This window comes from Oscillatoria salina IIICB1 (genome assembly GCF_020144665.1).
GTDB lineage: Bacteria > Cyanobacteriota > Cyanobacteriia > Cyanobacteriales > SIO1D9 > IIICB1.
Map to the genome: position 1 here is coordinate 1 of NZ_JAAHBQ010000031.1, position 57,671 is coordinate 57,671.

General features: G+C 40.1%; 48 protein-coding genes (1 of these 48 running past the window's edge). 20 read left to right on the top strand and 28 right to left on the bottom strand.

Annotated elements, in window-relative coordinates; genetic code table 11:
* Window positions 1-484: 484 nt before the first annotated feature.
* Window positions 485-622 carry a hypothetical protein gene (locus G3T18_RS10935; RefSeq protein WP_224410589.1) on the bottom strand — a complete coding sequence of 46 codons (138 nt, stop codon included), beginning with the start codon at window positions 620-622 and terminating at the stop codon, window positions 485-487.
* Window positions 623-742: 120 nt separating this feature from the next.
* Between G3T18_RS10935 and G3T18_RS10940 the strand changes: the two genes are divergently transcribed.
* From G3T18_RS10940 to G3T18_RS10950, 3 genes are read left to right on the top strand one after another with little or no spacing between them, the layout of a single operon-like run.
* The gene (locus G3T18_RS10940; protein ID WP_224410590.1) at window positions 743-976 is read left to right on the top strand and encodes a heavy-metal-associated domain-containing protein; all 234 of its coding nucleotides are present in this window, start codon (window positions 743-745) and stop codon (window positions 974-976) included.
* Window positions 977-1,031: 55 nt separating this feature from the next.
* On the top strand, window positions 1,032-3,302 hold the full coding sequence (locus tag G3T18_RS10945) for a heavy metal translocating P-type ATPase (protein ID WP_224410591.1): 2,271 nt from the start codon (window positions 1,032-1,034) through the stop codon (window positions 3,300-3,302).
* 33 nt (window positions 3,303-3,335) lie between these two features.
* Complete coding sequence (locus tag G3T18_RS10950) at window positions 3,336-3,893, top strand: cupredoxin domain-containing protein (RefSeq protein WP_318013955.1); 558 nt, start codon at window positions 3,336-3,338, stop codon at window positions 3,891-3,893.
* Window positions 3,894-3,930: 37 nt separating this feature from the next.
* Here the strand turns inward: G3T18_RS10950 and G3T18_RS10955 are convergent, their stop codons facing one another.
* The 12 genes from G3T18_RS10955 to G3T18_RS11010 form a co-directional block, all read right to left on the bottom strand.
* Window positions 3,931-5,613, bottom strand: a complete 1,683-nt coding sequence (locus tag G3T18_RS10955; protein WP_224410592.1) for a hypothetical protein — start codon at window positions 5,611-5,613, stop codon at window positions 3,931-3,933.
* Between the two features lie 55 nt (window positions 5,614-5,668).
* A complete protein-coding gene (locus tag G3T18_RS10960; protein WP_224410593.1) occupies window positions 5,669-6,601 on the bottom strand; it encodes a glycosyltransferase in 933 nt (310 codons plus the stop codon).
* A 71-nt stretch (window positions 6,602-6,672) separates the two neighbouring features.
* Complete coding sequence (locus G3T18_RS10965; protein WP_224410594.1) at window positions 6,673-8,133, bottom strand: lipopolysaccharide biosynthesis protein; 1,461 nt, start codon at window positions 8,131-8,133, stop codon at window positions 6,673-6,675.
* Window positions 8,134-8,260: 127 nt separating this feature from the next.
* Entirely contained in the window at window positions 8,261-9,031 is a 771-nt protein-coding gene (locus G3T18_RS10970; RefSeq protein ID WP_224410595.1) for a sulfotransferase family 2 domain-containing protein, read from the bottom strand.
* Between the two features lie 108 nt (window positions 9,032-9,139).
* Entirely contained in the window at window positions 9,140-10,021 is an 882-nt protein-coding gene (locus G3T18_RS10975) for a sulfotransferase family protein (protein WP_224410596.1), read from the bottom strand.
* Between the two features lie 202 nt (window positions 10,022-10,223).
* Complete coding sequence (locus tag G3T18_RS10980) at window positions 10,224-11,795, bottom strand: GMC oxidoreductase (protein WP_224410597.1); 1,572 nt, start codon at window positions 11,793-11,795, stop codon at window positions 10,224-10,226.
* Between the two features lie 27 nt (window positions 11,796-11,822).
* On the bottom strand, window positions 11,823-12,734 hold the full coding sequence (locus tag G3T18_RS10985; RefSeq protein ID WP_224410598.1) for a glycosyltransferase family 2 protein: 912 nt from the start codon (window positions 12,732-12,734) through the stop codon (window positions 11,823-11,825).
* A 27-nt stretch (window positions 12,735-12,761) separates the two neighbouring features.
* The gene (locus tag G3T18_RS10990) at window positions 12,762-13,799 is read right to left on the bottom strand and encodes a glycosyltransferase family 2 protein (RefSeq protein WP_224410599.1); all 1,038 of its coding nucleotides are present in this window, start codon (window positions 13,797-13,799) and stop codon (window positions 12,762-12,764) included.
* 13 nt (window positions 13,800-13,812) lie between these two features.
* A complete protein-coding gene (locus G3T18_RS10995; RefSeq protein WP_224410600.1) occupies window positions 13,813-15,090 on the bottom strand; it encodes a glycosyltransferase in 1,278 nt (425 codons plus the stop codon).
* Between the two features lie 18 nt (window positions 15,091-15,108).
* Window positions 15,109-16,029 carry a glycosyltransferase gene (locus G3T18_RS11000; protein ID WP_224410601.1) on the bottom strand — a complete coding sequence of 307 codons (921 nt, stop codon included), beginning with the start codon at window positions 16,027-16,029 and terminating at the stop codon, window positions 15,109-15,111.
* 99 nt (window positions 16,030-16,128) lie between these two features.
* Entirely contained in the window at window positions 16,129-17,580 is a 1,452-nt protein-coding gene (locus G3T18_RS11005) for an NAD(P)/FAD-dependent oxidoreductase (RefSeq protein ID WP_224410602.1), read from the bottom strand.
* 56 nt (window positions 17,581-17,636) lie between these two features.
* Window positions 17,637-18,692, bottom strand: coding sequence for a glycosyltransferase family 2 protein (locus tag G3T18_RS11010; protein ID WP_224410603.1), 1,056 nt, complete (start codon window positions 18,690-18,692; stop codon window positions 17,637-17,639).
* Window positions 18,693-19,125: 433 nt separating this feature from the next.
* Here G3T18_RS11010 and G3T18_RS11015 point away from each other — a divergent pair, with 433 nt between their 5' ends.
* The 6 genes from G3T18_RS11015 to G3T18_RS11040 all read left to right on the top strand — a co-directional run bounded on the left by G3T18_RS11015 (window position 19,126) and on the right by G3T18_RS11040 (window position 27,464).
* A complete protein-coding gene (locus G3T18_RS11015; RefSeq protein ID WP_224410604.1) occupies window positions 19,126-20,361 on the top strand; it encodes a response regulator in 1,236 nt (411 codons plus the stop codon).
* Between the two features lie 197 nt (window positions 20,362-20,558).
* Window positions 20,559-22,457, top strand: a complete 1,899-nt coding sequence (locus tag G3T18_RS11020; protein ID WP_224410605.1) for a response regulator — start codon at window positions 20,559-20,561, stop codon at window positions 22,455-22,457.
* Window positions 22,458-22,533: 76 nt separating this feature from the next.
* On the top strand, window positions 22,534-25,845 hold the full coding sequence (locus G3T18_RS11025; protein ID WP_224410606.1) for a PAS domain S-box protein: 3,312 nt from the start codon (window positions 22,534-22,536) through the stop codon (window positions 25,843-25,845).
* Window positions 25,832-26,209, top strand: a complete 378-nt coding sequence (locus tag G3T18_RS11030; protein ID WP_224410607.1) for a response regulator — start codon at window positions 25,832-25,834, stop codon at window positions 26,207-26,209. The genes G3T18_RS11025 and G3T18_RS11030 overlap by 14 nt, the downstream gene beginning before the upstream one ends.
* A gap of 257 nt (window positions 26,210-26,466) precedes the next feature.
* Entirely contained in the window at window positions 26,467-27,036 is a 570-nt protein-coding gene (locus G3T18_RS11035) for a hypothetical protein (protein WP_224410608.1), read from the top strand.
* Between the two features lie 17 nt (window positions 27,037-27,053).
* On the top strand, window positions 27,054-27,464 hold the full coding sequence (locus G3T18_RS11040) for a response regulator (protein WP_224410609.1): 411 nt from the start codon (window positions 27,054-27,056) through the stop codon (window positions 27,462-27,464).
* Window positions 27,465-27,569: 105 nt separating this feature from the next.
* Here the strand turns inward: G3T18_RS11040 and argZ are convergent, their stop codons facing one another.
* Window positions 27,570-29,687: a bifunctional arginine dihydrolase/ornithine cyclodeaminase gene (gene argZ, locus G3T18_RS11045; RefSeq protein WP_224410610.1), complete on the bottom strand. Its 2,118-nt coding sequence runs from the start codon at window positions 29,685-29,687 to the stop codon at window positions 27,570-27,572.
* Between the two features lie 220 nt (window positions 29,688-29,907).
* Entirely contained in the window at window positions 29,908-30,549 is a 642-nt protein-coding gene (locus G3T18_RS11050) for an ABC transporter permease (RefSeq protein ID WP_224410611.1), read from the bottom strand.
* A 395-nt stretch (window positions 30,550-30,944) separates the two neighbouring features.
* Here G3T18_RS11050 and G3T18_RS11055 point away from each other — a divergent pair, with 395 nt between their 5' ends.
* Window positions 30,945-32,153 (top strand): serine hydrolase, encoded by a 1,209-nt coding sequence (locus G3T18_RS11055; protein WP_224410612.1) that lies wholly within the window; start codon window positions 30,945-30,947, stop codon window positions 32,151-32,153.
* 92 nt (window positions 32,154-32,245) lie between these two features.
* Here G3T18_RS11055 and G3T18_RS11060 read toward each other — a convergent pair whose 3' ends face one another.
* From G3T18_RS11060 to G3T18_RS11070, 3 genes are all read right to left on the bottom strand, one after another.
* On the bottom strand, window positions 32,246-33,631 hold the full coding sequence (locus G3T18_RS11060; RefSeq protein WP_224410613.1) for an aldehyde dehydrogenase: 1,386 nt from the start codon (window positions 33,629-33,631) through the stop codon (window positions 32,246-32,248).
* 179 nt (window positions 33,632-33,810) lie between these two features.
* On the bottom strand, window positions 33,811-34,926 hold the full coding sequence (locus tag G3T18_RS11065) for a hybrid sensor histidine kinase/response regulator (RefSeq protein WP_224410614.1): 1,116 nt from the start codon (window positions 34,924-34,926) through the stop codon (window positions 33,811-33,813).
* Between the two features lie 229 nt (window positions 34,927-35,155).
* Window positions 35,156-36,292, bottom strand: coding sequence for a geranylgeranyl reductase family protein (locus G3T18_RS11070; RefSeq protein WP_224410615.1), 1,137 nt, complete (start codon window positions 36,290-36,292; stop codon window positions 35,156-35,158).
* A 334-nt stretch (window positions 36,293-36,626) separates the two neighbouring features.
* Between G3T18_RS11070 and G3T18_RS11075 the strand changes: the two genes are divergently transcribed.
* Complete coding sequence (locus G3T18_RS11075) at window positions 36,627-36,803, top strand: family 2 glycosyl transferase (RefSeq protein WP_224410616.1); 177 nt, start codon at window positions 36,627-36,629, stop codon at window positions 36,801-36,803.
* A 44-nt stretch (window positions 36,804-36,847) separates the two neighbouring features.
* On the opposite strand, the gene frr is transcribed toward G3T18_RS11075, so the two are convergent.
* The 4 genes from frr to speB all read right to left on the bottom strand — a co-directional run bounded on the left by frr (window position 36,848) and on the right by speB (window position 39,843).
* Window positions 36,848-37,396 (bottom strand): ribosome recycling factor, encoded by a 549-nt coding sequence (frr, locus tag G3T18_RS11080; RefSeq protein WP_224410617.1) that lies wholly within the window; start codon window positions 37,394-37,396, stop codon window positions 36,848-36,850.
* On the bottom strand, window positions 37,383-38,105 hold the full coding sequence (gene pyrH, locus G3T18_RS11085) for a UMP kinase (RefSeq protein WP_224410618.1): 723 nt from the start codon (window positions 38,103-38,105) through the stop codon (window positions 37,383-37,385). Before pyrH ends, frr begins: the two co-directional genes overlap by 14 nt.
* Before the next feature lie 174 nt (window positions 38,106-38,279).
* Window positions 38,280-38,843 carry a thioredoxin family protein gene (locus G3T18_RS11090; RefSeq protein WP_224410619.1) on the bottom strand — a complete coding sequence of 188 codons (564 nt, stop codon included), beginning with the start codon at window positions 38,841-38,843 and terminating at the stop codon, window positions 38,280-38,282.
* A 91-nt stretch (window positions 38,844-38,934) separates the two neighbouring features.
* Window positions 38,935-39,843: an agmatinase gene (gene speB, locus G3T18_RS11095; protein ID WP_224410620.1), complete on the bottom strand. Its 909-nt coding sequence runs from the start codon at window positions 39,841-39,843 to the stop codon at window positions 38,935-38,937.
* A gap of 184 nt (window positions 39,844-40,027) precedes the next feature.
* Here speB and G3T18_RS11100 point away from each other — a divergent pair, with 184 nt between their 5' ends.
* Window positions 40,028-40,411: a transposase gene (locus tag G3T18_RS11100; RefSeq protein ID WP_318013956.1), complete on the top strand. Its 384-nt coding sequence runs from the start codon at window positions 40,028-40,030 to the stop codon at window positions 40,409-40,411.
* 85 nt (window positions 40,412-40,496) lie between these two features.
* Window positions 40,497-41,402, top strand: a complete 906-nt coding sequence (locus tag G3T18_RS11105) for an alpha/beta fold hydrolase (protein WP_224410621.1) — start codon at window positions 40,497-40,499, stop codon at window positions 41,400-41,402.
* Between the two features lies 1 nt (window position 41,403).
* On the opposite strand, the gene G3T18_RS11110 is transcribed toward G3T18_RS11105, so the two are convergent.
* Window positions 41,404-42,834, bottom strand: a complete 1,431-nt coding sequence (locus G3T18_RS11110) for an LCP family protein (protein WP_397333937.1) — start codon at window positions 42,832-42,834, stop codon at window positions 41,404-41,406.
* Window positions 42,835-43,128: 294 nt separating this feature from the next.
* Window positions 43,129-43,509, bottom strand: coding sequence for a hypothetical protein (locus G3T18_RS11115; protein WP_224410622.1), 381 nt, complete (start codon window positions 43,507-43,509; stop codon window positions 43,129-43,131).
* 135 nt (window positions 43,510-43,644) lie between these two features.
* Between G3T18_RS11115 and G3T18_RS11120 the strand changes: the two genes are divergently transcribed.
* The 4 genes from G3T18_RS11120 (at window position 43,645) to glmU (ending at window position 48,100) form a co-directional block, all read left to right on the top strand.
* A complete protein-coding gene (locus tag G3T18_RS11120; protein WP_224410623.1) occupies window positions 43,645-44,256 on the top strand; it encodes a molybdenum cofactor guanylyltransferase in 612 nt (203 codons plus the stop codon).
* Window positions 44,257-44,268: 12 nt separating this feature from the next.
* Window positions 44,269-45,144, top strand: a complete 876-nt coding sequence (locus tag G3T18_RS11125) for a tRNA (5-methylaminomethyl-2-thiouridine)(34)-methyltransferase MnmD (RefSeq protein ID WP_224410624.1) — start codon at window positions 44,269-44,271, stop codon at window positions 45,142-45,144.
* Window positions 45,145-45,407: 263 nt separating this feature from the next.
* Window positions 45,408-46,544, top strand: a complete 1,137-nt coding sequence (locus G3T18_RS11130; protein ID WP_224410625.1) for a response regulator — start codon at window positions 45,408-45,410, stop codon at window positions 46,542-46,544.
* A gap of 203 nt (window positions 46,545-46,747) precedes the next feature.
* Window positions 46,748-48,100, top strand: coding sequence for a bifunctional UDP-N-acetylglucosamine diphosphorylase/glucosamine-1-phosphate N-acetyltransferase GlmU (glmU, locus tag G3T18_RS11135; RefSeq protein WP_224410626.1), 1,353 nt, complete (start codon window positions 46,748-46,750; stop codon window positions 48,098-48,100).
* Window positions 48,101-48,241: 141 nt separating this feature from the next.
* Here the strand turns inward: glmU and G3T18_RS11140 are convergent, their stop codons facing one another.
* The 3 genes from G3T18_RS11140 to G3T18_RS11150 form a co-directional block, all read right to left on the bottom strand.
* Complete coding sequence (locus tag G3T18_RS11140) at window positions 48,242-48,490, bottom strand: hypothetical protein (protein WP_224410627.1); 249 nt, start codon at window positions 48,488-48,490, stop codon at window positions 48,242-48,244.
* Window positions 48,491-48,557: 67 nt separating this feature from the next.
* Window positions 48,558-49,487: an alpha/beta fold hydrolase gene (locus G3T18_RS11145; protein ID WP_224410628.1), complete on the bottom strand. Its 930-nt coding sequence runs from the start codon at window positions 49,485-49,487 to the stop codon at window positions 48,558-48,560.
* Between the two features lie 137 nt (window positions 49,488-49,624).
* Window positions 49,625-50,500, bottom strand: a complete 876-nt coding sequence (locus tag G3T18_RS11150) for a heme-dependent oxidative N-demethylase family protein (RefSeq protein ID WP_224410629.1) — start codon at window positions 50,498-50,500, stop codon at window positions 49,625-49,627.
* 227 nt (window positions 50,501-50,727) lie between these two features.
* On the opposite strand from G3T18_RS11150, the gene G3T18_RS11155 reads away from it, so the two are divergent.
* The gene (locus tag G3T18_RS11155) at window positions 50,728-52,209 is read left to right on the top strand and encodes a CIA30 family protein (RefSeq protein WP_224410630.1); all 1,482 of its coding nucleotides are present in this window, start codon (window positions 50,728-50,730) and stop codon (window positions 52,207-52,209) included.
* 109 nt (window positions 52,210-52,318) lie between these two features.
* Here G3T18_RS11155 and G3T18_RS11160 read toward each other — a convergent pair whose 3' ends face one another.
* A complete protein-coding gene (locus tag G3T18_RS11160; RefSeq protein ID WP_224410631.1) occupies window positions 52,319-52,951 on the bottom strand; it encodes a hypothetical protein in 633 nt (210 codons plus the stop codon).
* A 1,994-nt stretch (window positions 52,952-54,945) separates the two neighbouring features.
* On the opposite strand from G3T18_RS11160, the gene G3T18_RS11165 reads away from it, so the two are divergent.
* On the top strand, window positions 54,946-56,889 hold the full coding sequence (locus tag G3T18_RS11165) for a tetratricopeptide repeat protein (protein ID WP_224410632.1): 1,944 nt from the start codon (window positions 54,946-54,948) through the stop codon (window positions 56,887-56,889).
* Between the two features lie 685 nt (window positions 56,890-57,574).
* Window positions 57,575-57,671, top strand: the 5' end (the start) of a protein-coding gene (locus G3T18_RS11170) for a hypothetical protein (protein WP_224410633.1). It continues 266 nt past the right edge of the window; the window shows 97 of its 363 coding nt (coding positions 1-97); the start codon lies at window positions 57,575-57,577; its stop codon lies off the right edge, out of view.

Consider the following 57,671-nt stretch of genomic DNA (forward strand, 5'->3'; position numbering starts at 1 on the left):
ACTTTCTCGTTACCAACATCTAGGAGCGGCAGGGACTCAAGCTCACGTCGATGGGGTCCTAATGGTACTCAGGAGAGTTCAAATTGATGAACTTCAAAAAAACATTGATGCCCTTCGAGATAGTTGGTCTGATTTGTATAATGATTCCTCTCCAAATAACGATTCAGACTGAGAGTTCCTGATGAGAATTAAAGCCTAATGGAGTTAGAAATATTCTCCCTGTGTTCGCGTTCGCAAAGTCGCGAACGAACTCCCCTTTTTGTCCCGCCTTAAGTTGGTTGCCGAAAAATCTTATCTTTATATCGAGCTAATTTTTCAGGTTACTTTTTCAGCAAACCCTAATTAGGGTTTGCTGAAGAAGTGTCAAACACTGATACCAAAAGAATTAGAAGCAAAGCCAATCCCCAAAAAAAAAGAAGAAGAGGAAGTCATTGAAACGAAAAACCTCGGATATATACAACCGGTATCTCCCACATCGGGAAATCTATAAATCCCGTTTTCCTTTGAGGGTATCTCGGTTGGGAATCGTTAAAATCTCTCGGTAGACCTCTTTTGATATACCTGTCGTATCCCGGTAACGCACCACCTTATCACCTTTGATTCCCGCTATCGTTGCTATCATAGGCTCCGATAGTTGTTTACTGTTCGCTGCTATATTTCTCTCCCCCCTCTTGACTTTCTAGTTTACTGGAGACTTTAAAATACAAGTAGTGACTTGAAGTAAAGTTAAAAGTTAATCCCAATGAAACTAGAATTCAAAATACCTAAAATGACTTGTGATGGCTGTGTAAAGACGATCGCCAAAGCAGTTACCGATGTTGATGCTAAAGCTAAAGTTAGCGCCGATCTCAAAACTAAACTCGTTAGCGTGGAAACAGAAGCTTCTCCAACAACAATTAAAGAAGCTACGATCGCTGTTGGTTATCCTCCTGTAGAAAGTGGCTTTAAGGAAAAATTAATGTTTTGGCAAAAGTAGCGACTGCCCCTCAATCTAATACCGCTCTTAGTAACATAGTAATCATGAACTTAAGATGGATACTTTAACGCTAAAATTACGAGGCATGAGTTGTGCTTCTTGTGCTAACAGTATTGAATCAGCAATTAGCACCGTGCCAGGAGTTAAAGAGTGTAATGTAAATTTTGGTGCCGAGCAAGCCACAGTTAGTTATGACCCAGAAAAAACGAGTATAAAAGCTATTCAAAAAGCAGTTGATGAGGCAGGATATTCAGCTTTTCCTTTGCAAGAACAAGAAATGATTACGGGGGAAGATGATGCCGAAAAATCTGCCCGGAAAGCCGAATCTCGTTCGTTGTTACGGAAAATTGTTGTCGGGGGAATTATTAGTATTATTTTAATTATTGGTTCTCTACCAATGATGACAGGAATTGAGATGGCTGGATTTCCTGCTTGGTTACATAATCCTTGGTTGCAGTTAGCCTTAACTTTACCAGTGCAATTTTGGTGCGGTTATAGTTTTTATGTAAATAGTTGGAAAGCTTTTAAACATCATGCAGCGACGATGGATACGCTAATTGCTTTGGGAACAAGTGCAGCGTTTTTCTACTCATTATTTGTGACAATTTTCCCCGAATTTTTGCTGAATCAAGGATTACTGCCAGAGGTGTATTATGAAACGGCGGCAGTGATAATAACTTTGATTTTATTAGGGAAATTGTTGGAAAATCGGGCGAAGGGACAAACTTCAGAAGCAATTCGCAAATTAATCGGTTTACAAGCTAGAGATGCGCGAGTAATTCGGGATGGACAAGAAATAGATCTACCAATTGCAGAAGTACAAATTAATGATGTCATTTTAGTACGTCCCGGAGAAAAAATCCCTGTGGATGGAGAAATAATTGAGGGGACTTCGACGATTGACGAAGCAATGGTGACAGGGGAAAGTTTGCCCGTAGAAAAGAAACCTGGAGATGAAGTAATTGGGGCGACAATTAATAAAACAGGTAGCTTTAAATTTCGCGCAACCAGAGTAGGAAAAGATACAGTATTAGCTCAAATTGTCAAACTAGTGCAAGAGGCTCAAGGTTCTAAAGCACCTATTCAAAGAATAGCCGATCGCGTAACAGGTTGGTTCGTTCCGGCGGTAATTGCGATCGCGATCGCCACTTTTGTAATCTGGTTTGATGTGATGGGTAATCTGACTTTAGCTTTGATTACCACTGTGGGTGTGTTAATTATCGCTTGTCCTTGCGCTTTGGGACTAGCTACTCCAACCTCAGTAATGGTGGGAACCGGGAAAGGTGCGGAAAATGGTATTTTGATTAAAGATGCGGAAAGTTTAGAATTGGCACATAAAATTAAGAGCGTTGTCCTTGATAAAACTGGTACAGTGACTCAAGGTAAGCCGACAGTGACAGATTATGTGACTGTTTTGGGAACTGCCCACGCAAATGAGTTAAAATTGCTGCGTTTGGCAGCATCAGTCGAACGTAACTCCGAGCATCCCTTAGCCGAAGCTGTGGTCAGATACGCTCAAAGTCAACAAGTAGAATTCAGTGAAGTAAAAGAATTTGAAGCGATCGCCGGTAGTGGAGTACAAGCTATTGTCTCCGAACGTTTGGTACAAATTGGTACTTCTCGCTGGATGGAAGAGTTAGGTATTGACACGAAAGCCTTAGCCCAGCAGAAAGCCGCCTGGGAAGCGTCAGGAAAAACTGCCATCTGGCTCGCAGTGGATGGACGAATCGAAGCTTTAATGGGGATAGCAGACGCAGTTAAGCCCACATCTAGTGCGGCGGTGCAAGCTATGCGAAAATTAGGTTTAGAAGTGGTGATGCTGACAGGAGATAACCAGAAAACTGCCGAAGCGATCGCTAAAGAAGTTGGTATTCCTCGCATTTTCGCCGAAGTACGTCCCGAGCAAAAAGCCGCTAAAGTGAGGCAATTGCAACAAGAAGGGAAAATAGTCGCCATGGTGGGAGATGGAATTAACGATGCGCCAGCCTTAGCCCAAGCCGACGTAGGCATTGCGATCGGGACTGGGACTGATGTGGCGATCGCTGCTTCCGATATTACTTTAATCTCCGGCGATCTGCAAGCGATCGTTACCGCTATTCAACTTAGCAAAGCCACAATGAGAAATATTCAGGAAAACTTGTTTTTTGCTTTTATTTACAACGTTGCAGGTATTCCCATTGCAGCAGGGATTTTATTCCCCATTTTTGGTTGGTTATTCAGTCCCATTATTGCTGGTGGTGCAATGGCGTTTAGTTCAGTTTCTGTCGTCACAAATGCTTTACGTTTGCGGAATTTTCAACCCAAAAATCTGGCAAGTAAATTTTAATTAGCTCCTCTTCAAAATGTTATGAAAATGAAAATGACACAAAAAATATTTAATAGTTTCGCAATTTTGAGCTTTTTCCTAGCACTTAATTCTGGCATGGTTTCCCTAGCTCAAAATTCTTTAAATCATCAGGTAGAAGAGCTGGCTCAGATGGACATGGAAATTCCAGCTTCCGAAACCAAAGTAAGCGAACAATTTCGTCCCATCGAACAACCTTTAGAGTTAAAAATTGCGGTAACTTTAGGCGGTATCGGTTTAATTGGGCTAGAATTATGGTGGTTTTTGTTTGGGAAAACGAAAGCAGCTCAAGCGGAAACCAAATCAGACATTCAAGAATTAACTATTAACGTAGATGGCGGTTACGAACCAAATCGAGTTATTGTCAAAGCAGGTACACCAGTACGGCTACAATTTTTCCGTCGTGATGCGAGTAGTTGTCTAGAAAAAGTCTTGTTACCAGATTTTCATATTGCTAAAGATTTAGAATTAAATCATACCACCTCAGTTGAATTTACACCCGAACAACCAGGAGAATATCAATTTACCTGTGGAATGAATATGTATCGCGGCGTTGTTGTCGTAAAACCCTAAATATTTCGACAAATTTACGTTAGTTTTATCGTGGTTTTTATTCAACTCGATAAACATAATAGTATTCTTCGTAGATAACAATACTTCTCCCGAATTGTTTTAACTTAACTAATTCAACTTCAGGGCTACTTTGTGAAAAATCTTGGGTTGAGACTAAAAGTATTTTTCGAGCAGTTTCTTGTTTGAGATTGCTCACTTTTTCCCATAACTGAAATTCATCGATTTCGTTGCGGCGATCGTTCCAAATTATAAAACTACCAAATCTATTACTTTCAGGATGATAAATTGGTTGCTCCAAATAAGCTGCTAAAGAAGATACAGGAAAGTCAGGATTTCCCACAATTAAAAAATTATCAAACCGATCTTGTTGAAGAAAATTAGCAACTTGTTTACTGACAGTGAAAGGATAAACTAAATCTAAGCTATAAGATAATAAACCAGCAAAAAGATGAATAGACAAAATTAAGCTTAAAAAGAAATTTTTATATTTGCGATTTTCTAATCCTCTCGACAAATGTATAGTTTTACCTGGAAAAATCTTCGCTAACCAATCAAATTTGTAAGCGGAGTTTGCTAACCATAAGCATAGTATAAATAAAATAAATAAATGCCCGTAATGCCTGGGATTTGTAGCAATACCTATCTTGATAGTTAACAAGAGAATTGTCAAGCTGCCCAAAAAATACAAAAACAATATTGTCGGTTTATTGTATAACCAGCTTAAAACAAATAAAATTAGTCCTAAAGATAGAAAGTCTATAATTAATTTCCAAGGAGGCAATACTAAAAGCAAAATACTAGAATTCCAAAAATTATAATCTAAAAAATTAGGCAGAAAGATATAACTTCTTGTCAAAAAATCAAACATCGTTGAAATTCTTTTGAGGATGACGATCGCGAATTCACTGACATCTCTTTTTGATTCTTCTTGAATTACTTTTAGCTCGTCACTAGAGTTTTCAACTGAAATTTCTGGAGCGACTAATTCTTGCTGATTTTCCGGACGAAATAAGGTATTGACAGGGCGGTCTTCAGGGGGTACAAGTTGAGAAATTGCCAAAATAATTCCTAAACTGAAGACAACTATCCCGATAAGTAATTTCTTTTTCGCTGTAGGTGATTCTAAGGATAATTTTTGCTTCAAAAAATATTCAAAGATTAAAGTTGCTCCTAACCAAACAGCGATGAGCAAACTATGAACATTAGTATTGGCTGCTAAAGCTAAAATAAAAAAAAGTAAAACGTATTTTCTATTTCTTTGTTGAAAATAAACGCAAAAAATGAAACATAACAATATTCCTAAAGCATAATTTCTACTAAGGAGCGAATATTCATAAAAGGGGAAATAGCCAAAACTAAATAAAAATTTTTGTAATCTGGTAAAAGGAGAAAACTTAACTAATAAGTAAATTGATAAAGTAGCAATTCCCAAGTGAAAAAATTGCATGATAAGTGGGCGATCGGTAATTTTGTTAAGAAAATATAAACAAAGATGCCAGAGTCCAGGATGTCCTTCATATCTAATATTTTGAAATAAATCTACTAAACTGTTACTATCTCTAGCAATCAGCCAAGCTTGTAGCTCGTCAAACCATAATTCATGGTGAAAAATACCAATAATGCCGAAACAAGCAAAAAGCAAAGTGAGAATGTTGACGAATACATTATCATTAACTGCAATCAATTTTTGTTTGAATTGAGGTATAAAATTGGTAAACATATTTTTCAAATTTGAGTAAAAAACTGCCCGGATTGCTCCGAGCATTAATTAGAGACTATTTGCGACTGAGTTTAATTGTAGTAGTTTGATGAGCACGTTCCCAAAAAAAGCCGAATGTCGCGGCTAATTGAGACAAAAACAACAGCCAGGAAATTATAAATCCAGGTCGCAAGGATGTCTGATTAAAAGGATAGATTAATAAATTCAAATAGAATGATAAAGGTTCTGCTTTAATTGGTTTTGCGGCTCGTTTAGCGCAAACTTTATGAAAGCAAAAAGCACCGCGTCCGTAAAAAAAGTGTTGTCGCCAAAAAGAAGGTAGCGTGAGGTAATGAGCATGATAAATGCAGACTTCTGCGGCATAAATCATGCGATATCCCGATTGTAACCAGCGATCGCAAAATTCCCGATCCTCTGCCGCAGCCAGGGGAAAACAGGTATCAAAACCGCCAATTTTGTGGAAAATTTCCGTAGGAACAGCAATATTATTAGAAGCGAAAAACTGAGCTTTTTCTGAACTATGGTTATAGTAGCCGTAAAGGTAATCAATTAGTTGTTGAGAAGCGGCTGAATAAAGATTAGTAGATAGAGCATTAATCGTTCGTCCCCCAATCAGATAATCAGGTTGAGCAACAAAACGACTAGCAAGTTTATTTAACCAGTCGGGGGCGGGCATACAGTCGTCGTCAGTAAAGGCGAGATATTCACCTTTAGCTTGTTTTGCGCCAGTGTTGCGAGCGCTAGCAGGTCCTGCATTAGCTTGTTTGAGCAAAGTAATCTCCAAGTAAGAGCAAAAAGGACTAACTACAGGTTCGAGAGACATCTGGCTGCCATCATCAACAATAATAATTTCAAAGCGATCGCGCGGATATTTTAGTTTTGTCATTGATTCCAGACAGTTGTTTAGTCTCTCTGGGCGGTTGTAGGTAGGAATAACTATTGAGAAAAAGGGTTGCTGTTGGTTGTTCATCGTCTTTTTGGGAGCCATCTTAGTTTTAGGTATACGAAATTTTTACTTTTTTGACACTAGACCAAGGGAATATGTTCGCTCGAGGTTATTTACTTAACCAGTTTTTTGCGCGACCTAACCATTAAAAGAAGTTGTAACAAATACTGAAATAATTTAGGATTTAATAATTGAATTGCCAATCCATAAGTTATTACTCCGATAACCGTACCAACAATTAGTAATATTTTGGCATCGATCGCCTCTACTAAAAAATATTTAGTTAGAAAAATTACAGCCGCCATGATTAACGTTGCGATCGCTGGAGTCACAAATTGCTGTAAGTATATCAAAATAGGTACGCCAATTACTCTGTTGATAGCTCCCAAGCCAATAGGAAATACCAAATATATACTAATCACATAGGCACAAGCAACTGCCGCAATACCCCACTTAACTACCAACAAACAAGCAATTAAAGTAAATATTGCTTCAAATAAAGTTAACCAAAGTTTCCAAATTGGCTTACCCATAGCCATGAAAACAGAAGTATTAAAATAAGAAAGGGAATGAATAATTCCCGCAAAAGCGAGAACTCGCATGACGGGAATCGAGGATATCCATTGCTCTCCAAATACTGATACCACAAGCTCAGGTGTCAATGTTGCCATACCGACAAAAGCGGGAAATGCAACCAAACTAGTCAACTCTGTCACCCGATAAAATGCTTGGCGAAAGCGTTCTGGTTCTTCTTGTAGCTTAGAAAAAGTGGGTAGTGCTACCTGGTTGCTGGTTCCGATTAACAACTGAGTCATTACCTGTAATACCCGATAGGCGATCGCGTAATATCCTAAAGCCACTTCTCCTAAAAAATAACCAATTAGTAAGTTATCGGAACGTTTATTGAAAAATTTTAGAAATTTTAATCCTATTATATTAATACCAAAGCTAAATAAATCTCGAAAATGTTGCCCAGAAAACTTAAAGCTTGGTCGCCAATCAACTGCTTGCCACATAATCAAAACTACGACAGATTCAAAAACCATTTGCTGGCTAACAATACTCCAAACTCCCAACCCAGCAACAGCCATAATAATTCCAACTAAGCCACTAATAAAAATAGCTATTAGAGTCCGAACTGCCATTATCTTGAAAGCAAGTTCTCTACTTAAAATTGCCTTATGTACATGACCAATAGAATTGACAAAAAATAAAAAACACAAGCACTTTAAAATAGGTATTAGTTTTGGTTGAGCGAAGATTCCAGCAATATATTTAGCACCAAGAAAACCAATTATTGTCAGCAATACACCGCCGATTAAATTAGACCAAAAAGCAGTATCTAAGTGTTCGGGTTCCAGTTTGCTACGCTGAATTAAAGCTTTGGTAAAACCTTGTTCGGTAAAGATTTGCATGAAAGCCAAGAAGACATTGGCTAAAGCTACTAAACCAAAGGCTTCAGGAGTTAGTAACCGGGCTAAAATTAAAAATACAATTAAGGAAACTGCCTGACTACCCCAGTTTTGAATTACTGACCAAACTACACCTTTAACTGCCTTTTGTTTGATACTCATGCTGAATTTTTACCTAACATAATTAACCGTTATTTTTGATAAAAACTACTCCGAAAAACTCTCGCCTTTTCAAAACAATGAGGTATGGAAGCTTGTTTCTTTCCTCAAAGTTAATCGAGCCCCAGGCTTATGAAAAGTGTTCTTTAGCATAGGAATACAATAACAAGTCGTACTGACAATTTTCTTCTATCTTCCGTCGAACTGATTCCTTGATTTCGGGTTTAGGAACCGGATTTTTATTCATATGTGGAACCTTCACATTCAGGTCGAACTTTTGTCTTAATTCATTTCTAAATCCGTCCAAATCATCCAAAAAACCAACTACACTAAATTTTAATAAGTTTTCCTTGGCAACTTTCAATTTTTCATTAGGATCTGTATAATTTTGGCGAGAAAAATTGCCAAAATAGTTGATGTAGCTTTGTCCTCTCCGCTTCCCCCTAACGGATTCAATAAAATCTTCCAAACTCTCACTAACTCTAGCATGGTCTTCTGGTTTGAAGGCATCAAAAAAATATTGAGAAATATACCTTTTTACCGGATCTCTCAAGATTGTAGTCCAGGAATACCGATCTTGATAAGCTTCCCAAACATCTTGATTAAAATGAAAATGTCCCGAAATATACTTTGTACCTTTTGCCATTTCAAGAAGCAAAATAGATTCCCGGAGTGCAAATTTGTCATACTTTCTCTGGACTTTCTGCTTTTTATTAACATTTTTGACTGCTTGGCTGGTTAATATCGGGTTGACTTTATAGCTATTTTTTTTTCCATAATCAATTCTCAGAGAGCGATCGACTGATGTTCCTCCCGTTTTGGGGATGTGCATAAAGATAATACCTGGTTTCTGCGAACTCAAAAATTTATGTGCTTGAACTTTTAAGCTTTTAATTATCATCGAGCGGATTCCTTTTGGTAGGCTAATGAATAAATTATTGAGATTATTTATGTTATCATGTATGTGTAGATTTATGGTAAAATATTTCCTGACAGGAGCGACTGTTATTTATAAACACCAATATTTAAATCGATCCCCTGTATGTTTTCTCAATCGCTCGATATCTTTTTGGAGATAATTAATTAGTCTTGCTCGTAATTTTTCATCTAAGTTAGGTCGCGATATTTGCTCAGAAAAAGGAAAATAAATCAATTTTTCCAGATGATATCTAATTTCTGGTGGCATCTTTTTAATTTTTTTGAATAAATTAGTTTGAGATAATAATTCTCCCCATTTATTTTTTCTTCTCTTGAAAACCGAACTATGCAAAGTTTTAGTAGTTTGACTAAAGTCAAATTCTGGTTCGATATTTAAAAAATGACCAACTTTTTCCAGAGTTAACTGAGGCTGATTTGATAAATTTTCCAAGGTAATAACTAAGATATTTTTCTCTGGAAAATATTTTAAATATTGCTCAAGTTGACTATAGTAACTACTACGGCTAATGTAAGAATTGTCTTCAAAATTTGCTAAAGCTTCATTTATTGAACGAGTTTCTTTTCCAGTCGCATATTGGTGAATATAATTGGAAATAATTCGCTCAACTGGATCGCGGAGTATATAGATTAATTTTGCTTGGGGAATCACAGAGTACATTCTCTCTGGTACATTCTCCCAACGTGGATAATTAGTATAGTTAGGTGAAGACTCTCCATAAATTTTAGCTTCACCAACAAAATGCGATTTATACCACTCAATTCCCAGTTGCCACTTTTTTTTGCCGAGAAAAAAATCTAACTCTTTTTCTCGTGACATCGAAATTTGGGGATGAGAGTTGAGGTAATGATGTAGGCTAGTAGTACCACATTTCATTGCACCAATAATAATCAAATTGGGTAAGGTTCCTGCTTGATTTTTGGCAACGATTGGCGACTTGAGAAGATTAATCATTTTTCAAAATGTTTTCCGAGTTTGATAATTTATCTGCTTGAACCTGTTCTTGTCTCGATTGTCAAGTTACCATTGTTTTTCCCGAAAAATTTGGGTTATTAGCCCCGTCCCGATCGGACGGCTTGATGCTAATCTGAGTGAGTAAGTACCGTCGCGCAGACAGGAAAAATGCTCGTCGAGGGTAAAGAGATCGGGGTTGATACTATGTGTATCGGCTAGACTCTCCCAACGAAGCGAGAATCCACTCGCCTTTAGGCAGGGGAGTTGTCAACGATGTAGTCTGGAGTAAATGCTGACCGAGACGACGTGCGAGCGCCAAGATGGTGAAGGTAGGAGAATATGACGGTCCAGTAGGAAACACTGCCGAACTAGCCACATAGAGATTTTCAGTACCAAACACTCGACAATCGGTGTCAACCACACCCTCTTCAGGACGGCTAGCCATCCGAGTTGTACCCATTTGGTGGGCTGCGTCGGTCATGTTCTCTAAACTTGGTGGTTTGTCCCCGAAGTCAAAAGTTCCCAGTCCAACTTCTGCAAAGCGATGGGTTAAGAGTTCGAGTGTTTTTGCCATCGATCGCCGATCTTGGTCGGTGAAGCACCAGTCAACCTCCAGCTTTCGTTGCCCAAGTGCATCACATTCTGTTCCCAGCTTAAGACAACTAGCCTTTTGTGGGGCTTGCTCGGTAACAAACTTAACTCGGTAGGCAGCGATCGCACCATTACCATCTCGACAAACGGGACGACCCCGCAAGGTGCGCCATAATCGTTCTATTGGCTTCTCGTAAATGGGCTTCAAGTACAAAACGTGTTCGAGCAACTCATGTTCTTGCTGGGTGGCATCATCCAACGCAAAACAAATGCAAAAACGTGGCTTTGGCGCATATTGCAGTTCGCGAGCATATTCTCTAGTTAGATTACCTGGCTTTAGTATTCCGGTGTGGTGCTTAGGATGGTCAGTGTAGAAACGACCTACCAAGTCGTGCTGATTACCAATTCCACCAGGAAGTTGACGGTCCGAGGAAAGTAAAATACGTGCAGTTTCAAACGCTCCCATTGCCAGGATAATTGTCTCCCCTTCAACGATAATTTCTCGACCTTCAAGAGAACGACAAACAACCGCACTCACGCGCTGACAGGAAGCATCGAGAGTCAACTCAGTGGCAGTTGCACCGAGTATAACGTGCAAGTTTTGCGAGCGTCGCATCTCATCGCCAAAGCGTATCGCCGTGCGCGTGGGTGTCTGCTCCCAATAAAAGCTGCTCATTTTCAAACCTTTTGCCGCCAGCTTTCCTCGCAGTTCCATAATTTCCGGACGTACAGCTTCTGCTTCTAAGTCGCCGAAACCGTAATCTTTGGCTGCGGAACGGTAGTGTTCTAAAAGATCGCTGAAGCTTATCGGCCAACCACTGTTAGCAACCCAAGGTCTACCGTCAAAATCTGAAGGTTGCAGGTATTTCCATTTCCCCGTCCAAACGTTACTCGTACCGCCAAACTGACGCACGCGACTGACTCCCCGTAACTCTGGTGGCAGGTATTGATGGTAGTAGGAGTTTGGGTTTAACTCGCGATGGCGTTTGCCCAGAAATATGACATCGTTTAATGTTTGGATCGAGGGATCGAAGCGATCGCGTCCGCTTTCCAAAAGCACCACTTGGCGATCGTGTCGCGCCAGATGGGTTGCTACCTCAGCACCAGCAATACCAGAGCCAACCACAACAACTTGCCCTCGCAATTTCGTTTGCTCGCCCATTTCGAGAATATCGGTAATCATCTAACCTCCCCCTGAAAAACATCTCATTTAGTTTTGCTTAAGTAACTTTTGCTGAAATTTTGGCATTCTACTTAACAAAGCTTTTTTGAAAGGCGAAACCATCCGACCTAGAGTATGAATAGGATGAACGCCCATTGCCTGACTGAAACTTTTAACTGCTTCAAGCTTCTGACCGGAATCATAAGATTTCATGGCATGATCGTAAATAAAATTAGCAAACATTTTGGGATGGGCTTCAAACAGCGCTCTATGCTTACTAATTAAACGATGAAAATTAACCTGACGGCGGGATGGATCGCTCGAAACACGAAAACTTTGATGGCTAAGTAATTGATAAGTTACTGTAGGTATTCCTTGAAGGGAACAAACTTGATTAAGTCTTAAAAAAAGTTCTGTGTGTACCCGAGAAGAAAACGACTCATCAAAACCACCAATACTCAAAAGTACCTCCTTTTCCACCACCATTGTCTGTTTACAAAAAAAAGACTTTTCCGGTTCAATCTCTTCGAGACAAAAGTGGGAACCTTTGGGTAAAGTTGGCGGAATCCGAGTTTTTTTTACCCAGCCATCTTCGCTCACTACCTCAACCCCCGATAGCGCTGCTACAGGTTTTGGTAAAGTGGTATTAGCCAGCGCTTCTAAAGAAACTTCTGCCATGTGAGGAAGTAAAATATCGTCATCATCCAAGTAAGTAATCCAATGACCGTTTGCTGCTTTCGCACCCACATTACGAGCTGCCGAACCCCCTTTGTTTTCCGGTAGCCGAATGATTTTCAGTTTTGGATGTTCGGGTAAATTAACAGGTTGCGGGGAAGCGTCATCAACGACAATAACTTCAAAATCTGCTCTTGTTTGAGCTAAAGCGCTATTAACAGCGATAGGCAAAAGATGAGGACGATTATAGGTGGGAATAATTATACTAAGAACAGGTTTATTCATTTGGTTTTTCCCAATAATTAGGAAATATTAACTTTGGAGACTGACATGGGGTTGAGATGGACTTTTAGGTAGACTTTGTAATCTTTGACGCTGTTGATGAGCGTGACGGTTGGTGAGATAACGGTTAAAGATATGCTCAAAACGCGCGATCGCTCTTGCTAATAAATCGCTTCCTACTCCCAATGAAAGACGACGCGCTAAAGGATAAATAATTGTGCCATAACGTCGCCATCCCTGTTGTTTATATTTTGCCTGAAAATAACCATCTTCTGCTAAATCCCATTTCTGACGAATTCGGTTTAAACTCGCCATTTGCCAAGCATTACTCCAACGCAGCATATAAAAGTGTAAATCAGTAAATTCTAAAGGTGGACCCGGTACATAAGTGACAATGGACGCGGGTTCAAAATACACTTTTTCCCCTATTTCTCGTAAACTCATACAGAAATCTAAGTGTTCTTTGGTATTCATAATTGCTTCATCAAGTAAACCTACTTTGTCAAAAATGGAGCGACGAACCAAAACACAATGAAATTCTGCTAATTCTGTGGGAGTACGTTTTAAGTCATTGTAAATATCTTTGACTTTTTTACCTTGCTTATACATCTTTTCCCGCAATCGCCTTCTTCCCATTTTGTCCACCAAAATATGAGATTCTCCTCCAGCAAAGTGAACAATTTCATGCAATGGTTTTTCTTGACACATCAATGGTCCAACTACTGTTGCTTCTGTTTCTTCTGCACACTGTAAAAGCGCTTTTAGCCACCCTGGAGTAACGACTACATCATTATCTGCAAAGACAAGATAATCTGTGGTAACTTGGCTCAAGCCTAAATTTCTAGCTTGGTTGGGAGTTAGATAATAATCTGTGCGTAATAGTTGAAAGTTTTTTTCCTCTGCTTGCTGTTGTAAATAACTGCGAACTTTTGCCGGAGAATTTCCATCAACATACACTAATTTAAAGGGAATTTCGGTATGCTGATAGATACTTTCTAAAGATTCTTGAGTACAGCTAAATCGTTCGCGAGGAACGACAACAATTGTTACTTTTGGTTCTTGTGTCATAGCAAATAGTCCTTTAATTAGATAGAGTTACTAAGTCTGATTTTAAATCTCGATTGGCTAAGTTAGAATTGAGAATTTGCTGATAAACTTGAACTAATTTATCATTAAGCATGTCTAAATCGTAGTATTTTTCCACATAAGCGCGACCTGCTTTTCCCATCTCACACCATTGTTGGGGATTTTGAATCAGATAGTTTAATTTTTCGGCTAAAGCTTCGACATCTCTCTCCGGTACGAGAAAACCTGAAACTCCATTTTCGACTAATTCGGGAATTCCTCCATGATAGGTACTGATAACTGGTAATCCCATTGCCATTGCTTCTTTCAAAACATTAATCGGTGCATCTTGATTACCATCTTTTGCGGTCACGCTAGGGGCTATAAATAGATGAGATTTATCTAAAATTTCAACGATCTCGCGTTCATTTTTCCAGCCTAATAAATTAACAATATTTTCGATTCCTAAATTATGAATTAGGTTTTGTAATTCTTCCTTTAATTCCCCATCTCCGATAAGATTATATTCTAAATTAGGGTTGATTTTTGCTTGTTGAGCAATGGCACGAATGCTATATTCAATACCTTTCTTTTCTACTAAACGACCTGTGGTAGCAATACGAATTATACCATCGGGAGAGGGATAGCGTGGTTTAAAGATAAAGCGCTGACAATCTAATCCAGAAAAGTGTACTCGAATCAAATTTTCATGGCAACCGAGGTTAATCGCTTTTTCTCTAAAAAATTCGCAGTTAGCTAAAAAAAAGTCACCTTGTTTAAATAACTCATCATAAATATTAAGTCCTTTTCTTTTAACAAATGTGCTGATATCGTAACCTCTAAAAATAGTAATTAATTTGGCAGACGGAGCATTCATTTGACGAAATGCCATTCCTCGAAAAGCAAGATGTCCAAATTGACAATGAATAATATCGTAGACTTTATCTAAATTAGGAATAGCAGTATATAGTAACCACAGGGAAATAGCTTGATTGCCATACTTGAAGACATTTAATGCTTGTAAAGTTAATTGAGGATTTTGGAAACTCAGTTTTAATCCTAAACGTAATCCTTTAATAAATCGATAAAACAAATTGTCTGGAATATCAGGAAGATAGTAAGTTTTAGCTAAAAGATTGTATTTTTCTACTGCTGGATGAACATTATTTATATTTCCTCGTTTATCTGCATAAATATCTACTTGATGACCGCGATCGAGTAAACCTGTTATTTGATTTAAAATAAATGTTTCCGATAAAAGCGGAAACTCGGTGACAATAAAAGCAATTCGCATTGTTGTTTTAACCTACTATCAAATTCTAGCTGATACGCTACCTAATTGCAGTTTAATAATTTCTAAGGCAGTTACATATCTGACAAAAAACATAGCTAAACAAACTTGCAATTTTTGGTTGAATCCCGAAAGTTGAGTATTTCTCCAAGAATTAATAATAAACATTACAGGAGGAACTAAATTTTTTGACAGATTAATCAAGAATATTAACTGTTTTTGTAGTTTTGAAGATGTTTGCTGAAGTTGGCGATCGTAGCTACCTGCTGCTAAACGAATTGACCTAAAATACAATTGTTTCCAGGACGTTCTTGCTGGATGAAGTACGCGAACATCTTCAGCATAAATTTGAGGGTATCCTTGTTGGTAAACTCGGTATCCCCACTCTAAATCTCCATTAGATTTGAGAGTATTATTAAATTTACCCACACGGTCGAAAACTTTTTTGAAAGTAAAAATATTAGCAGTAGCACCACCATGTTTTTCTGCTAAGAGTTTTTCTTGGGGAAATGCTGTAATACTTTCATAAAGTTCCACAGGTGTAGGTTGAACCATATTTTGAAAAAATAGTTCAATTTTCCCTGCTACCAACCCACAATTAGGCACTTTCTGTAAATTTTCTACTCCTTTTTCGAGCCAATTATGGTTAGGAATACAATCAGCATCGGTAAAGGCAATAATCTCTCCTTTGGCTATTGATAATCCTTGATTGCGAGCGGCATAAGAACCGGGGGTACTTTCAGAAGTAAAGCAGGTTTGAGTAAATTGATTGACTATTTTTTTGATATTTTCTGCATCATCAGAACCATTATCAATAACTATTACTTCGTAGCAATTTTTCGGATAGGTTTGACGAGCGAGTGCTGCTAAACAAAGTTTGAGATGTTCCGCATGATTGTAAACGGGAACGATGACTGATACAAATGGGCTAAAATCATTCATTTTAACGATATTTTCCTAAAACTAAATTAAATAAATCTTAGCCGAGGGATAAATTGTTGACAGGGTAATTTTTTCTATTCCCTATCAACTAATTTTATTTTATTTCATTGCTACTAATTCGGGGTTTTGCCGATTTTTCCATTGTTCTTTGGTGAATTCTTCGTGATAAGAACGTTCGGTATTAACGTTCCACAAATCATGGTTTTCTCCGAGTAAATTCTTGGCTGCTAGTAGTGCAGTTAGCATAGAATGGTCTTGATTATTGTAACGGTGCATACCATTCCGACCAACTGTTTGTAAATTCTCAAAAGTTTGTAAGTAATCTTGAATAACTTTTAAATGTTGGCGATATTCACCGTCATAAACAGGATAAGCTTTGTGCTGGCGAATAACTACTCCGTCTTCAATTTTCTTAATATCATCGAGCAAACCAAGATTAACTATTTCGTTGCTGGCAAGGTCAATCAATTCTGTATCGGCTAGTTCCCAAATTTGGTCGCCTTCGCTACAAAAGTATTCCATACCTAAGCAAGTTTTACTAGCATTAGGAACCATTGCTGGACTCCAATTTTTGAAGTTTTGAATGCGTCCTACTTGAAATTCTGGGCTATGAATGTAAATCCAGTTATCGGGGAATAAGTGTTTTTCGTTGATGATGAGCGAAACAATTAAGAAGTCGCGGTATTTTAAGCCTTGGGCGGCTTTTAATACTGGTTCTGGTGGTGGTGGATTAAGATTTTTAACTAAGGCAGTTACGGGCATACTGGAGATAAAATTATCGCCGCTAATGTGAAAGTTTTCGCCATCTTTAACTGCGGTAATACTTTTAATCTGTTTACCTTCTCTTTGAATGCTGACGACACCTGTATTAAGATAAACTGGAGCGCCTTTACTTTCGATTATTTGTTGAAAACGCTCCCACATCATGCCTGGTCCGAGGATAGGGTAGTCAAATTCTTTGATTAGGGTTTTGGTGTCGTTGGTTTTAAACAAAGCATTAGTCATGGCTTTTTTCAGGGATAAGCCTTTAATTCTTTGTGCTGCCCAATCTGCTTGAATTTTCGTACAGGGAATGCCCCAAACTTTTTCGGTGTAGGTTTTGAAGAAGGTTTGGTAAAGACGTTCGCCGAAGCGATTACTTACCCACTGTTCAAAGTTTTCTTCGACGGGATGGGGGAATAATTTTGCTTTTACATAACTGGCTAAGATGAGGGAACTATTGATAATTCCTAAGTTAGAAAGGGCGTTGGTTGCTTCTAGTGGATAGCTGAAAAATTTGCCGTCGTAATAGATTCTGGAGAGGCGAGGAACTTTGATAAATTCATCGGCAAGAACTTCTTGCCAAAGTTGTTGAACTTCGGTAACTTTGGTAAAAAATCGATGTCCGCCAATATCGAAGCGATAGCCTTTGTAGACTTCGGTACGCGAGATGCCGCCGACTTGAGTTGCTTTTTCTAAGACTACTGGTTTAATGCCATGTTTAACTAGTTCGTAAGCTGCGGTTAAGCCCGCAGGTCCGGCACCGATGATTACAGCAGAATGGTGTTGCATGGTAGATGATTATTAATGGTATGGGAATAGTTTAATTTTCGGGCTTGGGAATAAGGTTATCTCGACAGATATTGTGTGTGATTCTGTCTCAAGAAAGAGAAGAAGAAAATTCTTTTTGTTTTCAGTTCATTGTATGAGTGGCGGATGAAACCGATGGCAAAGGCTAAGGCGCTATAAAAGTAGTAAAACCAGTGCCAGGGAATAGTTTGAGCGGCAAATAATAGACCGCGTTTTTTCAGGAAGAAATGATAAACTTCTAGATTGAGAGTAAATAGTACGATCGCAATTGTTGCGGCGATCGCTGCTAGTCCGGGTAACCACCAGGCACTTATTAATGCACAAATAAAGATATATGTCAAGACGGCACTGAGACGATGAGATGTTTGCAAATTTAAGTCGTTATTCAGAGAGTGCGATCGCAAGATTAAGGCTGTCCAAGGTAGGGCGCGATAAAAGAATTCTGCTTTCAGTAAGGAAATTGGACTCCAATGCTTTAAATGCTTGACTTGGATATCTTTGCAAAGTCGAATTTTGTAACCTGCGGCTTTGAGGCGATAGCCGAGTTCGATATCTTCGACGCAAGGAAGGCGATAATTTTCGTCAAAACCACCGAGGGAAAGGAAAACATTTCGCCGGATTGCACCGCAAGCACCCCAAAATGTTGAGGCGTTTTCTTTTGCTGTTTGATGGGTATAGTGATGGAAAAGATTTTTATACTGAGAAAGAAAATTACTTGCTCCTGGTGCATCGTCGTAGGAACCAATTAAAGCACTTATATTGGGATGATGCTCAAAAAAGGTGGCGACTTGGGCGATCGCGTCAGGATTAATTTCTACATCAGCATCGATAAAAAAGAGAATGTCGCCAGTTGCAGCTTTTGCTCCTAAATTTCTTGCTCGTGCTGGTCCTCCTGCTTGTGGTAATTTAATTACTAAAGCGCCAAATTCCTCAGCTACTTGTCGCGAGCCATCTGTATCGCCGTCAGCCACAACAATCACTTCGTGGGGTAAAGGTAGCGCTTTTTTTAGGGCTGATAAACATCTACGGAAACTTTTGCCTCCGTTATACACAGGAATAACAACTGAAACTGATAAGTTTAGTGGTGTTAGCATAACTCAGTTAAATTACAAAAGTTTCCAATTTCAAAAGCGGTCGATCCGCTAATAATTATCTCTTCCGCAATTCTATTTATATTGTTTACGTTAATTTGTAAAGTTTCTATAAAGTTGGGTAGTTTTACGATGAAGTTTAAATAAAACTTTCTTCGAGCTTACTCGTTGAGAAAATTTTCATTAGATTGCAACTATCTTTTGATTGAGGATCGAATCTCAAGTCTCTTTCTCAGGAGAGATTTGAGAAAAATAATTGATTAGTGTTAACTCCTTGCTTGAATCACTGAAGTGATAGTTGTCAATACTATGATAGCTAGTAACGCTCGACTAGTTCAAGGTCGAAAAGTCCTGGTTATTTTCATGAGTTTTTCACAAAGAACACCTATTTTGATAACTACACTGGCTAACTTTAAATAGCAAAACAACGAAGATTATGAGCAAAGAGTCACTCGTACCCCATCAGGGTTTCATCTTTCAACTGAACGCCTATGCCCAAAAGCAATTTACGGGCAGACTAGATATACAGATGGTAACCGGGCAAAAATACAGTTTGTATTTAAGCTTTGGGCATTTAGTCTGGGCAACGGGTGGAATACATCCAGTGAGACGCTGGCGGAGACAGTTAGTCAAAAATTGTCCGACGATTAATCTCAAAAGGCTAAGGCTACCGGAAAACGAGCAATGGGAATGTTGGGATTACTATCTGCTAATGCTTTTGGCGAAACGAGAAAAACTTAACTATCAGGCGATCGTGGCGGTTATTCAAGGTATTGTTGAGGAAGTTTTGTTCGATATTTTCCAAACGATGCAATTAACGCAGAATTTACTGGCTGTGGTTAGGAAAGAAGAAATTACAGAGGTATTCAATTTCCTCGCCAACCCAGAAAACCAGTTGGAAACTTTTGAAATTAGCTTTTATGCTGGTTTGCGTCCTTCTGCTGAAGGGATTTTACCGCCTAGATGGATGTTAGATGTAGATGCAGCATTAAGGCAAACAGACCAAACTTGGCAGCAATGGCAACTAGCAGGTTTGAGAGATTTGCTTCCGGATCTTGCCCCAGTAGTTAAGCAAACCCAACAACTAAAAAAGCAAATTTCTGCCGAGACATCGAAAAATATGATGCAATTACTCGACGGAAAACGATCGCTACGGGATTTGGCTGTCTTACTCAAACAAGATTTAGTTTCGTTTTGCCAAGCTTTACTTCCCAATTTGTACTCTGCGGATCTCACCTTGGTCAAGATACCCGATTTAGTTAGTCTAAATTGGGCTCGAGTTGGCGCCAAAAAATCTAATCAAGGTGCGATTGTTGCTTGCATCGACGATAATGCGGAGATCTGTAGAAGCGTCGAAGCGATCGTTACTGAGTTTGGTTTTCGCTTTCTGGGGATTCAAGAAACACTGCAAACCATACCCCTGCTAGTAAAAAATAAGCCCGATCTAATTTTTCTCGATTTAGTGATGCCGATCGCTAATGGTTACGAAATTTGCGCTCAAATTCGTCGGGTAGAAAGTTTGCGTGATATCCCGGTGGTTATTCTGACTGCTTGCGATGGGATTATCGATCGCCTGCGAGCTAAAATGGTTGGTGCTTCTGGTTTTCTTAGCAAGCCAGTCAATGCCGAAAAATTGTTATCGGAATTAGAAAAACATGGGCTAAAGGTTTAATCTGCGTGCGAGGTGATGAGTAGTAGCGATCGCTTAGCAGTAGAAACTGCTAGTGGCATTACTCACACCAAAGTCATAGTAGGAATGCAGAAAGTGAATGAAACTGCGTTTAGTTTCAAAGTATTAGTCTAAACTATTAATTATAAACTATTAATGAAATTTTGCCCCAAATATTGACTTTGCACGCCTAATCTGCTGTGAAAATTTTGCTGATCGAAGACGATACCACTTTAGCGGAACTAATCAAACAGACATTGCTCGAACAGCATTATTTGCTTGATGAAGCAATTGATGGTCAAACAGGATGGGAATTAGCAAAATCTTACCAATACGATTTAATTTTGCTCGATTTATTTTTACCGAAACTCGATGGGATTAATTTTTGTCAGCAGTTACGACAAAGTGGCGATCGCACGCCAATTTTATTAATGACAGCTTATGATAGCAGTACCAGAAAAATTGCTGGATTGGATGCTGGCGCTGACGATTATTTAGTCAAACCCTTTGATTTAGAAGAATTATTAGCTCGGATTCGGGCTTTGTTACGTCGAGGCAATGATTCGCTACCGCCAGTGCTAGAATGGGGCGATTTGACTCTCGATCCGGCTAGCTGTACCGTTACTTATCAAGGAGAAACTTTACATCTAACTGCTAAAGAATACGCGCTTTTAGAGCTTTTTTTACGCAATCCGCAGCGAATTTTTAGTCAAAGTGCGTTATTAGATCGGGTTTGGGCTTGGGACACTTTTCCTTCAGAAAATGCGGTACGAACCCAGATCAAAAGTTTACGACAAAAACTGAAAAAAGCGGGAGCAGCAAAGGATTTAATCGAAACTGTCTACGGATTAGGATATCGCCTCAGAGCAACCGAAGTTCAATTGTCAAAACCGAAGCAAATTGAGCAGGAAGCGAGTGAATTTCGAGCTGCAAACAAGTCCCGACTGCAAAAGACTTGGGAACAGAATCAAGATAAATATCGCGCTCGCTTGGCGATCGTCATCAAAGCCGCGAATAAATGGCGAGAAGATAATCTTAGTGAGACTCTACGCGAAGAAGCATTGCGCGAGCTTCATACTCTCAAAGGTTCCCTAGGTTGTTTTGGTTTAGCGCAAATCTCTTCTCTGTGCGAGCAAGTTGAACAAAGTTTCCAAGCTGCAACTAATCTTACTTCGATTGAAGTGCAACAGTTACCTGAACTGGTTGGCAAATTACAACAACAACTAGAAGAGGTTAATTTTCTCTCCCATGAAAAGCCAGAATCTCAACTACCGCCGCGTTTATTAACTTTTCACAGACAAATAAAGACAACTATTCAACATACTCCTCGAATTTTGATGATCTCTGGAGATATCCCTTTAACCAACAGTTTGACTGAGGAAGCGAGAATTTGGGGAATGCAAGTATCCTCAGCAAGTAATCATACTCAAGTGCAACAGTTGCTGGGAAAAAAGCAACCGGATCTAGTTTTGCTAGACTTAAGTTTGACCGACTCAGCCGATTGGGGATTGGCTTTACTCCAAGAACTTGGAACTGCTCGACCTCCAGTTCCCACAATAGTTTTAACTGCTGAAGATAGTTTCACCACTCGCTTACAAGTCGCTCGTTTAGGTGCAAAAAGTTGTTTGCACAAACCAATTACTCCCACTCAAGTTATCGAAAATATCCATAACTACCTCCAGCAATACAGTCTTAACGTTGCGAAAATTATTATTGTCGATGACGATCGCCCGATCTTAACTTTATTGCACCAAGTTCTAGAACCGTGGGGATTTCAGCTCACTTTAGTTAACGATCCCCAGCAATTTTGGTCGATCTTGACAGAAGTTAATCCTGACTTAGTGATTCTCGATTTAGAAATGCCTGGTTTGAGCGGGATCGATTTATGTCAAGTCGTTCGCAACGATCCCCAGTGGGAGAATTTACCCATACTCTTTCTCTCAGCTTATAGCGATCGCGCAAACATCCAGCAAATATTTGCTGTAGGTGGTGATGACTACATTCCGAAGCCGATTATTGAGTCAGAATTGATTGCACGAGTCTTAAATCGCTTAAAAAGGATGCAAACTCTCCGCAAATTTGCACAAATCAATCACTGAAAACAATTATAAAAAATTAACTAAACTTGAGATAGAAGAGTCAAAATAAGATTGACGTTAAAATAGCGACTTTTTTATGCAGTCTCCTAACCATCCCAGGAACTCAGCCGAAAACTCAGAACGTCAATTGCTGGAAGAAAAGCTGCGCGCGAACGAAGCTGAACTGCGTAAACTTTTGGCAGCAATGCCAAATCTGGTATTAGTTCTCGATGCCGAAGCAAAAACGATTAATGTGATTCCCACGCTGGCAGTTATTTCTCCCGATGCTGATGTGGAACTAATCGATTTAACTATCGAACAATTTTATCATTCCCAGCGATCGCCAATTTTTTTGAGCCAGATTCGACAGGCATTAGCTAGCCAAGAAACTGTCCAATTCGAGTATGCTTTAGAACGCGATCGCGAGCAAATCTGGTTTGCTGCCAATATTTCTCCCTTATCCGCAGAGTTAGTAATTTGGGTTGCCAAAGAAATCACCGAAAGCTATCAAGCTAGAATTGCTTTACAACAAGCACGTCAAGACTTAGAACAACGAGTAGAAGAACGTACCGCCGAATTACAAGCGAGTGAGTCACGGTTTCGACGATTAGCAGAAAATGCCAAAGATGTAATTTATCGCTATCGCCTTCTTCCCCATCCAGAAATAGAATATATCAATCCAGCGATCGCTGCGGTCGTCGGTTATACGGCGGCAGAATTTTATGCCAATCCTGACTTACTTTGGCAAATTGTTCGCCGCGAGGATCGCCAAATTTGGCAAAGACAAATCAATTGTGTCGGCGATCGTCGCAATTCTTTACTAATTCTACGGTGGCTGCACCGAGATGGTAGAACTATTTGGATCGAACAACACAATACCTTTATTGAAGACGATCGAGGAGAAGTTATAGCGATTGAAGGTATTGTCCGCGATATTAGCCGACAAATAACCAGACAACAACCAAAACTTTTCCCCATTAACTCAAGACTCAAAACTCAACAGTTAGGAATTGATTTCACTCTGCCATACTCACTACCTGCATGGATAGCAGGATTAGTAACTACTTGCGTAACACTGACAATTGAATTCTTACGTCAGTCAGGAATTACTGTTCCCGTGCCATTTTTATTAATTATCGTCGCTGCGGTACTCTGTGGTAGTTTTGGGGGATTGAAATCCGGATTAGTCAGTGCTACAGTCTGGATCGTTTATTTAATTTGGGCTGCGTCGGTTCCCTTCGGTCCACCCACCTTAACCGGAGGAGTGTTAGAAGTTAGTTTAGGCGCGATCGCGGTTTTACTAGTAGCAGTCATTCAAGGACAAAAACAAGACCAAAATAACCAACTTACCAAAGCTTTACGCTTCGCCCACAATAGTCTAGATCGGCGTGTCGAAGAACGTACTGCCGCCCTAGAAAAAAGTAACGAAATTTTGCGAGAACAAATTGCCCATCGTCAAGCCGCAGAAACCGAACTGAAAAAACGTACTGCCGAACTTCAGGCGATCGCCGATAATGCTACTGATTTTATTGTCCGTTTTGACCGGCAATTGCGCCACATATTTGTTAATCAAGCTCTTACTGAAGCAGTGGGAATTTCCGGGGAAGAATATTTAGGCAAAACTAATGAAGAACTAGGAATGTCTCCGGAACTTTGTCGTTTTTGGAATCGGAAATTAGCAGAAGTTTTTCAGACAGGTAAAAGTCAACAAATTGAATTTGATTTCCAGACATTCAATGACGTGCGTACCTTTCAATCGACGCTCGTTCCCGAAAAAAACCACGATTCGCAAGTGGAAACTGTGCTGGGAATTACTCGCGATATTACTGCGCATAAAAAAACACAAGAAAAATTAGAAAGATCCGTAGCAGAACGCACTATTGAATTACGTCAAGCGAATGAAGAATTACAAAATGAATTGCAATATCGACAACAGATCGAAACAGCCCTTCGAGACTCTCAACAACAGTTGCAGGCAATTTTAGATAATACTCCCGCAATTATTTATTTGCTCGACAAAGAACAAAAATATCTGCTGATTAATCGTATGTACGAGCAATTATTTAATATTAGTCAAGAGCAAATCAAAGGTCAAAGCATTTATGATATTTGGGCTGAAGAATTTGCCGATAAATTCCAGGAAAATGATCGCCAAGTTATTGAAAATAAAACTTCAATAATCACCGAAGAAATTGCGCCGCACTCGGATGGAATTCATACTTATATTACAGTAAAGTTTCCCCTTTGTGACGAGCAGAATGTTGTTTATGCAATTGGCGGTATTTCTACAGATATTACCGCTCTGAAACAAACCGAAGCTTCGTTAAAAGAAGCAGAAAGACGTTGGCGAAGTTTACTAGAAAACGTGCGATTAATTGTCGTAGGATTGGATAACGAAGGTAATGTAGATTATGTTAATCATTTCTTTTTAGAATTAACTGAGTATACAGAAACAGAAGTTTTAGGTAAAAACTGGTTTGCCAATTTTCTTCCTCACTATCAAAAAACAAGAACTCATCAAACTTTTGGTGAATTGATCGAAAACAAATCCAACCTTTATTCCCAAAACTCCGTGCTAACCAAATCTGGCGAAGAAAGATTGATTGCTTGGAATAATACACTATTACGCAATGTCAAAGGAGAAACAATAGGTACTCTAAGTATCGGTGAAGATATTACCGAAAGATTTGCGATTGAACGGATGAAAGATGAGTTTATTTCCGTTGTTAGTCATGAATTACGCACTCCTTTAACTTCAATTCATGGAGCCTTAAATTTATTATCCAGTGGCTTATTAGACCCTAGTTCCGCTCGCGCCACTCGCGCCATCAAAATTGCGGCTGAAGCTGCGGAACGCTTAGTTAGATTGGTTAACGATATTTTAGAATTAGAACGCTTAGAATCGGGTAAAATCAGCTTGTGCAAACAGCAAGTAAATGTCCGCAAACTAATTTGGCAAGCAAGCGAACAAATGCAAGTAATGGCAAATCGGGCGGATATTCATCTGGAAGTATTAGCTGCCGATATCGAATTAAATATCGATCCAGATCGTATCCTTCAGGTACTGACTAATCTCATCAGTAATGCGATCAAGTTTTCCGAGCCGGGCAAGACAGTTTGGTTAAGTGTAGACTTAGTAGCAAGCGAAACGCGATCGCTAGTGCGCTTCCAAGTTCGCGATCGCGGTCGAGGTATTCCGGCTGATAAAATTGAAACAATCTTCGAGCGTTTTCACCAGGTAGATGTTTCTGATTCTCGCAAAAAAGGCGGTACAGGCTTAGGATTAGCAATTTGTCGCAGTATTGTCGAACAACACGGAGGTCAAATTTGGGTAGAAAGTATCCTCAACCAAGGTAGTAGTTTTTACTTTACTTTACCCAGAAGGGAGAGTGCCGATGAATGCAACTAAACGCATCCTTGTCATTGACGATGAAGATGGTGTTCGCGAAATTATTCAAATGAGTATCGAAGTAGCCGCAGGATGGGAAGCAATCGGTGTCGCATCGGGAAGCGAGGGATTAGCGATCGCGGCAACCGAACAACCTGATGCTATTTTACTCGATGTAATGATGCCTGACATGGACGGGATTGCCACTTTTCAACGATTACAAGCTAATTCAGCTACTCGCCACATCCCCACAATTTTACTCACAGCTAAAGCAAAAATTAGCGAAAAACAGCAGTTACTTAATCTCGGTGTCGCCGGAGTTATTACTAAACCCTTTGAGGCGATGAGTTTAGTCGCACAAATTCAATCTCTACTTCATTGGTGATTGGGGACACTGGAAGAGGGGGTTTTCACCCTTATCAGTTATCAGTTAGCAGTGAACAGTCACCAGTGAACAGTTACCAGTGAACAGTTACCAGTTTATTCGCTAATTGCTTCTTGTCTCCAATCTCTACTGATATACTGATAACTGCTCACTGAAAACCCCAATCCCCAATCCCCCATCCCTCAACTCACAAAATCCTCACAATTATCTTTTAACTTGAAGTCATAGTCTGAAAAACAGTTGTAGGACTTCAGTTAATGAATGAAAATTTTTCATCCCAGTCTACCAATAAACAGGCTACTTCAGCCGTCGATCCTGTTTGCCAGGAAACAACAATCTCCGTTAAGCTCAATTGTCGTTCCCAGTCAGTATCTATTTTTACTTATCCCAAGATAAACTTTTTTATCCCTAGCCTCAGTGATTCTGAAAACTACGAATCAGACGTTGAATTAGCTATTGATGTCTTTAAATCTCGTAATCCCAAATTAATCAAAGCTCTCAAGGATTTTTTCCTAATTTCACCTAGTCCTACCTATATCGAGCAAATTTTCACCACTGCCATTTATCGATTTGCTGAGAGTGATTCTGATACTTGTCGCTGGCTTTTGCATCATCCGGATTATTTAATGCCCGAACTCGATCTAGTTGAATTAGCAAGTAAATTAGTTATCTTTAACCTCAAAAATTCTGTCTTAATTCCCGAACGAGATTTCAGTTTTAAAGCCAATGGTCAACTTTATCTTAATGAACGAGCTAAGGCAGAGTTATTACGCAAAAGTTGCTCAACTGATTGGCTGATTATTAAGGAAATTTTACAACTTGGTTGAATTTTAAGGAGAAGTTTATGACTATTAAAATTTTGTTAGTAGATGACGATATGGATAATATTTTCTTACTCGAAGAGTTACTTCACGAGGAAAATTTTGAAATTTTTAGTGCGCCAAATGGTTGGTTAGGTTTCTTGAAAGCAAAAGAAATTCAACCTAACTTAATTATTAGCGATCTGCAAATGCCTGTGCTGAATGGATACGAATTTTTGCGGAAAATTCGTACCGATCAAACTTTGGTTAATACTCCGTTTATCTTGCTGACTTCTTATCAGGATTGCGAACGTCGCGATCGAGCTTTTCAGCTTGGGGCTAACGCCTATTTAACCAAACCAGTAGATTTCAATGTTTTACTAGAAACAATTACCGAACAAGTGAGGAAAAAAAAGCTTGAAAAAACTGTTTATGCGAATTGTCAACTTTGTTGAAGTTGCTAATTGGCTTGTTGACTGCTCCCCTCCCTCCGCGTGGCTAAAGAGAGGGGATTCTTAAGCCATAAACCCAGTTTTTCTGGTAATTCACCAGCTTTGAGATTAGAGGGTTTCGGCGAGTTGATAAGGACTAGTTAATTTATCCAGTTGCTTGACTAATAAGCTGAGGAATAAACCGACATCGGTAACTACGCCGACAGATTCGATTGAGCCGCGATCGCTTAATTTGGTTACTACGGCTGGGTTAATATCGACACAGACCATTTTCACCCCGGCTGGGGTCATGTTACCGACACCAATTGAGTGCAACATGGTGGATAACATTAAAATCATGTCTGCACCTTCGATTAACCGAGCGTATTCTTGTTGTGCTTTAATTAAGTCCATCTCGGTATCTGGTAAAGGTCCGTCGTCGCGAATTGAACCTGCTAAACAGAAGGGGACGTTCTTTTTGACGCATTCATACATTACGCCTTTTGTCAAGAGTCCGGCTTCAACTGCTTTGGCGATGCTACCATAGCGACGAATTGTGTTAATAATTTTTAAATGGTGGCGATGTCCGCCGCGCACTGCGACACCGCGTTTCATATCGACACCGAGGGAAGTTCCCATTAAAGATTGTTCGATATCGTGAACGGCGATCGCGTTTCCGCCGAGTAGCGCTTGGACGTAACCTTCGCGGATTAAACTAGATAAATGCTGCGAGCCGCCTGTATGAATTACGACCGGACCTGCGGTAACAACTACTTTACCACCTCGATCGCGGATTTGGCGCAATTCCCAAGCAATTTGTTCGACAACTAATTCCACGCGACGCTCTGAGGATACTCCCGCACCCATAAAGCTGAATTCTTGGGATTCCTTACGCTGCTCTCTGGCTTCGGGTTTACGGACGGTGCGAATACCTTCCACACCTACAACTACTTGCTCGCCAACTTCTACATCCCGTAATATTTTACAACGAGCGACGACACCAGAGTCAGTTTCGGTAATTGCGATCGCGCCATCCATCCGTTGATTTTGTACTCGCACCCACTTACCATTTACCCGTACTTCTGTCGGATAAATCGTGGTTACGTAGAAATCATCTGGGGCTACACCAGCCATCGTGACGGGTTCTAACAAAGCATCATGTTCGTCTTGGGGACGATCTAACGCACCCAAGTCGATTAGTTGAGTCATAATATCTTCCATTACTTCGTGGGAAGGTGCTGATACCTTCACATCTGCAACAGAAGTGCTTTGTCGCTGTTCGCCTAAATTAAAGTTAAGAACTTGGAAACTACCGCCATTTTCGACGACTAAATCTAAAGCGCGGTTCATTATTCCCGCGTCAAGCAAATGTCCTTCTAAGCGAATTGTGCGACTTTCTACTGGTTGGTTAGCGTGGATTTCTTCTCGTACGGGTTCGGTTACGCGCAGTGTCAAACATTTCGCCGCACCGCCAGCTTTCAAAAATTCTGTTAATTGGGTTTCAACTACCTCGAAACCTACATTCGCCAGACACTTTTTCAACTCGTCGCTGGCTTTATTCATCACGACTGTGCTGTTAACATTAACCGCATTACAAGCAAAATTTACGGCATCTGTTTCTTCAATAGCGAGCCGTTTTTCTGCGGGAACGCGCCTTTCAATTAAAGCGTTGGAATAAGCATCAAATGCCGGGGGATAGTAAAGTAAATAACCGCCAGTTAGGGGACAGAAACAAGTATCGAGGTGATAGAAACGTTCGTCGATTAAACGGAGGGAAAGTACCTCAATATCTAACCATTTGGCAATGTAACTATGAGAATCTAATTCGGAACGAAAACCGTATCCTGCCCACAACCAACGTCCTTCGCGGTCTAACAGGGCGTCGCCTGCGCCTTCAAAAGGTAAGTCTTTTGGTAATTCGTAAACTGTATAACCGTTGTCTTCAAACCACTTTTTGAAATAAGGTTCTTCCCCTTGACGTTCTTTGTGTAAAAAGCGACTGAGGACGACATTTTTACCTAATACTAATCCGGCATTGGCAGTAAATACCATATCGGGCCACCCTTGGGCGGGTGTTACTAAATCGACGATCGCCCGATCTTTGAGGTTATGATACAGTTTGTACCATTGATCTACCGCGCGATCGCGCGAGGATTTGTGAATATTCCCCTCCATCCACGGATTAATTACATAATCTACGTCGTAATGATCGGGAGGACACATGAGGAAGCGAATCGAGTCTGTCATAATCGAGCTAAGATAATTTGAGGTAGATGTCCGATCTATTTCCTAATTGAAATAGAATTGTTCTCGCCACCAGGCAGCATTATATTTTATTATTTTGCGTTGCTAAGCAACAAATTTTTCGCAATTTTTTTTATCCTTAAGTGCCTTGACAAAAGCTAAAAAATATGCAGCAAGACAAATTAAGTCTTCGTTTTTCAAGAGAGTTTTCTTTAGTTAGGGATTAACTACGAGCAGGTGGAGGCATTTTTCTTTCCGGACGAGATAAGCGTTCTAAGTATAGCAAGCCAGCATAAAGAGAAAAAGCTAAAATTGCTACAGCGATCGCGCCCGCCCATATTTTAGCGGAATTTTGTTGTTGGACGCCTTCAAAAAGCAGCGTCCCCAGTCCACCAGCATTAAATTTAGCACCAATAGCGGCGATCGCTACAGCCACGATCGTCGCCAAGCGCACTCCCGCCAAAAAAACTGGTAAAATTAAAGGGAACTCTACCCACCACCAAGATTGCCAGGCATTCATTCCCATACCCTTCGCAGCTTCTAAAATTGCCGGGTCGATTGAATTTAAACCGACAGAGATATTCCGGACTAAAATTATCTGAGTATAAATTACCATCGCGATAATTACCGCTCGAGCATTGAGTCCAAAAATCGGCACTAGCAAAATAATTAACGCCAAACTGGGGATAGTATAAAGAATACCCAGAATTCCTAACACCAAAACCGACAGCGATCGCACTTTGGTAATTAATATTCCTAATGGTAAAGCAATTAAGACGGCAATTAACACCGCCAAAGTTGTCATTTGCAGATGTTTGAGTAAATATTCGCAGACAATTGTGGGATGTTCGACAATATAGTTCATTCAATCTTAATTTTTAGCTTAAATGGTCTAATCTTGTAGTGCGACCATCCATTCGACTACGCTCAGGACAAGCCTTGGTCGCTCTTTTTTAACTGTAGTTAACTATAGTTATACCAATTTACTTTAACTGCACTACATAATTTTGTGTAGAGACGTTGCATGCAACGTCTCTACAGGTCTGCGTCTGTAGCATTAGTTTATGTAAATGGTATTAATTATGAGAATCCGACTATCTTGGTCGCTCTTTTTCAACTATAGTTAATTATGAGAATCCGACTATCTTGGTCGCTCTTTTTCAACTATAGTTAATTATGAGAATCCGATCTAATCTTGCTCTTTTCTAATTGACACTTCTCACTTTAAAATATTATAGTCACTGACTGCCACCAGCAAAAATGAACTTAAAAATCTGGTTACTTACACTCTTACTTATTTTTCTCCAATTAATCGCCCCCTTACCTACTTTCGCAACCACAGAATCTCCTTTAACCGTCTTAGAAAAAATCTTCACAGAAGAATTACAACCCGAATGGTTTACTCCTACTTTTCTGCGACAAATTCCTTTACCACAAATTGAAAATATCATTAATAATATCGAAGGAACTCTCGGCGAAATCCAAGAAATACAACCAGATGAAACTAATTATCGCATAATTTTTGAGCGAGGAACTGTTCCCACCAAAATTAAACTCAACGATAACAATCAAATTGAATTATTACTGTTTCTTCCACCCACCCTTAATAGCATTAGTTTAACCGAAGCTATTGCTAAATTTCGTTCCTTTCCTGGTGAAGTAAGTTTTCTCGTTCAAAAAGACAACCAAGTCATAGCAGAACTTAATTCCAACCAATCTTTAGCTGTCGGTTCTGCTTTTAAATTAGCAGTATTAGCCACACTACAACAAGAAATTGCTGCGGGAAAAAGTAATTGGGACGACGTAGTTAAACTTCAACCAGAATGGAAAAGTTTACCTAGTGGTTTATTACAAACTTGGCCTGATTATACACCACTTACACTGCAAACTCTAGCTACTTTAATGATTTCTATTAGCGATAATACAGCTACCGATTCGTTAATTCAAATTCTTGGGAAAGAATCAATAGAAACTATCTCTCCTCGCAACCAACCTTTTCTTACTACTCGCGAAGCATTTATCCTCAAAAATCCCCAAAATCAACAATTATTGTCGCGTTATCGTCAGGGAAATATTACTGAAAAAAGGCAATTATTACGAGAAATAAGTCAAGCATCGTTACCAGATGTTACTCTTTTTAATGGCAATCCTGTCGCGCTTGATGTAGAATGGTTTTTTAGTAGTCAAGAATTGTGTGATTTGATTTCTTCTGTTGCTGAATTACCTATAATGGGAATTAATCCAGGTGTAGTTAATCCTCAAAATTGGCAGCGTGTTGCTTTTAAAGGTGGTTCGGAACCAGGAGTATTAAATTTAACTACTTGGTTAGAAAGTAAAGAGGGAAACACTTATTGTGTTGTTGCTACTATCAATGATACTGCACCAATCGATGAAGCTGGTTTTGTTAGTATCTATAGTAGCGCGATCGCGGGACTAGAAGAAACTATATCTCATTCCAGTGATAAATAGTGACAAATCTTTGCGACACATTGATCGATGTCTAAAGATGTGAGCGCAAATGTCTCTCTTGTGGGCGTAATTTTTAGTAAATCGAAGCTTTATTACTTAAATAACCAGTCGATAAATTTGAGTTTTCCTTCATAGGGTGGATAGCGCAATTTAATATCTAACCAAAAGGGCTTTTTAACGATGCTTTTCGGATGGGAAAAAGTGTCAAAAGTGGCTTTTCCGTGATAGTTTCCCATTCCACTGTCACCAACTCCACCAAAAGGAAGTTCGGGAGGAATTATATGAGAAATTGTCTCGTTAATACAAACACCACCAGAGGAAGTTTCTTGTAAAATTCGCTGTTGATTGTGTTTATTTTTGGAGAAGAAGTAAAGTGCGAGAGGTTTGGGACGAGAATTAACTTGCGCGATCGCGTCTCCTAAGTCATCATAGTCTAATACGGGCAGCAAGGGACCGAATATTTCGGATTGCATAATCTCATCATCCCAGTTTACCCCGTCGATAACCGTCGGAGCAATATAGCGATCGCTGGGATTAATTTCACCCCCAACGACAACTTTACCCCCAGAATGTAACAATTTTTGCAGACGAGCAAAGTGGCGATCGCTAATAATCCTTGCATAATCTTGACTGGTCGCCGGATTATCAGTATAAAATTCTTGAATACATTGCTTAATTCCTGCTAAAAGTGGTTCTTTAATACTGCGATGTACCAATAAATAATCTGGTGCAATACAAGTTTGTCCCGCATTAATAAATTTACCCCAAGTAATCCTTCTCGCGGTAAGTTCTAAATCGACATCTGGTTCGATAATACAGGGACTTTTACCACCTAATTCTAAAGTTACCGGAGTTAAATTTTTAGCCGCAGCCTGCATAATTATTCTGCCAATTTCCGTACCACCTGTAAAGAAAATATGGTCAAATTTTTCCGCTAATAATTCTTGAGTAACTTCCTTTCCACCTTCCACAACAGCCAGAAAATCCGACTCAAAATATTTCCCAACCAATTTAGCAACTACTTCCGAAGTATGAGCAGCAATTTCTGAAGGCTTTAGTATAGCACAGTTTCCCGCCGCGATCGCGCCAATTAACGGTGCAATTACTAATTGAAATGGATAGTTCCATGCACCAATAATTAATACTACACCTAACGGCTCGCTAACTATCTGGGCTGAAGCCGGAAACAAATTTAAAGGAGTAGCTACTTTTTTCGGTTTTGTCCACGATTTAAGCTTTTTTAAAGCATAATTTATTTCTTCAATACATAACAAAATTTCCGCAGCGACAGTTTCAAACTTTGGCTTTCTTAAATCTGCTTGTACTGCTTGAGCAATCTCTGTTTGGTTATCTATTATTACTTGCTTTAACTGCTTTAATTGCTCAACTCGAAACCCAATATCTTTGGTTTTACCTGTCTGGAAAAAACGACGCTGTCGAGCAACAATTTGAGCCGTTATTTCTTTTTCTATAAGCATTTATTTCTCCTTTTGTCAACCCTTTTTCCAAGAATAAATTAGTAGCTTTGTCCGAACGATTGAGTAACTGAAACAAGAATGACTTGAAAAAATCAAGTTAAAAGTAGAAACTCTTGCCAAACCCAAACCAAGAAAAATCAATAGTTAGAATTTCTAGAACCAGAAAACAACTAGCAAATTTAAGTTTTAACAGGAAAGCGAACAATAAACAAACTGCCTTTACCCAACTCCGAATGTACCTCAATTGTGCCTTGATGAGATTCAACAATCCAGCGAGACAAATGCAAACCTAAACCACTACCAGAGCGCTTGTGTTTGCCTTGGCGAAAGCGTTCAAACAAAGTTGACAAATCTTCTGAAGAAATACCTGGACCAGAATCTTGAACTTCAACAACCACTTCCTTATGATTAGAATATAAGCGCACGTCAACCGAACCGCTATCAGTAAATTTAATCGCATTACCGATAAGATTAGTAAAAACCCGGCGCAACTCCAAGCGATCGCCAGAAACAATTCTTGATTGTGACTTGTCTACTGCTGTTTCGGAAAAATCCTCTTTAATCGACAAGCCTTTTTCCTTCGCTAACGGATTCAGCTCTTCAATCACTTCTTGTACCACTGAAGGTAATTCTACGGGAGAAAAGCTTAAAGTTTTACGCCCAGCTTCGTAGCGATAGACTTCTAACAAAGTATTCACCATTTGCAGCAGATTGCGATTACTGCGAGTCATCGTCTTAATCGCTTCCAGCATCGGTTCGCTTAATTCGCCCAAAGCACCCTGCTCAAACAGCATCAGCATACGATCCGCAGCCACCAAAGGCGTACGCAAATCATGAGTCAGACGAGAAACAAAATCTTCTCGCTGACGAGCAATTTCATCTCTTTCATCAACAGTTTGCTTCAGACGCAACAGCGATCGCACTCGCGCTAGCAACTCGTCAACCTCCACTGGTTTACGGATAAAATCATCCGCACCACTATCCAAACCTTTCACTACACTAGGTTGATCGAAAGCCGTAATCAGCAAAATCGGGATAAAGGGCAGATGGGGATTTTCTCGGATGCGTTTAGTTACTTCCAAGCCATCCATTTCTGGCATCATCACATCAAGCAAAACCAAATCCGGTGGCGACTCTTCAATTTTCGCTAGTGCACTCCGACCTTCCTCTGCCAAATCTATTTTATAACCTTCTTCTTCTAAGATACTTTGGACTAAAAACAAGTTGTCTGGAGAATCATCGACAACTAGAATCTTGTCTGGATGAGCAGATGGATTAAAAAAATGAGAATTCATTAAACTAGCAAATTAACTAAATTTTTTAATGATTGCTTATACCTCGTGATATTTTTCCTACTTTTTGCCTAATTTACCTCATCCTCCCGAAGTATTCTTGGCTCCGCTTTATCAAATCTTCATTTTAATTACCTCAATTATCGCTGACCAGCGATCGGGAACCAGTTATCAGTTTATTCGACCATTCTCCGCGATCGCCAGTCCCCAGTCCCCAGTCCCTAATCCCCAACTAACCTCTACCGGGAATCAAACTACTTTTCAAGCGTTGCATCGCCATGTCAGTGATATCAGCGTAACGCAACTCACCACAAAGAATTCTACTCATCATTTTGCCAGCATAGGGGCGTTTAACTCCCACCCGATAAGCAATTCCGGGAAACTGGAAGAATAATCCCGACAGACGTTGTGCCAGTACCAAATCCGAACCGATTTCTGAGTTAATCGTATCGGTGTATCCAGCTAAAGCATTTCGATCTCCGGCTAAGGCTTTGACAATTGCTTCTGCGGCTTTGACTCCACTCAAAATTGCGGGACGAATGCCTTCAGCAATTAAGGGATCGGCAATACCTGCGGTTTCTCCCACTAAAAGCGCATTATTTTGATGTAACTGGCGCTCTGATGACCACAAGTTCATCGGATAATTATAAAATTGGCTTTGGCTGAGATTAATTCCTAATTCAGAAGCATAGTTAGTAAGCTGTTTTTCTAAGTCTTTGACTTTCCCTTTACCACCGCGAATAATTCCCGCACTGAGCGAGTAACCATTCGACTTCGGAAAACACCATAACAAGCCATTTTTCAGGGAACCAAACTCAAACTTAGCCGTATTTCGCTCGGCTGGAGCGACTGCTGTTTCTACTTCTAAAACTGCACCTAAAAACTGTTTGGCTTCCTTGAAACCAAGCCAGTTTGCCATTGCTCCACTAGCTCCATCAGCAGCAATTAAATAGCGAGCGTCAAACTTTCCTTTGCTAGTGGTTACTGAAGCGATATCGTTGCTAATTTGCACTGCTGTAACTTCTGAGTTATCCTGTAGCTCAGATCCGGCTTCCACTGCTTTTTCCACCAGAAAATTATCAAAAACATCTCGCTGTACCATCCAAAAAGGCTCGGTAGTATCCAATTCTGTTTCTACCGGATCTCCCTTTTTCCAAGTAAAGCGAACTCTGTTGACTTTGTTATCTACTACTGGCGTCAGATCAAAGTCAAACCATTGCTGTATTGCGGGAGATACGCCACCACCACAGGGTTTGTAGCGAGGAAAAGATTTTTTTTCCAAAAGCAAAACCGAGCGTCCTTGGTTGCTCAGATGATAAGCTGCCGTTGAACCTGCCGGACCAGCACCGACAATAATGCAGTCAAACATTATTACTCCTCTATTTTTGACAATTTTGACAAAATGGCAGTGTTAATGGCTTAAGCCAGAGTGTCGGTTACTAAGTTTTTCGCTGAATCACTAAGTAACTGACTTAATATAGCTACAAAACTATCAATAAAACCGTAAAATTACGGATTTATTTTCTTTGCACAGTGATTATTCGGGATCGAGTATTATTTTTTTGACGAGGACAAAATTCATCATTTTTACTGAGTTTAAAGCTTATGTAAACCGCTTATTATGGTTCACATAAGCTTCATCTTACTAAAATTAAGATTTTAGTTCGACTTTTACAGAACAACTAAACGTGAGGTGTATCGAGATGTTATGGGAAGTACGCATAAAATATGCTAATGGAACTCAACAAGTTTTGCGTACCTGCAAAAATCAAGAAACAGCCCTGCGTTGTGTAGACGCGATTTATGCTCGCGGCTATCCTTTACATTTGGCTTATTTTGCTTGTCCTGCTGCGGCAGAACCTGCATTAATACCGACATAATCGTTCTGGAATAGGGTGAAAGTGTTGACGAGAAATGGGTTCGCTCAGACAGTGGTTATGTCTTTTTCTTTTTCTGCTAACAATTTGTCAATTTTATCCGTGTACTTATCAGTAAGTTTTTGAATTTCGTCTTGTAAGGAGCGAGATTCGTCTTCAGAAATTTCGTGGTTTTTTTCCTGTTTGCGTACAGCATCGATAGCATCACGACGGTGATTGCGCACGGAAACTTTACCATCTTCAGCTAGTTTACCAGCTAACTTGACTAATTCTTGGCGGCGATCGCTGGTGAGAGGTGCAATATGTAAGCGAATAATTGAGCCGTCGTTGTTGGGAGTTAAACCGATATCCGATAAAGAAATTGCTTTTTCAATTTGTGCCATACTCCCTTTATCGTAAGGTTGGATTGCAATCGTACTTGCGTCTGGAGCGCTAATATTTGCCAAAGATTTTAAAGGTGTCTCACTCCCGTAATAGTCAACCATAATTCGGTCAAGGAGTGCCGGATTAGCGCGACCTGTACGAATGGTATTAAAAGATCGTTGAGTCGCTTCCACGGACTTTTTCATTTCACTTTCAACTTCAGTTAACTTCACAGAAACCTCCCACAATTGTGCCAACAGATTCTCCAGATATAGCGCGGATGATGTTACCTCTGACTGAGAGGTCAAAAACAACGATCGGGATATTGTTTTCTTTACACAGAGCGATCGCTGTTTGATCCATCACTCGTAGATCGTGAGTGAGGACATGACCGTAAGTCAAGCTATTATAACGGCGAGCGTTTTTGTTTTGATGCGGATCGCTGTCATACACTCCGTCTACTTTGGTTGCTTTAAAAATTACCTCCGCATCTATTTCTGCTGCTCTCAGTGCTGCCGTCGTGTCAGTGGTGAAGAAAGGATTTCCCGATCCTGCGCCAAAAATTACTACCCGTCCTTTTTCCAGATGGCGAATTGCTCTTCTACGGATGTAGGGTTCTGCCACTTCTTGCATGGCGATCGCTGTTTGTACCCGCGTTGGTATGCCGATTTGCTCGAGAGCATCTTGCAAGGTCATCGCATTCATGACTGTGGCAATCATCCCGATGTAGTCTGCTGTTGCTCGATCCATCCCGGCGGCGGCTGCTTTTACACCTCGAAAGATGTTTCCGCCACCTACGACGATCGCCATTGCCACTCCCATTTTGACTACTTCTGAGATTTCATCGGCAATTTCGGCGACTACTTGGGGGTCAATCCCGTAGCCTAGATCGCCCATTAGGGCTTCACCACTTAGCTTTAATAATACCCGCTTGTATTTCATCCCTCAATTTGCGATTCAGCGCTATTTTGGCGCTTGGTTTGTCTGCCAATAAGATAGCATTTATCAGCGAGTAGTTATCACTTAGCAGTTATCACTTACCTGTTACCGCGTACGGTGCATTTACCAGGAAACAGTTAGCAGTTATCAGTTTATTCTCCTTGTCTGCGATCGCTTCTAATTTTTATCCTCTCGCCATTTAATCGTACAACCGATCGCTTCGGTGATACTGGTAGTAACTTGTTCTGAGGATAGTAAAGCCACAATGTTATCGCGTAAATAGTGGTTCTGTACCGCTTCTGGATCTTCGGGGCGATCGTCAATTTTGCCTCGATAGCGGACAACTCCTGCATTATCAATCAAAAATACCTCTGGAGTTACCCTCGCATCAAAGCAGTTAGCGACATCTTGACTTGGGTCCCACAGATAGGGAAAGTTTAGCTTTTTCTCCATCGCAAAACTTTTCATTTTCTCAAAGCTGTCTTCGGGATATTTGTCTGTATCATTGGCATTAATCCCGATCGCCGTAAAACCTTCGCTCTCAAAGCGATCTTGAATTTCTTTCAGTCGATCTAAGTATAAACGTACGTAAGGACAATGATTACAAATAAATATTACTGCTACTACTCGAAACTTTTCTAAGTATCGAGAAAGATGATGTACTTGACCATCAATGCCAGGTAGTTCAAAATCAGGGGCATATTGTCCTACGGTAGGATCGTTTTTTTGCTCGACAACCATTTTGATTTTCCTTAACTTTTCTTAACTATTTCCTTGACAAAAAAAGCGATTGACGCTCTGGTTGTTCGGTTCTAACCCAATCGCGCCGATCTTACCAGCCACACGCCATTGCGTGATACCCAATCAACTTGTAAACAAGTTTGGCAGCAGTAAACTCAGAGACAACTGAATCGACAACCGGGGCTAATTCCATCACATCGCAGCCAATCACCGGATGAGTAGCAAAAACTCGCCGTAAAAAAGCTGTCAAACCATACCAGTTTAATCCTCCTGGATCGGGAGTTCCTACGCCAGGGATTAAACTAGGATCGATTCCATCTAGATCGATAGTAATAAATACTTTTGCTGTTGATATTTTCGCGATCGCACTTTCAATCCAATCTGTTTTTGTGGCTATATCTCTTGCCCAAATAACCGGAATCTGCTTCTGTTTAATTAATTCAGCTTCTTCGCGACAAATACTGCGAATACCCACTGGTAAGCTAGGTAAACCCATCTCGAAAATCCGACGCATTACACAAGCGTGGTTATAAATTGAACCTTCATATTCGTAGCGTAAATCGCCGTGGGCATCAATTTGAATGACAGTAAAAGGTTCTGCTAATGCCTCTCGATAAGCTGCTACTATACCACCAGTTATACTGTGTTCTCCTCCTAAAGCAATGACAAATTTATCATCGGCAATCAAGCGAGACACTGTTTCACGGGTAACTTTCAGCATCTCCTCTGGTAAAACTAGCTGATTATTGCGTGTATCGGCGATGGTAGTATGAGTATAAGTGCCTACCTGCCAGCAAATTTCTCGTTCTAATTCTTCGTCATAATATTCTAGTTGGTCAGATGCTGCCAAGAGAGCCGCAGGTCCATTTTTACAGCCCTGACGATAGGTGGTTGTCCTTTCGTAAGGAATTGGTAAGATTACCACTTGGGCTGTCTCGTAAGGCTGTTCTACTTCCGAACCAATGAAAGGATCTACTCCTAACTCAAATTGTTTCAGCATCTTGGTAGGCACTCCTGGTAACTAAATTCATCTTAAGATAATTTCCCAGTCAATAACTAATTTGCTAACTTTTTGTTTGTCTTGCTTCATTTTTGCCTAATTTACACCTCCAACTTGCTCAAATTTACTTCCCAGAAGTTACTGAAAAACTAATTCAATTAATATTCTTTTAGAAAAAAATATTATGCCTACTTACGCATATTTGCTGACTGAGAAAATAAAGTTATCAAAAAAATGGGTTTTAAACCCCATCATTTGGGAAGAATTGAATGTATCGGGTCTAGTTAAAAATCGCAACCTTGCTAGAGCAATCAGCCTGCAAGGCTGGAGAGAATTTAGAAGTTTAATTGACTCTAAGTCCGAAAAGTTTGGTCGAGATTTTCGAGTAATTAGTAGATGGGAACCTACAAGCCAGAAATGTTCTGAGTGCGGGTTCAAGTGGGGCAAAATCGATCTATCTGTTCGTTCAATTCTCTGTTTAGGCTGTGGTATTGAACACAATAGAGATGATAGAAATGGTCGGCATGGGGCATCGGAACGACCTAAAATGTACGTCGAGGGACGGTAAGACTACGACCGTAGCGCGACCCAATAAAGCGTAAAGAATCTCCGCCCTTCAAGGGTGGAGAGTATGTCAATTTCCCAGTAAAATTATGTCATTTGCCTCAACCGAACCCAAATCTTCAAACCAAGCCAAAACCTGGACTTGGAAAGGATTCCCCATTAGCTATCAAACTCAAGGTAAAACAGGACCAGCAGTAGTTTTAGTACATGGCTTTGGTGCTTCTTGGGGACATTGGCGGAAAAATATCCCTATCTTAGGGGAAACTTGTCGCTGTTACGCGATCGACCTAATCGGCTTTGGGGCTTCAGCCAAACCGACTCCGGGTGTAGAAATCGAGTATACCTTTGAAACTTGGGGACAGCAAGTAGCTGACTTTTGTCGCGAAGTAGTGGGTACTCCTGCGTTTTTAGTTGGTAACTCGATTGGTTGTCTTGTCACGATGCAAGCCGCCGTAGATAACCCAGAGATTGCTTTAGGAGTCGCCTCAATCAACTTTTCACTCAGATTACTACACGATCGCAAACTTGCCCAACTTCCTTGGTATCGACGTTGGGGTGCGCCAATGATGCAAAGAATTTTAGCGAACAAACTAATTGGTAATTTATTCTTTCAGCAATTAGCTAAACCAAAAGTCGTCCGCAAAATCTTACTTCAAGCTTATCGCCGTCCCGAAGCAGTAACCGACGAACTAATCGAAATTATTATGAAACCCGCATTTGATGTCGGTGCAGCAGAGATATTTCTAGCGTTCACTCGCTATTCTTCTGGACCCTTACCCGAAGATTTACTACCAAAACTTGCTTGTCCGGCAATTATTCTTTGGGGAACAGAAGACCCTTGGGAACCATTCACCTTAGCCCAAGAATTTGCGAAAATTCCCACAGTAGAAAAGTTTATCCCTCTCGAAGGTTTAGGTCACTGTCCCCAAGACGAAGCGCCAGAAATCGTCAATCCAATTTTACAAGTGTGGATTTGGCAACATACCTCTGGCTAGCCTAATAACTATTGAACCGCTCGTATCGAGTTTGTCTGTTGAGCCAATCTCTACCAAGTTGAATAGTGACATCAGAAGCCAAAGATCCGGTACTTTCCACCCGTACTTCCCCAAAACCAAGATCCGCACGAATAGCCGAGGCACCACTTTCATCTCCTCCTTGAGCGATAATACGGGTAACGCTCAAAGGTTCTTCCCAGGTGTCATCAACTACATACACATTGCGGTAGCCTGCGGCTTCCAAGTAATTTCTCATGGCAGCGATCGCTTCTGGAGATCCAGTGCTATCTTGAATGGCAACACTTAAATAAGCAGGATCGGTAGTTTCGACGGTACTATAACCCTGGTCAAAATGTTTCGCCATCATCTCACGAATCGGACGGCGATAGGGTATCCAGTAACTTTCCTCATTTTTGCCATCGCCATTAAAATTACCAGGAACCATGAGCATTTGCACTTTTGAGCGATCGGTTTGGGTGGCAAATCCGGCGAGGGCGACAATTTCTTCGATACTTAAATTAGTGTCGATGTGGTCTTGAATAACTTTAATGATTTTTGGGATTCGCGCTACGGTTGAGGGATTGAGAGTTTGTTCGACTAGCGATCGCATCAACATTTGCTGACGCTGTACTCGTCCGATGTCTCCTAATCTGTCATAGCGAAAGCGCAAAAATTGCATTGCTTTCTCACCGTCAAGATGTTGTTCGCCTTGTTTGAGATTGATATAAAGGTGTTGGCTATCGTCTTGATACTTCATATCATGGGGAACATACACCGTTACCCCACCAAGAGCATCAATTAATTTTTCTACACCTTGAACGTTTACTCGAATATAGCGATCGATGGCAACATCTTCGAGCAGGTTACTAATCGATTTCGCGGCTAAGGCTGGTCCGCCATAATAGTTAGCCGCGTTAATTTTGGTTATGCCATGTCCTTCAATCAAAGCGCGGGTATCGCGAGGAATCGAAAGTAAGGTTAGTTTTTCGTCTTCGGGATCGAACCGCAGCAAGAGCATGGTATCAGAAAGACCCTCAAAAGAGTTGACTAAGGCATGGTAGCCCACATCTTCTGAAGATTCATCTAAATCAGAGGTGAGAACCTTGGTTCCCAAAATTAAAATGTTGACTGGTCTAGTTAGTTCTGGTAAGCGAAAACTTTGACGAGAAATTGCTTCACTACCAAAAAATGCTTCTTCTTCTGGAGAAAGTTCTGCTTGTAACAACGGTGTCGAGTTGAGCGATACCGCTAAAATCGCACCTGCTGTTGCCGAAAGCATGGCTACTCCAGTCAATCCTAGCCAAATCCCCAGCCAGCGTCCCTTATTTGCCTTCTTTTGCGTTTTTTTCTGAGCAGGATGAGTTTTTTTGGTCATACGGGGACGTTTTCCCTGGGCTTGAGGGTGTTTTTCACGAGTTTTTCGAGCTGGCACTGGCTTCCTCACACACAAAAAAAATCAGTGGTTTAATAGTTTTGGCAATTAGAATTTGGCTAATTGCTCGAGAACACTCATACCAATTTTCTGCCGATCTCGCACAAAATCCGGCAAATGGTTCTCTAAAAATAGAATCGGGAATTCGTAGTCGAGCGTTTGTTTGCAGTTAGCTTCCCAATTTGAGAAGATATCACGATTAAAGAGAATTTTATCGTCGATTAATTAACTCTCCTGTTTTTTCTTGCTTTTTTGGCAAGTGAGAGTCTCTTTAAAAGCTTCCTGGCTAAAAGTTTAAGACGAGATATCTTTGCTGAAGGTTGCTTCTGCTACCTGACTAAATCCAGGTAAGCGCAATGATTTTCTCTGCCATAAACGTACCATCAGGAAGAGACACCCTAGGAAATAACCTGAAGTTAGGAGACTATTGAGAAATAGCAGGCGAAAGGCGAACACTTCTGAGGTTTGTTCTGCCCCAATTAACAATAAAGTGTATCCTAACAGCCAACCTAGTGCTAATGTAACTGATAAGCGACTTACGGTTTGTTGCTGACGGCTACCTTGACGTTTGTACAGCGTCCAGAGCGCCGGGAAAAATCCTAACACTGGCACTAGGTAAAAATATAATTGCAAGTGTTTGAGGTTTTTTTCTTGAAAACGGTCAAGGTTTTCCATTGTTTTTGTCGCCTATTGTTTACAATCAGTTTAACAATTTTGAGCTACTAAGGTGATTGGTCGCGATCGCTGCTTCGAGCGCTAGTTTTGCTGTAGTTTACCAAGATTTCTGCTGATTTAGCTAAAAATTTGCCGATGGAACCGTCTCCAATATCTCTTACGGCTATTGTTCTCGCTGGTGGACAAAGTTCTCGCATGGGTACTGATAAAGCTTTGCTGAGTATTGATAATCAACCTCTGCTGTATCGAGTTTGTCAGCTTGCTCAAGTTTGTGCTACTCAAGTCTTGGTGGTTACGCCTTGGCTGGAAAAATATCAGGAAGTTGTTCCTCCTGGTTGTAGGTTGGTTCGAGAAACTCGATCTCATGGACCTCTGGTTGGTTTTGCTCGAGGTTTAGCCTTTGTTGATACTGAGTGGGTGCTTTTGCTGGCTTGCGATTTGCCTTGTTTACCTGAGTCGGAATTGCTCAAATGGCTTGATTATTTGGATTCGGTGTCTGCTGAGGCTGTTGCTCTCTTACCTCGACATCCCCAAGGTTGGGAACCTTTGGCGGGTTTTTATCGTCGCTCTTGTTTACCACAAATAAATGATTTTGTCAACCAAGGAGGTAAGTCGTTTCAGAAGTGGTTAAAAGCAAATTATGTGCAAGAATTACCTGTGACAGACCCAAAAATGTTATTTAATTGCAATACACCAGCCGATTTCCAAGTGGCGCAGCGCCTGGTTCGGCCATCGCTGATTAACTAACTATAGCCCAAAATGTCCGATCCCCAAGCTTTCCCAGCCCAAATTACTGCTGATGGTTCTTTTACTTTCTTTTCCCCTGAGTTTCAGGAATCTTTTCACTCTCGCTCTGGTGCGAGATGGGAAGCGGAAAGCAAATTTGTCGAGCCTTGTCAACTCAGGGAAAAAGCTAAAAATAAAGAAGTATTGCAAGTTTTAGATATCTGCTATGGTTTAGGGTATAATTCAGCATCAGCTTTAGCAACAATTTGGGAAGTGAATCCGAAGTGTAAAGTGGAATTAATCGGTTTAGAACGAGATCCCCAAGTTCCCCAAGCCGCGATCGCGCAACAACTACTTAACCAATGGGATTCGCCCATTTCTCAATTATTAAGTGAATTAGCAAGAAAGTATCAGTTAGAAACCTCATTATTAGAAGCCAAACTACTAATTGGTGATGCTAGGTTAACCATTCAATCTTTAATTAATTTAGGTTTTCAAGCAGAGGCAATTTTTCTCGATCCCTTTTCACCACCCAAGTGTCCCCAACTCTGGACAGGAGACTTTCTAAAATTAGTTAGCAAATGCTTAAAACCTACAGGAATACTTGCGACTTATTCTTGTGCGGCATCGGTGAGAACCGCTTTACTTTTAGCAGGGTTAGAAATTGCTCCGACAGTAGCGGTAGGAAGAAATTCGCCAGGAACAGTTGCCAGTTTTAAGTTAGAAAATGCACCTTCGTTGTCTGAGCAAGAGCAGGAACATCTGCAAACTCGTGCCTCAATTCCCTATCGCGATCCAAGTTTAACAGATTCGGCAACAGTTATCGAACAGCGCCGTCAGCAAGAACAAGCAGCATCGAACAAAGAACCCACCTCTCACTGGAAAAAACGTTGGTTCAACCGTAGTTAACTCGACGCTTCAAAATCAAATAAGTATTATTCCTTATACATTTAGATAGATGAGCAAAAAAAAATTTAAGTTATTCTTAGCTACTAATAGGGAAAGTCGAGAGTTTCTGCCCCTAAGCAGAATTTAGATTTGCTACTTATTGGGGACAATCCAGAAAAAATTAAGATTTTTAACCGCGAACAACAAAAGTTCCGTAAAAAGCCCGATTACAAACTGAGGTACTTTTGTAGATACTTAAAAACAGATTTGAAAATTTTTTTATTATGAGTAACTTATCAGTAGTTTCCCTATTTAGCCCCCTATTGAAGGGTAACAAAGCTAGTATTAGCAAAGCTGAATCAGCCAAGGTATTGATTGTAGACGATCGCCCCTACAGCCGGATGACTGTAGTAGCAATGCTCTCAGCAGAAGATTACGAAATAATCGAAGCAGAAAGCGGTACGGTGGCGCTCGAAGCAGCAATTAATTCAAATCCAGATTTGATTTTGCTGGATTTAATGATGCCGCAGATGGATGGAATTGAAGTTTGTCGCGAATTAAAGCAAAATCAGCAAACACAGGCGATTCCAGTGATTTTCGCCACAGTGAGTCAAGAGCGACGCGATCGCCAAATTGCCTTAGATGCAGGAGCAGATGACGTTCTCACTAAACCGCTCGATCGCTTGCAACTTTTGGCGCGAATGAAAACTCTGATCGAGCAGAAACGCCTGAAAGAAGATTTAAGCGAAACCGAACGAGTGTTATTCTCGATCGCTAGAGCGATCGAAAGTCGCGACTCGGAAACCCCTTCTCGAGAAGATCCCTGTGCGAAACTAATCGCGATCGCTCAAGGCTTTGGTGAATTTTTGCACTTAAGTCCGGCAGAAATTCAGGATTTAATGTCAGCCGCTCACCTTCACGATATCGGCAAAGTGGGCATTCCTGACTCGATCCTACTCAAAAAAGGCGAATTAACTGCTGAAGAACGTGAACTCGTTAAACAGCACGTTTTAATTGGCGAACAAATTTGTCAACCTTTACGCAAATTGCGGGGAGTACTACCAATTATTCGGCATCACCACGAACGTTGGGACGGTAGCGGTTATCCTGATAATTTGGCAGGAAATGATATTCCTTGGTTAGCCCAAGTGTTTCAGATGGTCGATATCTATGATGCTTTAACCCGCAAACGCCCTTACAAAAAGGCTTATACTTCCGCACAAGCTTTAGAAATTATCACTGAAGAAACAAGCAACGGCTGGCGCAATCCTGTACTAGCAGACAAGTTTAAATTATTTGTGCAAACTAGGGAGCAAGAAGAAAATTCTGTTACTCGTCCAAGCGATCTTAGTGTCGTTCCTCAGTTCCAGCAAAGTTTTACAACTTCGAGAACGAACAATTTACGCGTTGCTTTTAGTTAAACATTTACAGCGCGAGATTCTCAACTTAGCGTTTCGCGAAGACATCCGATTAGGTTATATTAATTCTAGAGATTCAGACTGGACATGAATGTGTAAGACCAAAGTTGGCTTGCTAATTGAGGCAGTATTCAGCCCCTAAATCCTCGTGCATTTATGCCGAGTACTTATAAAACTCCAGTTGAAGAAAGTGACATAACAAGGTAATGGTAGCGGTAGCAATTTTGGCAGCAGGACGCGGGACAAGAATGAAATCTGACTTGCCCAAGGTCTTACATTCTTTAGGCGGGCGATCGCTGGTCGAATGCGCCCTAAACAGTTGTTTACTAGTAAATCCGAAAAAACGTTTGGTTATCGTTGGCTATCAAGCAGAACGAGTCAAACAGGCACTTACTCATTTTGACAAAATTGAATTTGTTGAACAAACTGAGCAATTAGGTACGGGTCATGCTATTCAACAGCTTCTACCTCATTTAGAGGGCTATACAGGCGATCTTTTGGTTCTCAATGGGGATGTGCCTCTGTTACGCCCAGAAACCCTGGAAAAACTGATCGCTACCCATAAAGAGCATCAAAATGCCGCAACTCTCCTTACGGCTCAATTACCGAACCCTCAAGGCTACGGACGAGTTTTTTGTGATGGCAAAAATCGAGTTAAACAAATTGTCGAACATCGAGACTGTACTGATGCTCAAAAGCAAAATCGTCGCGTTAATGCTGGGGTTTACTGCTTTAATTGGGAAAAGTTAGCAACAGTGCTGCCGAAATTGGAGGCAGAAAATGACCAGCAGGAATATTATTTGACTGATGTGGTGAAATATCTTAAGCCTGTGATGGCGGTTGATGTGGAAGATTATCGGGAAATTACTGGGATTAACGATCGCAAACAGTTGGCGGCTGCTCATGATATTTTGCAGATGCGGGTTAAGGATGCTTGGATGGCAGCCGGGGTGACGATGATCGATCCTGATAGCATTACGATTGATGATACTGTTCAGCTTGAAGCTGATGTAATTCTTGAACCGCAAACTCACTTACGTGGAAATACGGTTATTGCTTCTGGGAGTCGCATCGGTCCGGGTAGCTTGATCGAAAATAGTCGGATTGCGGAAAATGTGACGGTACTTTATTCGGTAGTTACCGACAGTGAAGTGGAAGCTGGTACGCGCATTGGTCCCTATGCACATTTGCGCGGTCATGTCAAGGTGGGAGAAGCTTGTCGCATTGGCAATTTTGTCGAATTGAAAAAGACAACTCTCGGACAAAAGACGAATGTTGCTCATTTATCCTATTTGGGAGATGCTACGCTGGGATCGGGTGTGAATATCGGTGCGGGAACGATAACTGCTAACTACGATGGTGTCAATAAGCATCCCACTCATATCGGTAATAATAGCAAAACAGGCTCGAATAGCGTTTTGGTTGCTCCTGTTAGTTTGGGAGAAAGCGTTACCATCGCCGCAGGTTCGATTATAACTGAAGATGTCCCCGATCGTGCTTTGGCGATCGCGCGATCGCGTCAATCGATCAAAAAAGGTTGGCGGTTAAAGAATAAGTAACTCATTAAGGCTACAAAAGTCAAGCAAACTTTTGTAGTCTTAAAATGAAGCAGAAACCACTTCAGCTAATTTTTCTTCCTGTGAATCGTATTTTACGCAATTAGCTATCAATCTCACTTTTTCAGTCCCACAAAGATAAATTTATCTGTCTGAGTTAGTTAGGTTTTCTAAGTATTTTACCCCTTTTTTTGTAACAAAATAGTAGGGATGAATAGATTCTAAAACCTCTTTAGTCTCTATTAGGTCAGCTTCTAGCAACCGATCTAATATAGAAATTAGAGTTCCTTCTTTTGTAATCGGATTATCTTCCATAATTAGTATTCGTTCAAGTCCATACCAACCTATACCTTTATTACCTTTCCTAGCTATTAGAGACAAAATATGTTCCATTTTACATAAAACAAAAAAAGCACCTCCTTTGCAAATAGTTATAGAGACAAAGGTGTATCTCGCTTGATTAACCTAAAGTTTGGCAAAATTCAGCGACTACTTCCACAAATTCTGTAGTAGACTCATAAGGAAGTACATTGCGACCGGGAATGATATTTCCTTGACCGTTAGGTAAATGTTTAACGTAGGAAATTAAACGTTCTTCTGGATTTTCTGGTTTATCTTTATTACTAATGCTGTCCGCTTCTTCACCGATAACTACCAAAGTGGGTTGGGTAATAGAAGCGATATCCTCAGCGTAATTTTTGCGCCAAAAACCCGCTAAAAACGAGAATACTGCATAACGGCTGCGGGGGTCAACTGCTCCTTGTTGTAAAGTTTGCAACCATGACTCATCTACTGCTTCAGCTTCCGCGAAAAGATTACGTTCGGAAAAAGACTCTAGGAATTGATTCCGGCGAGCATAGCGATAGAATAGATTACCAAAGGGAGAATCTAGCAAATTCCACACTAATTTTTGCTGAAGCGAATTTCTGGGTTTGGTCATGATTTCCCAAGCTGGAGGACCTGCGAAAATTAGTCCTTTAATTAGTTTAGACTGTTTTTGGACAAGAGCGATCGCTACTGGGAGTAATGCACCTTGAGAAATTACTACTACAGGTTTTTTGACGACATTCTCTAAAAAGTAATGCAACTGTTCGGCATAATCTGTGGGATGATAAGCAAAATGAGGCATTTCGCTTTCTCCACAACCGAGTAAATCTGGATTAAAAATTGTTTCAGTTTGACCGTTATTGAACCATTTTGTGGTAAAGCGATCCCAAAAACGACGCGATAAACCGACACCGATAGGATGAATTAATAATAAACTAAGGCGATCGCTATTTGCTCCTTCACTTGGATGAATTTCATAAGCGCAACGAAAATCCTTCCAAGTATAGAATTTAGTTTCACTTGTGGTGGGTGTGGTAGCAGCAGACAAAGATTGTGCACTCATAGTACATTTATTTTAACTGGGATTTTTTCCTATACTATCGAAAGCATAACTATAGTTACCTCTAGCTTGATACTTACTTCAGATTTCAAATTTTAGCTTAATAATTTATTCTTTCACTCAAAAGCAGCAATAAAAATTTACTCTAAATACTGCAAAAGAGCCTCTCTAATTGAAGATATATTCTTATAAATTTGCATTTGAGAAGGAATTTTTTGCAAAGTTTTTGCCAAACTTGAAGCAATTTCTGGAAACTTTTTAATTAAATACATCGGATAAACATAACTATGAATTGTAAACAAAACTGCACCGCTTTTTTCTAATCGTCGCAAAGATTGACGTTCAACGCGCAACCATAAATTTTCTCCTGCATTATCTTTAGTAATCTTAACTTCCCTTATTTTCTCCTTTTCTGGTGGTAAAAATAACTCTGGTGTTTCGACAATACTCCAATTACTTCGCCAAAAAAGTCGATTTGGTTTAATATGCTCGAAGAAACTATCTACCGGACGCTGAAGTTTTTCCTGATATCCTGGTACTGGTTGGTGAATTGCTGCTAATGGTAATCCTAATTTAGACCTTAAATTCCAACGTAAAGGAAAACATACAGAAGCCGCAGTTAAAATATAACCTTTGTCGCTAAATTCTAGAATTAGAAAGTCTTCTTGTACCAAACGTCCCGCTAATTCTAAAGGAGCTTTTCTAAATTCATTTATACACCAAACTCGCCCAGTTGTCAAGTCTTTAATTTGATTTTCTTGTAATTGATAATGCTGAGGAAAATATGTTGATAAATGTTCTAAAAGCAAAGCCAAAGTTTCTTGTTGACTTACTTCGCTACCGGGAAGACTAACAAAAACATCTCGTCTGTGGTGAGAGGATAATTTCTCCTTTAAACTCAACTCATAGGTAAAATGTTCATCAATATCAATCCATTCTGCGATCGCAAGTGGTTTCAACCCCATACTTAGTTCCCACTTACCCGATTTCAAAGGAAGATATCGTAACTGACTCACAACTCCCCCAAAATAACCCCTATCTAACAAATAATATCACACATTTACTCAACTTATAACCACCACTTCGCGTCTTCCTTTGCGACTACTCGTTCGCGTAGCGTCTCCGTAGGAGAAGCGAGTTCTCCTACGGAGTATGCGACTTTGCGCGAGACTTTATACTAATGATAGACGATCTAATAGCGATCGCGTTTGACACAATAAAATAGTTAACTAGATAACAAACCATGACACAACAGAAATTCTGGGACTTAGGCAGATTTGTCCGCACCTTAACTTATTTTGACATAATTCCGGTCATTAGTGACATAGATTGGTTAAAAAACATGATTCTTGGAGAGGACATACAGCAAGTGCAACAAAATCCTAAAATCAAAACAGGCATAATTTTAGTAGCAGGTGCAACTGGTGGTGTTGGTAAGCGAGTTGTCAAGCGACTTCAAAAGTATAATTATCCTGTAAGAGCATTAGTGAGAAGTATTCCGAGAGCAAAAACAATTCTTGGTGAAAACTTAGAATTTTACGAAGCAGACATAACTATTCCTGACACCTTAAAACCGGATTTGATGCAGGATGTAATTGCAATAATTTGTTGCACCGGGACTCGCGTACAACCCGTAGGTGGGGATACTCCTAACCGAGATAAATATTATCAAGGTGTCAAATTTTATCAGCCAGAAATTGCAGAGTCTACACCCGAAGCTGTGGAGTATAAAGGTATTCAGAACTTGGTTAATCTTGCAAGTCAATATTTAGCAAAATCTGATGAAAAAATCTTGTTTGACTTTACTCAGCCAACGGAAGATTTAAAATCGAGTTGGGGTGCGGTTGATGACGTAGTTATGGGTGGAGTTAGCGAAAGTGGAATTCGTTTAGCTGGGAATGTAGCCATATTTTCGGGTAATGTTTCCACAGAAAATAATGGGGGTTTTGCTTCGGTACGAAATCGCAATTTTCAACCACCTTTAGACTTATCTTCTTACGCGGGAATTGAACTGCGAGTTAAGGGTGATGGTAAGCGTTATAAGTTTATTATGCGCTGTGAAAATAACTGGGATGGAATTAGTTATTGCTATTCGTTTGATACTGTTAAAGATGAGTGGATAACAGTTCGCATTCCGTTTAAAGATTTAATTGCGGTTTTTCGTGCGAAAACTGTTCCTGATGCACCTGCATTTGCTGCGAGTAAGACTTATTCTGTGCAATTAATGCTAAGTAAGTTTGAGTATGATAAAGGTTTAAACCCTACATTTGAACCTGGGTACTTTCAGTTAGATGTAGAATCAATTAAAGCCTACAAAGACGAATCTACACCTCAATTTATCATGGTAAGTTCGGCTGGTGTCACTCGTCCAGGTCGTCCAGATATAAACTTAGAAGAAGAACCTCCGGCTGTAAGAATGAATGATATGTTGGGAGGAATTTTAACTTGGAAGTTAAAAGGAGAAGATGCGGTACGCAATAGCGGTTTAACTTATACTATTATTCGTCCTTGTGCGTTAACTGAGGAAATTGGAGGAAAGGTATTGACTTTTGCTGAAGGAGATAATATTAAAGGTCAAGTAAGTCGCGAGGATATTGCTGAATTGTGCGTACAAGCAATTGAAATACCTGCTGCTTGTGAGAAAACTTTTGAGGTTAAAGAAGAGGCAGCCAGTGGTACAATCGATTGGGAAAGTTTGTTTAGGGAAGTGTCACGCGATCGCTAATTATTTCCTCTCTGGATATCTTGCATTTGCTGCATCAATTTGCAGCTACACAAACTCAGAAAACCCACTCATGCGGGTTGCCAATTTTAGCCTCGATAAATTGCTTTTTTTATGGGGAATTTTCTTGACTTTGATTGATTTGTGTGGTAAGCATTTTGCGAGCGAATAGCACACTAGAGGAAAAGAGAAGTAAAGCCCAAAAATTAGACGATTCGGGTACAGAAACAGGTGTTATTTCAGCATCCTTAACTGGTGTAGGATTGAATAAACCTTCATATCCTGAACGAGAATAAGTACCTTCGATAAAGTCTCCTGGTGCGACAATTGGGGCTGTATTTGGACTACCTCCATTCAACCAGTTAAAGTATAAGTAAAAAGAACCTGTAGCGAAGAAGTCTGAGGGAGTTGTACTGAAAATGTAGATATCTGTTTGCTTGGGGGTACTAAGATTATCAAAAAGTGACACAAATGCTTCGGAATTATCGTCGTTGATGGTTTCTTGGAGGATGTTTTCTGCATTGAAAATCTTGATTTCAAAGCTAGATAAATCAAAGACTCCTTGGTTGATAACAAATTCGTTACTGTCAGGGGTGTTGGAGTCGTAAGCGAAGTTTCCTTGGAAAAATCCGCCTGTTTTTAGGTCGCCTTCTAAGTTAAAGTTTAATTGAACAGCAGTAGTAGGAATAGGTGTAAGTAGAGTTGTACAAAGAATGACAATTGAAAGTTGTGAAAGGAAATTCATTTTTCTTTGAGAAAATTGTTTTCTGAGTAAGCTAATGCTTAATCAAAAGGTTACTTATCGATGGAAATAGATAAATCACTCAAAGGAAGTAGACTGGTTGGTGTAGAGTTGTGAAATTATTGTTTGGGTTGGGGGTGGTAAGCGAGATTTAAGATGAGTTTCTCCCCAAGTCGCAAAGCTGAGTTATTAGTTGGAAAATTAATGTTTATGGGTTGGTTTTTCGTTTAAGCAATATTGATGTAGATTTTCTCCCCAAGTCGTAAAGCTGAGTTATTGGTTGGGAAATAGATGTTTACGAGTTGGGTTTGATGTCGCTAGTTTGGAAATTTATCGGTTTCAGCATCATTGAAAGAAATTTTCTCGCAAAGTCGCAAAGCTGAGTTATTGGTTGGAAAATAGATGTTTACGAGTTGGGTTTGATGTCGCTAGTTTGGAAATTTATCGGTTTCAGCAGCATTGAAGGAAATTTTCTCGCAAAGTCGCAAAGCTGAGTTATTAGTTGGAAAATTAATGTTTATGGGTTGGTTTTTCGTTTAAGCAATATTGATGTAGATTTTCTCCCCAAGTCGCAAAGCTGAGTTATTAGTTGGGAAATAGATGTTTACGAGTTGGGTTTGATGTCGCTAGTTTGGAAATTTATCGGTTTCAGCATCATTGAAAGAAAATTTCTCGCAAAGTCGCAAAGCTAAGTTATTGGTTGGAAAATAGATTTTTCTGGGTTGGTTTGAGATTTTTGGGTTTCAGCAATATTGAAGGAAAATTTCTCCCCAAGTCGCAAAGCTGAGTTATTGGTTGGAAAATTAATGTTTATGGGTTGGTTTTTCGTTTAAGCAATATTGATGTAGATTTTCTCCCCAAGTCGCAAAGCTGAGTTATTGGTTGGAAAATAGATGTTTACGAGTTGGTTTGAGATTTTTGGGTTTCAGCAGCATTGAAGGAAAATTTCTCCCCAAGTCGCAAAGCTGAGTTATTAGTTGGGAAATAGATGTTTACGAGTTGGGTTTGATGTCGCTAGTTTGGAAATTTATCGGTTTCAGCAGCATTGAAGGAAATTTTCTCGCAAAGTCGTAAAGCTGAGTTATTAGTTGGAAAATTAATGTTTATGGGTTGGTTTTTCGTTTAAGCAATATTGATGTAGATTTTCTCCCCAAGTCGTAAAGCTGAGTTATTGGTTGGGAAATAGATGTTTACGAGTTGGGTTTGATGTCGCTAGTTTGGAAATTTATCGGTTTCAGCATCATTGAAAGAAATTTTCTCGCAAAGTCGCAAAGCTAAGTTATTGGTTGGAAAATAGATGTTTCTGGGTTGGTTTGAGATTTTTGGGTTTCAGCAATATTGAAGGAAAATTTCTCCCCAAGTCGCAAAGCTGAGTTATTAGTTGGGAAATAGATGTTTACGAGTTGGGTTTGATGTCGCTAGTTTGGAAATTTATCGGTTTCAGCAGCATTGAAGGAAAATTTCTCGCAAAGTCGTAAAGCTGAGTTATTGGTTGGAAAATAGATGTTTACGAGTTGGGTTTGATGTCGCTAGTTTGGAAATTTATCGGTTTCAGCATCATTGAAAGAAAATTTCTCGCAAAGTCGTAAAGCTGAGTTATTGGTTGGAAAATAGATGTTTACGAGTTGGTTTGAGATTTTTGGGTTTCAGCAGCATTGAAGGAAAATTTCTCCCCAAGTCGCAAAGCTGAGTTATTGGTTGGGAAATAGATGTTTCTGGGTTGGTTTGATTTCGTGAAGAGGTAAGGGGTAGAAGAAATTTTGGCGATTATTTTGATAAGTTTGTTAGGTTAATTGGGTAAATTGTCGGAAAATATGGTTTAGTAGGGTAAAAACTGGAAAATAAATCTCTAGTAATTTGAAATAAATATGGGAACTTTTTTATTTGTCTTGCTTGTTTTCCCTTTTGTGTAAGAATTTAGAAGATGAGACGGGGTTAGGTTAAAATGATTTAGGCTGAGTAGATATAATTTTCCTAGCATCTATTTCTTCTTTCCTGTGTCTGAAGTTACTTCCTCTGATGTCTCGCAGTTTAACCAACAAACTTATCAACGTCTGTCTCAAGCGTTGGGTATTGGTTTACGTCGTCAAATTTTTATGGTTGTTTGCGATGATTTTGGTTTTCGGGAGATTCTAATTCAGCAGCTAGATGCACAATTGAAGGGATTGCAGTTGGTAACTTTAGAGTTAGATTTGGATAATCCTAATATTGTCGCGCAAATTGGGAAATGGTTGAAGAAAAATCAGTTAGTTAAGAAAAAGCGATCGCTTTCGGATAAGGTTTCGTCTACGCTACTTCCTCATTTTCAAATTGTCGGGGTAGAACGGCTGATTCGTCAATCCCCAGCCCAACAACAACTTTTTCTCCGTAGTTTACAATCTCTGGAACGTTATTTACCACGTTTGGAGGCGAATTTGTTGTTTTGGTTGCCTTGTCCGTGGTTAAATACGATTAGGCAGTCTGTACCTGAGTTTTGGCGCTGGCATACGGGGATATTTATTTTTCAGGGAGACCCAACTCCGGTAGACTGGGAATTGTCTAGGTCTACTCAAGTTAGGGAAAGTAAGCCGGATCTTAATTTAGATTTGGAGTCAACACAATTAGACTCTAACACGATCGCGCCCCTCGCTGTTGCTCAAGAAGATATCTCGGTTGCGGAAATTTCTGTAAATACTGAGGAAGAAACCAGAGTTACTTCTTCTCTACCACAACTCGATAGTCTCGAAGATGTGGCAGAATTGTTAGAGCAGTCTTATTCCCAAAATGAAATTGCTACTGCTTTAATGCAATTGGGGAATAAGTTTCGCGAATTTGTTGCTGCTGGGGATGCTTCTCAAGAAAATTTAACTACTGCTATACAAGCTTATTCCCAAGCGCTAGAATGGGCTGAAGATGATTTTTCCCATACACCAGAAATTCTCAATGATTTAGGAAATATTTTCTGGATGATGTCTCGTCAAACTACTGAGACTACGGAAAAGTTAGCATTTCTCGAACAAGCTATACAAGCTTATCAATTTGGTTTAACTCGTCTGACAGCCGAAACTGCACCGCAAATTTATGCGATGATTCAAAATAACTTGGGTGCAGCTTATGGAGATTTAGCTAGTTATCAAGATACTACGGTTAATTTACAATTAGCAATTCGCGCTTACGAAGATGCTTTGCGTTATCGATCGCCAGCACAAGATCCGCTAAAATATGGTTCGACGCAGAATAACTTGGGGACAGCATACTGGAATCTTGCCCAAAAACAAAATAGTCCCGCTAATTTACATAGCGCGATCGCGGCTTATAATGAAGCTCTAGCTCAGTATAGCCCAGATCGGACTCCGACTAATTGGGCGACGATCCAAAATAACCTCGGTACGGCATACTGGAATTTAGCTCAATACGAACAACCAGAAATTTATTTACGAGTTGCAATCGACTCTTACCAAAACGCCCTTGAATATCGTAACTCAGAAACCTCCCCCGCAGCTTGTGCAGCTACACAAAATAATTTAGCTACCGCTTACTGGCATTTAGCCACAAAAGTTGACCAAGAACCCCAAGTCAAGCAAGAATATTTACAAAGCGCGATCGCTAATTACGAAGCAACTTTGATTCTCGCTTTGAGGTTAACGAATCAAGATCCACCTGTAAAGCTCAATTTCGATCTCAAAGGGACTTATAATAATCTTGGTTCCGTGCTTTATCAACTTGGTAATTTACCCCAATTCGATGAAACAGAGAAACAAGAGTATTTCATCGGAGCATTACAAGCGCATTTAGAAGCTTTAGACCTTGCTACTCCCGATACAGGAGGTTACAAAGTCGCCTTTAACTACATTATCCGCATTGTGAGGACACTTTATCAAGAATTTGGCGTTTCCGGACAAAATCTCGCTTTAGCTGTCATTCCCGCTCAACTCTTACCAGAAATTCTGCCAAAATTGTAAAATTATACTTAATTCTTAACAATTGAGATTTTAGATCATTGGAGTGATTAGAAATTTCTACTAGCGCAATAGTTTAAGCCTATCCTAGCTATTTCCTTTTCCGAGGCTCCGCCTCCAGTTAAAATTAAAGTGGAGAATAGGTTCAAATTCACTTCAACGCGATCGCCTATAATCAAAACAAAGTTTAATTCCTCGTTTCTAGGCTCCGCCTAGAAATGCCCTTCGGAGGCTCTGCCTCCATTAAAATTATAACTCTAACTTTACTATTATAACTGTCATTCTGAGCGAAGCAAAATCTTTCCTCTCATCCACCTAGAAATGCTTTTCAGAAGCTCCGCCTCCAGTTAAAATTAAGGAGGCAGAGCCTCTAGTTGTGCGTTCCCCGGCGGAGCCAGGGAACGAGAGAAAATGCTATTTCCCTCGATACTTCCTCGTTTCTAGGCTCCGCCTAGAAATGCTTTTCGGAGGCTCTGCCTCCATTAAAATTATAACTCTAACTTTACTATTATAACTGTCATTCTGAGCGAAGCAAAATCTTTCCTCTCATCCACCTAGAAATGCTTTTCGGAGGCTCCGCCTCCAGTTAAAATTAAGGAGGCAGAGCCTCTAGTTGTGCGTTCCCCGGCGGAGCCAGGGAACGAGAGAAAATGGGATTAAAAGGTGGTCTTCATTCAGGAGATTATTAATGCCGAGTTTAGAAGTAATTAAAGCTATAGATGCTGCTTTACCCGACGATGAAATAATTAAAAATGTTACTAATCTCTTGCAAGAATATGCTAAAA

Excerpts from the sequence above, each read along its gene's own strand:
- G3T18_RS11030 (WP_224410607.1), top strand. The coding sequence starts at position 25,832 with ATGAATGCAACTAAACGCATCCTTGTCATTGACGATGAAGATGGTGTT.
- G3T18_RS11105 (WP_224410621.1), top strand. The coding sequence starts at position 40,497 with ATGTCATTTGCCTCAACCGAACCCAAATCTTCAAACCAAGCCAAAACC.
- G3T18_RS10985 (WP_224410598.1), bottom strand. The coding sequence starts at position 12,734 with ATGAATAAACCTGTTCTTAGTATAATTATTCCCACCTATAATCGTCCT.
- G3T18_RS11040 (WP_224410609.1), top strand. The coding sequence starts at position 27,054 with ATGACTATTAAAATTTTGTTAGTAGATGACGATATGGATAATATTTTC.
- pyrH (WP_224410618.1), bottom strand. The coding sequence starts at position 38,105 with ATGAAATACAAGCGGGTATTATTAAAGCTAAGTGGTGAAGCCCTAATG.
- G3T18_RS11050 (WP_224410611.1), bottom strand. The coding sequence starts at position 30,549 with ATGAACTATATTGTCGAACATCCCACAATTGTCTGCGAATATTTACTC.
- G3T18_RS11055 (WP_224410612.1), top strand. The coding sequence starts at position 30,945 with ATGAACTTAAAAATCTGGTTACTTACACTCTTACTTATTTTTCTCCAA.
- G3T18_RS11090 (WP_224410619.1), bottom strand. The coding sequence starts at position 38,843 with ATGGTTGTCGAGCAAAAAAACGATCCTACCGTAGGACAATATGCCCCT.
- G3T18_RS10960 (WP_224410593.1), bottom strand. The coding sequence starts at position 6,601 with ATGGCTCCCAAAAAGACGATGAACAACCAACAGCAACCCTTTTTCTCA.
- speB (WP_224410620.1), bottom strand. The coding sequence starts at position 39,843 with ATGCTGAAACAATTTGAGTTAGGAGTAGATCCTTTCATTGGTTCGGAA.
- G3T18_RS11115 (WP_224410622.1), bottom strand. The coding sequence starts at position 43,509 with ATGGAAAACCTTGACCGTTTTCAAGAAAAAAACCTCAAACACTTGCAA.
- G3T18_RS11010 (WP_224410603.1), bottom strand. The coding sequence starts at position 18,692 with ATGCTAACACCACTAAACTTATCAGTTTCAGTTGTTATTCCTGTGTAT.
- G3T18_RS11060 (WP_224410613.1), bottom strand. The coding sequence starts at position 33,631 with ATGCTTATAGAAAAAGAAATAACGGCTCAAATTGTTGCTCGACAGCGT.
- G3T18_RS10945 (WP_224410591.1), top strand. The coding sequence starts at position 1,032 with ATGGATACTTTAACGCTAAAATTACGAGGCATGAGTTGTGCTTCTTGT.
- argZ (WP_224410610.1), bottom strand. The coding sequence starts at position 29,687 with ATGACAGACTCGATTCGCTTCCTCATGTGTCCTCCCGATCATTACGAC.
- G3T18_RS11065 (WP_224410614.1), bottom strand. The coding sequence starts at position 34,926 with ATGAATTCTCATTTTTTTAATCCATCTGCTCATCCAGACAAGATTCTA.
- G3T18_RS11100 (WP_318013956.1), top strand. The coding sequence starts at position 40,028 with ATGCCTACTTACGCATATTTGCTGACTGAGAAAATAAAGTTATCAAAA.
- G3T18_RS10935 (WP_224410589.1), bottom strand. The coding sequence starts at position 622 with ATGATAGCAACGATAGCGGGAATCAAAGGTGATAAGGTGGTGCGTTAC.
- G3T18_RS10990 (WP_224410599.1), bottom strand. The coding sequence starts at position 13,799 with ATGACACAAGAACCAAAAGTAACAATTGTTGTCGTTCCTCGCGAACGA.
- glmU (WP_224410626.1), top strand. The coding sequence starts at position 46,748 with ATGGTAGCGGTAGCAATTTTGGCAGCAGGACGCGGGACAAGAATGAAA.
- G3T18_RS10940 (WP_224410590.1), top strand. The coding sequence starts at position 743 with ATGAAACTAGAATTCAAAATACCTAAAATGACTTGTGATGGCTGTGTA.
- G3T18_RS11070 (WP_224410615.1), bottom strand. The coding sequence starts at position 36,292 with ATGTTTGACTGCATTATTGTCGGTGCTGGTCCGGCAGGTTCAACGGCA.
- G3T18_RS11160 (WP_224410631.1), bottom strand. The coding sequence starts at position 52,951 with ATGAATTTCCTTTCACAACTTTCAATTGTCATTCTTTGTACAACTCTA.
- G3T18_RS11000 (WP_224410601.1), bottom strand. The coding sequence starts at position 16,029 with ATGAATGATTTTAGCCCATTTGTATCAGTCATCGTTCCCGTTTACAAT.
- G3T18_RS11130 (WP_224410625.1), top strand. The coding sequence starts at position 45,408 with ATGAGTAACTTATCAGTAGTTTCCCTATTTAGCCCCCTATTGAAGGGT.
- G3T18_RS11025 (WP_224410606.1), top strand. The coding sequence starts at position 22,534 with ATGCAGTCTCCTAACCATCCCAGGAACTCAGCCGAAAACTCAGAACGT.
- G3T18_RS11145 (WP_224410628.1), bottom strand. The coding sequence starts at position 49,487 with ATGAGTGCACAATCTTTGTCTGCTGCTACCACACCCACCACAAGTGAA.
- G3T18_RS10965 (WP_224410594.1), bottom strand. The coding sequence starts at position 8,133 with ATGAGTATCAAACAAAAGGCAGTTAAAGGTGTAGTTTGGTCAGTAATT.
- G3T18_RS10950 (WP_318013955.1), top strand. The coding sequence starts at position 3,336 with ATGACACAAAAAATATTTAATAGTTTCGCAATTTTGAGCTTTTTCCTA.
- G3T18_RS10970 (WP_224410595.1), bottom strand. The coding sequence starts at position 9,031 with ATGATAATTAAAAGCTTAAAAGTTCAAGCACATAAATTTTTGAGTTCG.
- G3T18_RS11015 (WP_224410604.1), top strand. The coding sequence starts at position 19,126 with ATGAGCAAAGAGTCACTCGTACCCCATCAGGGTTTCATCTTTCAACTG.
- G3T18_RS10995 (WP_224410600.1), bottom strand. The coding sequence starts at position 15,090 with ATGCGAATTGCTTTTATTGTCACCGAGTTTCCGCTTTTATCGGAAACA.
- G3T18_RS11075 (WP_224410616.1), top strand. The coding sequence starts at position 36,627 with ATGTTATGGGAAGTACGCATAAAATATGCTAATGGAACTCAACAAGTT.
- G3T18_RS10955 (WP_224410592.1), bottom strand. The coding sequence starts at position 5,613 with ATGTTTACCAATTTTATACCTCAATTCAAACAAAAATTGATTGCAGTT.
- G3T18_RS10975 (WP_224410596.1), bottom strand. The coding sequence starts at position 10,021 with ATGATTAATCTTCTCAAGTCGCCAATCGTTGCCAAAAATCAAGCAGGA.
- G3T18_RS11035 (WP_224410608.1), top strand. The coding sequence starts at position 26,467 with ATGAATGAAAATTTTTCATCCCAGTCTACCAATAAACAGGCTACTTCA.
- G3T18_RS11125 (WP_224410624.1), top strand. The coding sequence starts at position 44,269 with ATGTCCGATCCCCAAGCTTTCCCAGCCCAAATTACTGCTGATGGTTCT.
- G3T18_RS11120 (WP_224410623.1), top strand. The coding sequence starts at position 43,645 with ATGGAACCGTCTCCAATATCTCTTACGGCTATTGTTCTCGCTGGTGGA.
- G3T18_RS10980 (WP_224410597.1), bottom strand. The coding sequence starts at position 11,795 with ATGATTACCGATATTCTCGAAATGGGCGAGCAAACGAAATTGCGAGGG.
- G3T18_RS11140 (WP_224410627.1), bottom strand. The coding sequence starts at position 48,490 with ATGGAACATATTTTGTCTCTAATAGCTAGGAAAGGTAATAAAGGTATA.
- G3T18_RS11155 (WP_224410630.1), top strand. The coding sequence starts at position 50,728 with ATGACACAACAGAAATTCTGGGACTTAGGCAGATTTGTCCGCACCTTA.
- G3T18_RS11005 (WP_224410602.1), bottom strand. The coding sequence starts at position 17,580 with ATGCAACACCATTCTGCTGTAATCATCGGTGCCGGACCTGCGGGCTTA.